This window comes from Marinomonas sp. A3A, from assembly GCF_018336955.1.
In the GTDB taxonomy this organism is placed as follows: Bacteria; Pseudomonadota; Gammaproteobacteria; order Pseudomonadales; family Marinomonadaceae; genus Marinomonas; species Marinomonas lutimaris.
Genome location: NZ_CP025532.1, coordinates 1,742,057 through 1,799,727, shown reverse-complemented (window position 1 = coordinate 1,799,727; position 57,671 = coordinate 1,742,057). Strand labels below are relative to the sequence as shown.

The following is a 57,671-nucleotide window of genomic DNA, read 5'->3' as shown; positions in this document are numbered from 1 at the left end:
CAACCTCTCCAGATGGCCCTCACAGACTGTTAATGCCAGTTTCAAAGTCAAAGCAATTCAGAACCAAACTAGCAGAAATTCCTAGCAAAGAACGAGTTACTTGGGTCCGCTACACAGTAAAAGCTGGCGACAACTTGCTTCTCGTTGCCAAACAGCACAATACGACAGTCAATGTTCTGCAGGACGTCAATAAGATCTCCACCACTATGATTCGTGTTGGACAAGAACTGATGATTCCAGTTGCTGGCAATAATATAGAAAGCTATACACTTAGCTCTCATCAGCGCTTATTGGCCAAGCAATCTCATGCACCAAACCGCAATCGCATAAAAATAAACTACACGGTTAACTCCGGTGATAGCTTATGGCTCATCTCAAACAAATACGGAGTAGATAGCAAGACACTGGCTCGATGGAACAACATGGGGCTTGCTGATCCACTCCTACCAGGCAAGAAACTCGTTGTCTGGCTAGAACCTAAACAATCAGAAAACAGCACACGCAGCGTGATGAAGAAAGTGGTCTACACCATTCGCTCTGGTGAATCATTAGCTGTTGTGGCCAATAAATTCAAAGTGTCTGTAAATGATATTCGAGATTGGAACCCAAAGGTTGGCAGTAAAAAATACGTTCAACCAGGTGACCAAGTCACACTACTAGTGAATGTCGTTGGCGGTTAACTCTTTTTTACCTCCACAAAAAAGGGCTGATGAAATCAGCCCTTTTTTTTATGCGTTACATATCAGAAATACAACCAATACTTTAAGCAGCATTACTCATAGCGACAAAGATAAGCAGTCGTTTCCGCGACTTTCAATTGGAAAGTCTGGTTCGCCTCAACAATAAAAGTATCACCCTTAGCAAAGGTCTTCCAATCACTTTCTGTCGGCAATTTAACAGTCAAAGCCCCAGATACCACTGTCATATATTCTCGCTGACTGGTACCAAACTCATACTCACCAACAGCCATAACACCAACAGTGGATGTGCCTTCAGCATTATCTAATGCAATAGATTTAACTTGATCATCAAAATAGCTATTTACCTTTAACCCAGTGCTCATATACAAGTTCTCATTTACGTTTTAAAAATATATGCTGTATCAACTAAATACATTTACGTATTTTTGTTGCCAACCATCTCTTCAATAATCCATTCTTTAAAGGCCGACATGGCAGACGTCACGGAGCGTCGCTTTTCATAAACCAAGTAAAAGGATCGCGCCGTAACCAAAGGCTGGTCAAACAACACCTTTAAGGTACCTGCTTCAATTTCGGGCATAACCAGATCCACATTGGACAAGGAAATACCTAAACCTTGAGCTGCGGCACCCGCTGTTAACGAACCACTAGAGAACATCAAGCCACGACGAAACACCTTTGGGTCCAAGCCGTTTTGCTTAAGCCAATCATGCCATTCATCTTTGCGTTTTGTAACATGAAGCAAAGGATAAAAACGCATATCTTCTGGTGTATTAATCGGTTGATCTGGACGAATTAGTTTTGGATTACAAACAGGAGAAAGCTTGGCTGGCGTTAGAAAAAGCGACTCCACATCATCCCAATCGCCGTAGCCGAAATACACTGCCATATCAATATCACCAGCAGAAAAATCAATTAATCCTATCGAAGAGCTTATCTCAATTTCAATGTCTGGGTATTGCTGCTGAAAACTTTCCATTCTTGGCATTAACCAGCGAGTAAGAAACGCTGGTGCAACGGCCAAGCGAAGAGATCCCGATTTTTGCTTACTTTTAAGCTCTGCAGTGGCGTTTTCCAACTGTTCAAAAATACTTTTTATTGGCTTTAAGTAAGACTCCCCAGCTTCCGTTAAGATCACTTTACGTTTAGTTCGACGAAATAACTCAAGGTCTAGAAAACTTTCCAGACCTTTAATTTGATGACTAATTGCAGAAGGTGTGACAGACAATTCCTTGGCTGCCTTGTTGAAACTGCCATGGCGAGCGGCAGATTCAAAACACTTCAATGAATTTAGTGGGGGTAAACGATTAATAAGCTCATCTCCAATAGATAAGGAAGATTAATCAATAGCGTGAATACAGCTCACCTGTCAATTAATAAAATCTAACCCTTTAGATAATTAACAAAAAACAACAAAGACTATTCGTCTTCATCGCCAACATTGTCTGGCGCAGCAAAACGCTTAGGTGGCAATTTAAACGCATCAAAACCATCTTGCTGATTATCATGGAAGCGCGCTTTACCTGCTGGCTTTTTATTCGTTTTCTTAGGTGCCTTCACTGGTGCTTTAGAACTGTTCTTCTTGCTAGCTTTACTAACAGGCTTAGGCGGAAGCAAACCTTTAAACTTAGGCTCAAGACCTTCAATAGATTCTGTTACAAAGGTCTTTTGCAGGAAAACCTCTATTGCTTTGAAATTCACCCAGTCTTTAGGCCCAACCAAAGAATAAGCATCACCTTTAAATCCAGCACGACCAGTACGACCGGTTCTATGAACAAACTCTTCGGCTTGCTTTGGCAAATCAAAGTTAAAAACATGAGACACACTGGCAATGTCCAAACCACGGGAAGCGACATCGGTACTTACCAATACATCAAACTGCCCTTTCGCAAAGCTTTCCATAGTTTTATTACGAGCACTTTGAGACAAGTTACCATTCAAAGCTTGAGTACTTAACCCCCAACCCGCAATGATCTCGGATAAACGCACGGTATCAGTTTTCGTTGCCGTAAAGACAATGGCTTGTTTAATGGTTTGGCCCACTAACAAGTGTTTCAGCAAGGCTTCTTTATGATCCAAATGATCGCACAGCAAAACATGCTGAGAGATATCGGTGTGCTCATCAAAACCTTGACCAATAGCAACTCGTGACGGCTCTCGCAAAAGCTCACCAGCGATTTCACTTACTTCGGTATTATCTAGCGTTGCAGAAAAGAACAAAGTTTGACGCTGACGATGACTTGCTGCCGCATTAATAGCTCGCATTGCATCAGCAAAGCCTAAATCCAACATACGATCCGCTTCATCTAAAATCAGCAGTTCAAGCCCTTCCAGAAAAACGTGACGCTGCTTTAAGTGATCAACCAAACGACCTGGTGTCGCCACAATAAAATGCGGGTCTTTTTGCAAGGATTTATGTTGATCATTAAAGTTCTCGCCACCTTGAATCAAGATAGAGGTAAAACGGCTCGCGGCTAACAAAAGTCGCAATTGAGCAAAAACCTGCTTTGCCAACTCGCGAGTTGGCACTAAAATCACTACTCGTGGATCACGCTTAGACAAAGCTTTTTTCTTGTAAACTCGATGTAACGCAGGCAAAAGATAGGCAAGTGTTTTTCCCGAACCTGTTTTTGACGACGCCAACAAGTCTCTACCAGCCATTGCTTCTGGAATAGCACGAGCTTGAATCTCAGTTGCCTCATCAAACCCCAAATGGCCAATGGACTTTAAAATGCGATTATCAAAACCAAATTCTTCGAATAACAAACAAACACCCCTTCAAAACTAAAATACTACGCGAACAACGCGTCACGTCTAATTCGCGCATTATAACCTAGACGGGGGCAAATTCGTTATGCATCTTGCATTAAAAGATAGCTTTTACCGGCGCTTATTATCCCCATACCAACACCTTTCGGTGTCTCGACCTGTTCAAGGCTTTCGGCAATACCATAAAACACATTTCGCCCTACCAAAGCCTTCATACCATAACGCATTGAAACATAAGGCCGCTCTTCTTCCTTATACCAATCCATCCAAAGATCGCAATCAATCCCAAGCACCAGAACATCGTCAGTTTGCGTCACAAATTCTATTGCTCGACCAAGTTCGGTCTCTATCCATTGCCAACGAGTAACAAGAAAAGGAGCATCCTCAACTTGAATTCGAACCTTCTCGACAGGCGTTACTAAAAAATGCTCACCATTTTCAAACCACAATATTCGGCTAAACATAGTTACCATTGAAGAACGCTTTATCCTGCCACCTTCATGAAACCATTCACCATTCGCTTTAATCAACATATCCATATCACCGCAGAAAGGTGGTTTCCAATTATGCACAGGTGGCAGGCTAGAAGACTCTGCCTCAGAAAGACCTTTTAATTCTATATTTGACATAATCCCTCTCTATAAGATTAGCGCGCCTCACTTCATCAACAATATTATTCAACTTCCAAGCAAAGCCTTGAATTCATTTCACTGTTAGAATAACGCCAACAAACAAACATCACGAGACGCAGACCAAAACCTTTGTACAATATTATCTGCCTCGTCTACATAGAGTGTGACATTATGAAATCGGAATTAGCAAAAAAGCTTCAAGATCCTAGTCGAGGCGTTTACTTCATTGGCACAACACCTCCAAAGTCCTCTCTTGGAGAAGAACAACTAGAACAAGTAAGCCAAAAGCTACTTGAGCGCCTTGATAATATCGACGTCGATGGTTTAATCGTTTATGACATTCAAGACGAAACCAGTCGCATTGACAAGCCACGCCCTTTTCCTTTCATGGAAACCCATGACCCACGAGCTTGGTCAAAGCGCCTTCACCAACAATCCGATAAACCCGTAATTACTTACAAATCTGTCTCATCACGTAGCTCTGAAGAATTTTCCGGCTGGTTAACCGAAGCATGGGAGCAGTATGGCATTCGTGATTTGGTACTGGTTGGCTCACCTTCTTCAAATGGTGATATTAAACTGCCATTGCCACAAGCTTATGAAACCCTAAAAGCATCACCTCATGAGTTTAATCTTGGCGGTGTGACCATTGCAGAACGTCATGCCAAAAAAGGTGACGAGCATTTACGCCTATTGAAAAAATCCGAGTCAGGTTGTGAGTTCTTTATTTCACAAGCCGTTTATAACCACCAAGCGACCGCCGACCTAATCAGCCGCTACGCAAGAACCTGCAAAGAAAAAGGCGAAACACCTAAACGTATCATTTTGACCTTCACACCATGTGGTAGTGCCAAAACACTTGAATTTATGGAGTGGTTAGGAATTTCCGTACCAGATGCGACTAAGCACCGTATTTTAGATGCTCAAGCGCCACTAGAAGAGTCTATTAAAATTTGCCGTAACGCATTAGAACAAATCATTGAAACCGCACTACCACTTGATGTTCCACTTGGTTTAAACATCGAAAGTTTAACCAACCGAAAAGAAGAAATTGACGCCTCTATCCAGCTTCACAAGCTGCTAAAAGCGACACTAGATCTTAAGCTTGCTGAGCAGTCTCTGTCTAAATAGTCTTTCTAAATTGGATGCGCTAAATAAGCGCATCCAATTTAGCTAAAACCTGCTCAACCTGAATATACTGCATAGCCTTAGGATCATGCACAGTCGTCGCCCAAGGCAACTCGCTTACAGGCTTGTTATATTCCTTCTCAGCAAGCTCCTCGTAAACACTAACGACATTTTCTATATCACTATAAGGCCCAGTACGCTTCGGATTGGAAAGCGCATACAAACCCAATACTGGCGTTCCAACCAAAGTGGCAATGTGCGCAGGACCAGTATCTGGACTTACCACTAGTGAAGCACCTTTAATGAGAGTACACATAGCCTCAACCGAAGTTTTACCTACCAAGTTAATAACACCATCAATGTCAGCCTGAATGTCCTGAGAAAAAGTCACTTCCAATTCAGACGGCCCACCGGTTAAAACGGGCGTTAAACCTTTTTCTAGAATGCGTTTAACAACCGCCCGATTTCCTTCTAATGTCCAGTTCTTTTCAATTTTAGAGCCACAAGGATTCACAACCACATAAGAGTCAGGTAAATCAAAATCGATTTCAGGTAGGGTTAATTGACATGGAAAAGCAACGTCCGTAACACCCAAAACACTGGCGACGGACAAAAAAGAGTCTAGTACATGGTAGCCTTTAGGCTCTGGCGCCAATTCATTCACAAACCAATTTTGTTTTTCACGCGACCGAGACAAAGAAAAACCAATACGCCTCTTCACCTTGAGCATTCGTGTCAAAACGCTCGATCTTGATGACCATTGCAAATGCAGTAGCGCGTCAAATGTGACATTTTTAAGTTTTGCTCTAAGCTCAAACATGCCAGAAAGCCCACTTTTTTTGTCATACTCGATAACGTCAACACCTGCTAGTAAGCGCACCAATCTAGCTTCCAACGGAGATGTAATCCAAGTAACCTTAGCGGTAGGATAAAGCTTCATCATAGCTTGCACTACGGCCACCGCATGACACACATCACCTAACGCAGACAATCGAACCACTGCTATTTGTTGAATATCCTGTTGTTGCATGTCTTCCTCATTAAGGCTGCTTAAACTTGGCAAGTATTATAGAATAGTCCCCTTTGAATGTGTCCAAATTTATAGACATTACTAAGACCACATTATTTAAAGCGAGCAAAATGCCACAAGCCATCAAAATATCGCCCAATACAATACTGTTAAAAAGCGACCCTACATTACCGCTATCAGAGGCTTGGTTTGATCCAGAATTCTGGCAGTCACAACAAGCAGTAACTGGAACAGGAAATGGCCGAGGCGCAGTCTGGTTTATCAACAGTCAATTTGGAAAGTTTGTCATTCGACGCTACCGTCGAGGCGGACTCATCGCCAAGTTCAACAAAAGTCACTTTTTTTTTACTGGCCAAAAACTCACACGCCCTTGGCTTGAACTAAGTTTATTAGAGTATATGCGTTCGATAGACTTGCCCGTTCCACACCCTATTGGCGGCCTATATATTCGCGAACAAGGCTTTTATCGCGGCGAGTTACTGACACAAACAATAGAAAACGCAAAAGATCTTTTTGACATTATTAAAACGGGAAGCAGCCATACCTTAAACTGGCAAGAAATTGGAGCTGTGGTTAAACGCTTCCACGACGAAGGTATTTATCACTCAGACTTAAACTGTCATAACATTATGATTGATCAAAACAACAAGGTTTGGCTTATTGATTTTGATAAATGCGAGCAAAGACCTCAGGATGAGAAATGGAAACAATCAAACATTGATCGATTAAAGCGATCGTTGGACAAGGAGTCCAACCTACACAATCAATTCAATATTTCTGATGCGCAATGGCGCAACTTTTTGGAAGGCTACCGTGGCTAAAAAGATATCAACTCTAGACAAAAGCATCACTAACTACCTTGGCCCAAAACACTGGCTAAGCTGGTTCGCAATGGGAATCGCCTATTCACTAAGTTTCTTACCTTGGTCACTACAACAAGGGCTAGGAAAATACCTAGGCCGTACATTGCACGCTATTGCCAAAAGACGTCGCCACATATGCGATGTAAACTTACAAATTTGCTATCCAGAAATGAGTGAGAGCGAACGAAAAGCACTGACCAAAGCACATTTTGAAAGCATGGGAAAAGGCACTGTTGAAACTTTTTCCTCTTGGTTTCAGAGCCAGAAAAAGTTTCAATCACGAATCACTTTTGAAGGGAAAGATGTGGTAGAGCGAGTATTGGCTAAAGGCCGCGGCTGCATCCTGATTAGCGGCCATTTTTCTTCTCTCGACTTTTGCGGAAGCCAAATGCCGCGCTTTATCGACGCTCATCCTATTTATAAATTACAAACCAACCCTGTAATGAACTGGGTAATGGAACGCCAACGCAAAGCAATTTTTTCTAAAACCATCGAACGCACCAACATGCGCGAAGTACTAAAATCTCTCAAGCAAAATAAAGCCGTCTGGTACGCCGTCGACCAGGATTACGGTAGAAAAAACTCTGTCTTCGCGCCTTTTTATGGCCGCCAATGCGCAACCATCGCTCACATTGGACGCATAGCGAATATGACCAATGCACCCGTTGTACTTTACGACTATGGAAGAACGGAAAACGGCTACCTTCTAAAGTTAACCGAAGTCGAAAACTACCCAAGCCAAGATGATGTTGAAAACGCGACTAGAATTAATGAATTGATGGAAAAGGTTATAGCACCTAAAAAAGAACAATATTATTGGACACACAGACGCTTCAAAACTCAGCCAATAAAAGGCGACCCATCACCTTACGACAAATAAAAAAAACCACTGGGAGACACAAACTTCCAGTGGCTTTTTGATACATTTTATAGACTGTCACTCTTTTTAAGTTACAGACTATCTCTCACTTCAGCCATCAAACGCAATGATTTTAATCTTGCTTCAGAATCATGGATTGGCATAGAAATAATCAACTCATCAACCTTTGTTGAATCAATAAAACTCTCTAACTGAAAGGCAACAGATTCCTTTGATCCTACAATAGCGTACTGCAACATATGCTCAACCATGTGCTTCTCGCTCGGCGACCATATGCTATCCATACTATCAACCGGTTTTGCAAAAGGAAGGTTTCGGCTACGACGCAAATTAACGAATTGCTGCTGAGCAGAGGTAAATAAATATCTCGCCTCTTCGTCTGTATCCGCTACGACAGCCATGACTCCAGCCATGGTATGAGGTTTAGAAAGTTGTTCGGAAACTTTGAAGTTACGACGATATACAGTGAGCGCTTGAATTAATTGATCAGGTGCAAAATGCGAAGCAAAGGAATATGGCAAGCCAAATTCAGCAGCAACCTGAGCACTATATAAACTCGAGCCCAACATCCACAAAGGCACATGAGTACCGCGACCGGGAACAGCCATAACCCCCTGATCGCCATCACCTAGCAATCGCTGTAACTCCAAAACATCATCTGGGTAACTATCAACAGAAGCGTCCATATTGCGACGAAGTGCTCTTGCTGTTTGCATATCTGTACCTGGCGCTCGCCCCAAACCTAAATCGATACGACCAGGATAAAGCTCTGCCAAGGTACCAAATTGCTCAGCGATAACTAGAGGGGAGTGATTCGGTAGCATGATACCACCCGAACCAATGCGAATCTTTGAAGTTGCTGCGCCAAGGTGAGACAACACAACAGAAGTTGCTGAACTTGCCACACCAGCCATTCCATGATGCTCAGCCAGCCAAAAGCGCTCATAATTAAGCTCTTCCGCTGCAACCACCATACGACGACTCAAAGCCAAGGAATCAGCAACAGAATGCCCCTCAGCAACAGGCGCTAAATCCAGTATCGAAAATGGAACCATAGTACTTACCTAATAAATAAAGAATATTCCTACTATTTAGGACTCATAAGCGAAAGTTACAAGCACTCAATCATGCAGAAAATGCAGAAGCGCTTATCCCTTTCACTAAGAGCTAATATTCCTACCTATTTTCTAAGCGGTTATAATCCAAAATGCCACTTTCTCTTGGGCGATCTATTTTATTTAAATTGCCAATTGCATCACTCACAAACCAAAAATTAGGATGAGTGCGACGAATACCGAAGCTATCCAAAAGAGCTGAATAGTCTTCTTTTGTCTTAAGATTCGCCACTTGGTTTGCCCAATTAATCAACTCACTTTCTTCAACCTGCATCAGAACATTAGGGTAATCACCTAAAACGCCCTTCACTAAGGTAACACCATCCTCTTCAGGCAGACGCGTAGCCTCTTCATCTAATAAACTTGAAATATTAGCGTGAGCTTTGTTATGAATCATACTGATAACATCAAGCGGAACGCCCTGCTTAGTCACTAACACGGTCGCTACATTAGGCAAGTTAACCAAACCGCCACCGCGTACTGCTTGCAGTTTATATAAAGCATTACGTTGATCCAGCGTCAGCTTGCTTTGCTCTAAGTCGTAACTATGATCAAGCACTGCAGATAACTTATCCCGAAGCTTTTCATATAACTCAGACTGATGATCATCCGTCTTATACTGAACCTGCGTTTGACTATCTACTTTAATGTAATCACTAAATATATAGTCCTTTATTGTTTGATTTACATCTCGGTACCAATACTTTCGGATCGACTCGCGATCTTCTTTTGGAAGTAGAAGCAAAAAGTTCATTTCCCCTTCCATGCGCAAAAAGTCCATATATAAACGTGTCACTAATTGATGGCCGACATTGCCATACACATCAAAACCTGCAACCAACAAGTAATGAATACGCTCTAGCAACGGATAATCAATCACCCAAGCCGTTTTAGGGTATTGACCAACCATCCCCTTTACAACTGACGCATTGTCAAAATGGCGAAAAATGGTTAGGGCCGCATTCTGATTATTTCCATCTCCATCCCAAATAACACTCAAATCTAAAGGAATAGTCTTACCGACTTCTTTTTCAATTAGTGCCGCTTTAGCGGATAGGTAGGACTTTTGCTGCTCAGAAAAAGTAATCCAAGAGGTCGGTGACAGGGTGTTACTAGAACCAATAGCAGGTAAATCTAAATTCTGCACTTGATCTTCTAAATAATCTGCGGAGCCTTTGTTATAAGCAACTTCAGGATCAAGAAAATACACCCAAAACTGTTCATTAATCACATTAACAGCAACCTGCCCACGACAAACCGGCCCTTTAATAAATGACATGATTGTTTTTTGCGAATGATCCAGCAAGAAACGATAACGCCCATAGGCCGGAATTTCACGAAAAGTTTTAAAAGGGTTAGTAGCCACTTCAGGCGCATAACCAGGATCTCTTGTTACTTCATAATCCTCCCCATAAAAATAAGACTGCCAGCGAGCATATCTCGCCTCATCTAATTGCATAGGGATATGGTTTTTTTGCACTTTGACTTCTGGGTCAGCCCAAAGTCGATAATAAACATGATCTACGCCCGGCGGGTCATAAGGGCGACGTGTAGCAATGCGATCGATTGGCTCGCCTGGTGGCGTTTTGGAACGCACTAGCTGAAAACGAAATTCTTCCCCATCACCTAAATATAAACTGTATAAATAGAGGTGCTCAAAGATATAACGAGAAACCAATCGACCTTTTAAATCATCACCGTTTAAACGTGACTCCCATAAAGCCACTTGCTGCTGTAGCTTGATAGGCAAAGGCTTAGCGTCAGGCATCTTTCCACCTTTTGCCAACCAACGAGTCAATACATCATATTCATCCGCACTAAGCGCCGGAAGACCATAAGGCATCCCCCAATCAGGGTAATCCTGCTCAAACTGCTGATAGTTTTCAATGCTGACGCACTGCTGATCACGAGCAAGTGAGAAGTCATAGCTATCCGGCAAAACAGGCTGAGTAAAATCACCTTGTTTCGCTCGTAGCGCAATCGCTCGATATAATAAACTGCCTTGCAAATTAGCAGAAGGTGATTGTTCTCGTTCGTTTAAGACAGGGTGAAAACCTTTTGATCGCCATTCATCGGTACTTTTTGCATCAATAAACAAACGTGTTGGAGAAGCGGCCAATAGACGGGTGCCGTCATAAACAAGGTCTTTTGAGCCTCCTCTCTCAATACCTTCGGAGGCGGTAAATTTCAGTTGGCATGGCGCATCGTAACAAGCATGACAAGAAACACAGCGACTATCTAGGATAGGTTTCACTTGTTCATTATAAAACGCAGTATCAGTATCACTAACCTCAGCGACACGATTTTCGGGACTTTGTGTCCCAAACATATTATCGAATTGATGTGTTGCATAGGCCGCACAGCCAGAAATCAGCAAAAGCGAACAAAGAAGGGTTAACCACCGAGACATAAAAAGGTTCCTCATTTTCCATTTCATCTTATTCGCGAAGCACTCCATCCCTATAATGTCACAAGATCACGGCCAGCCAGACGGTATAAATTATTTTAGACCTTTATAAAAAAAACGAGTTTATAAAGGCTATAAATGTAAATAAAAAAACGCCCATAAGGCGTTTTTTAAACTAAACGTTCAAAGAAAGATAGAATACTAGGTTATTCGTCGTCTACTATTCCGTCATCTGGATAATTATCCGATAACTCATAAGCATCGTCGCCCATATCATCGTTTGCTAGTAGCAAAGCATCTTCATAAGCTCCGCCAAACTCAATACGAGTAATATCGTATAAATCGTATTCAAACGTGTCATCAAACCAACGTGCATCTGAGCCGATTTCTTCTAATTCATAAGTAACAGCATCAGCGCGAACAACGCGGCCAATCTCACAGCTATCTGGTTCAATTTCTTCACGATGAAGCGTGACCAAACCAAATTCTTCGCTGATATCGATTAACAATACCGCTAGGTCTTCAAGCTCAACTTCAGGATCAACCACCTCTTCACCACGAAGCGCCAATACTTTTTTCTGAAAATCATTAAAGGGAGCCGGATGAGCAAAGTCACTAATGTCCTCTAAAAAGAGAATTTGATAGCCATTAAGACGAACACTATCATCCACTAATTGGAGCAAAACCATTTCTTCGTTGGCATCCACAACAAAACCGTCAGTCCAGCCATCTGGTCCATCCAATTCTTCACGAAAAATGCGAACAACATTATTTCGAGTGCGGGCTTTTTCCAATTCGATGAGCATATCGGCTCCCTAAAAAACGTAAAAAAATAAACAAGCGCTAGTTTAAACCCAGCCAGCGCAAGGAACAACTATCCTAACACTTTAGAATTACTGCAACACTTCATGCCAATTTTCGATCATGTTAATCAGATCTTCCAAGCCACATTCTGCTTGAATACCATCGGTCGACGTTTGATAAAAGCTTTCTTGAGTATCAAACATCGCTTTTATTTCTTCTTCTGCTGAGTCTAGATCGACTTGTCGAGAGACTGACACACCTTCTTCGCTCAGAATAACATCAAAAGGGCCATGCTTAAATTCCGTGGTTTCTTTCTCTGTTTCTGCTAAACGAGCCGCCATTAGCACTCGTTGAATACTTTCTAAATCACGTACGTATTCAGATACCCATTCGCCAATTGCAGCAAATTCATACCCGGTATAAATACGATAAACATTTTCGTCCTGATCAAAGGCAATTTCATAATCCATGACCGTGAACCTCACTGTTTGTCATCTATGTTCTCATCTTGCTGAATAGTTTGAGCTTGTTCTGTTGATTCCGCTTGTTCCAGTGATTGAGCATTACGATAAGCGCGATTGTTTGCTTGCTGACGTTGTGGAACAGCGGCCGCCAATCGAGCTTGCCTTTCGGCTTCTTTTTTCGCCTTAGCTTCTTCAACTAAACGCTCTTCATGAGCAATCATTTCCGGTGTTTCCATGACATAAGGACCAATAGCGCCAGTTCTTACATCATTTAAAAATACTTCAGCTGCTTTATGCATATCGACTTTACCGCCTGCACGTAAAGCGCCACGCTTAGAGCCAATCACCTTCAGCACTTCATACGGGTCTGCAGAGATTTCTTTCAATTTATAACGTGTTGTCAGCGACTCTAAATAATCGGCGATAAAAAATTTCAAGCCCGCCAAAGCCACATCTTCATAATCAATTGCCGTATCGCGAACGGCACCTGTTACAGCCAAACGATAGCTAGCATCAGGGTTTTCAATTTTTGGCCACAAAATGCCAGGCGTGTCTAATATCTGAAAGCCATTTGTTACTTTCAATTTTTGCTGCGACTTAGTAACAGCAGGCTCATCACCAACTTTTGCCACTCGACGACCCAACAAGGCATTCATTAAGCTGGACTTGCCAACATTAGGAATACCAGCAATCATGGCTCTAATCGGTTTTTCAGCACTGCCTCGATGAGGAACCATCTGGCTCACCCACTGGCTTATTCTACTTACATCTGCTTTGTCTAGCGTGGAAAAAGGATGAGCTAAAACAGACTCATTACCACGCCAGTGCTCTAACCATAAGTCTAGTCTAGCTTTGTCAGCTAAGTCTTTTTTATTCAAAAGACGAAGAACAGGAACATCTCCACGCAAAGTATTAAGCATGGGGTTCTGGCTGGAATCGGGGATACGGGCATCCAATACCTCGATAACGATATCTACTTGCGTCATGACTTCTTCGATTTCTCGACGCGCTTTATTCATGTGCCCTGGATACCACTGAACGCTCAACCTAACTCCCCTATTCTAACCAAGTCTTTTTCGGTGGCGGATTCTACCACAAGTTCCCACAAGAGAGAGATAAAATACTGTGCACCTAACTCTCATATATTTATTGGACTTTTATTGAAGTGATCAGCTCGAATCTGACCTACATCAAGGTGACTCAGCAGAAAATATCTATACTCGTCCATTCCAGATAGACAAAAGCAAGGAATCTGCACCTAGCTTAATTGGCTTATCTGGTTGTTCTCTCGATCGGGCCCGCTATGAACTAATAGCAAAAAGGCCCATTTAGCCGAGGCTGTGTGTGGCCTCGGCTTTTTTCATTTCTTGCTTAACATAATCCAATAAATCTGGGTATAAGACTAAAAACGGTGTTTCAGCCTGTGCGATTACATTAGGCAAGTCATCGACAAAACCTTGTAAATGCTCTCCATGCTTCCAACGCCGCATGATAGAACGGATTGTCCTATCTACACCGTCAAGTGTTCCTAAATTTGATAGCCAGTTTTCATATTCTAATGAGCTAATCATATTTTTCAGACGCTCTGGACTACGATCTTTATCTTTCACCAAACCAATAACAGCTTGTTCACAAAACACATCCAACGGAACAGTACTAAATTGCGTCCAGTTTTGTATTAACCAATAGTCCATAGCAATGTCTTGTACAATACCGGCAAATCTCCGGCGTCCTTTTCGAGGCATAGAGCGAAAAAACAAACTTGCTTCATGCTTATCCACCATCACATCTACTTTTTGATGCAAACGCCAGCCGGCTAGCAAATCTGCATCTAAATGACTTGCGTCAACAGGAAAATCACCAAGCAAATTACCTACCCACGATGTATTGGTAATTGCAGCAATATGGAGGTGCGCAAAATAATTCATATCCACCTATATTGTTAAGCTGATCATTTAAATAAAACACATTTCAACTTTAATTGTGTTGAAAACATCTAGTCTTGCTGTCTTTTTACTCATTTTTTTGCAAAAATGCAGGGTCGTCCATATGGTCAAGATTTATAAGTGCTGCGTTAGAATCTAGGCATCACTAAATGCAAACCATCGCACTCCACAAGCCACACTTAACAATGAGATCTGAGATAATGAAGAAAAAGGTTATTATAGCCTGCTGCTTGGCTCTACTCTTATGGAATAAAGCAACAGCAACGACGCTTAAAATGGCCTTTGGCGCAGATCCAGTTTCCTTGGACCCACACGAGCAACTGTCAGAAAGCACATTACAATTTTCCCACCTTGCCTTCGATCCTCTACTGCGCTGGAAACAAAACGGTCAATTTGAATCTCGTCTGGCGACAAAATGGGAACGCATAGACAATCTAACAATGCGCTTTTATTTACGTAAAGATGTCACCTTCCGAACAGGTAATGCCTTTTCAGCTAAAGACGTTGTTTATACGATTAATCGCTTAAAAACATCGCCTGACTTTCGTGCTATGTTTGACACAATAAAATCTGCTTCCATAGTCGACGACTATACAATCGATGTTCACACCACTTACACCAATCCATTACTACTCAACATCATGACGTACGTCTTTCCAATGGATAGGCTGTTCTATCAAGACAAAGACCAAATTGTTAAATATGGAGAAACATTTGCTTCTCGAAATGTGTCAGGAACTGGCCCCTTCATACTAGTCGATAGAGAACTGGGTAGTCGTATGGAGCTAAAACGCAACCCAAATTACTGGGACACCGAATCAATTGGCAACGTAGATAAAATCATATTAACTCCGATTCGCGCCGACTCCACTAGACTTGCAGCGCTGCTTTCAGGCGATGTGGATTTTATCTTCCCTGTTTCACCGATAGACATAGAACGGACAAAAAAAATAAAAGGCATTCAACTGGTTACACTACCCAGTACGCGTATTTTATTGCTCCACATGAACCAGCAACGCCGTAAGGAATTTAAAGACATCAGGGTTAGAAAAGCCATAAACTTAGCCATTAACCAAGCGTTAATCGTTGAAAAAATATTAAAAGGATATGCCACACCAGCAGGACAATTAAGTCCCGATCGTTTTCTTGGCCATCTCAACAACTTAGAACCAGAATACGATTTAACGAAAGCGTTAGCACTAATGAAAGAAGCGGGATATGAAAAAGGCTTTCGTATTAGTATGATGGCGCCGAACAATCGCTATATGAACGACGAAAAAGTCGCCCAAGCAATCACCGCCATGCTGTCTAGAATCAACATCACGGTCGATTTAAAAACACTTCCTAAGGCTCAATATTTTAAAGAGTTTGATAACCGCAGTGCAGACATGATGATGCTAGGCTGGCAGTCAGACACGATGGATTCAAACAATTTATTTGAATTTATTATCGCCTGCCCAGATGCCAAAACCGGAATGGGGGCTTATAATGCCAGCGAATATTGCAGGCCTTATATTGACGATGACATTCGTCAAGCAAACAGGGAAATGAATCCTGAAAGACGTCTTCGTCTTATGCAGCAAATAGAACGGACCTTGTATAATGATGCAGCCATTGTGCCATTATATTGGCAATCTCTTACTTGGGCAGCCAAAGATAAAGTTAAAATACAAGACATAGTCAATGACCAAAACTACCCCCATATAGGAGATCTATTCATTGCAGAATAGTGAGTATAGCGAATTCTTTATGGGCTTTTACCAAGAGAACATCACCTCAATGACGAGTGGAAATACCATCACCCCATGCTGATTTTTTTACTTCGCCGTATGATACAAGCCTGCTTTGTTATGATCATCATCAGTGTGATCAGCTTTGCGATACAAGACAAGCTAGGCGACCCTGTACAGCAAATGGTTGGCATGTCGGTATCACTAGAAGAGCGCAATCAAATTCGTGACGAACTTGGTCTCAATGACGGCTTTTTCGTTCAATATTGGCATTTTGCGAAAGGTGTGATCCATGGCGATCTAGGTACGTCATACTATTATAAAGAACCCGCTCTCGACGTAATTCTCAAAAAGCTCCCAGCCACATTAGAATTGGCTTTTTGCGCTATCTTGATCGTCATTCTTGTCGCCACGCCCTGCGGCGTTTTAGCTGCGATTAAACCAAAACATGCGCTCTCTCGCTTGTTGATGATTATCAGTTCAATCGGTCTCTCTGTACCCATTTTCATTGTTGCCATCTTGATGGTGTACATTTTTTCCATTGAACTCAATATGGCTCCCAGCTTTGGGCGAGGTCAGACAATAGAGATATTCGGCTTGTGGGAAAGTGGCCTTTTTACAAAGGATGGTTTAAAGCATTTAATTTTACCTAGCCTATCCCTAGCCATTGCTTTGATGCCTATTTTTGTCCGCTTAATCCGCGCAGAAATGATGGAAGTATTACAATCAGAATACATACGTTTTGCATGGTCAAAAGGCTTATCGGCACGACGGATCTATTTTATTCATGCTTTAAAAAACACCATGCTGCCGGTCATCACTGTGGGCGGTATTCAAGCAGGGACCTTGGTCGCTTATACCATTTTAACCGAAACTATTTTCCAATGGCCTGGTATGGGGTTTTTGTTTATGGACGCCGTTAGTCGAGTCGATACACCACTTGTTTCTGCGTACTTAATTGTCGTCGGCGGTATTTTTGTTATTACTAACACTGTAGTGGATTTGATCTACGGATTGGTTAACCCCACTGTACGCTTAGCGAGTCACGGACTATGAAGTACACCAAGAAAGATCTACTTCATCCGACCTCAGGCAGTCGTTGGGGACATATTTGGTCTGGCGTTGTTGGCGACAAGCTCGCAATGCTGGCTTTGATCATTTTTATTTTCTATTGCCTTGTAGCTCTTCTCGCCCCATTGGTGGCACCTTTCGACATCGTCGATCCTGCCTTTATGGACTTGATGAATGCGGAAATTGCGCCTAGCTGGATTAGCGGTGATCATCGTTTTTTATTAGGTACAGACGCTCAAGGGCGAGATCTTTTATCAGTGATTTTATACGGCACACGTCTCTCATTGACCATAGGTATATGCGCAGTATTAATCCAAGCCACTCTCGGGATTTGCATCGGTTTAATGGCAGGATATTTGGGAGGACGTATAGATAACTTTCTAATGCGTTGCGCGGATATTCAATTATCTTTCTCAAATATGATGGTCGCGATTGTCTTTTTGGCTATCTTCCAATCCTTGTTTGGCATGGCTCGATATCAGCAACTCGCTATGGTCATTCTTATCCTGGTTATTGGTTTAACAGAGTGGCCCCTATTTGCCCGAACGATTCGCGCCTCGGTGCTAGCAGAGAAGCAAAAAGAATACGTTGATGCAGCCAGAGTGATGGGTATTAGCCCAAAACGCATCATGTTTCGCCACATTTTGCCAAACACACTTTCTCCTATTTTGGTTATTTTTACCGTGCAAATCGCAAATGCCATTGTTGCCGAAGCCGCCCTATCTTTTTTAGGGCTAGGTATGCCAGCTACCGAGCCTTCTCTTGGCTCGCTTATCTCAGCTGGGTTTGCTTATATGTTTGCAGGTTCTTGGTGGATCTGTGTCATACCAAGCGTGACGCTAATTATTTTAATTTTGGCCATGAATTTACTTGGCGATTGGTTGCGCGATCATCTAAACCCAAGGACGTATAAAGACTAATATGAGCCTGTTTTTAACAAAGTATTGGCAAACACAGCAGTCGTGCAAAGGTCTCAAATGAATTTACTAAGCGTCAGTAACTTACACGTCAACTTTCATACGAAAGAGCAAGAACTCGCCGCCTTAATTGACGTCAGTTTCACCCTAAATCGCGGTGAGCGAATTGCTATTGTGGGGGAATCTGGTGCAGGGAAATCGGTTCTAGGATTTTCTATTGTTAATTTGATTGGCAAACCCGGCTATATAGACTCTGGCTCAATTAAGTTGGAAAACAAAGAAATCACAAAAATGAATTTACGTCAGCTGCAAGAAGTTCGTGGCAAACGCATCGCAATGATTTTCCAAGACCCGATGATGACACTGAATCCAGTATTAACTATTGGCGATCAGCTGGTCGAAACTATCCGCAGCCATACTAAAATCAACTACAAAGACGCTCGTAATATTGCCATTGAAAAGCTACATCATGTGCAAATTGCATCACCAGAAAAACGCTTTGATCAGTATCCGCATGAACTATCTGGCGGAATGCGCCAAAGGGTGATCATCGCCTCTGTGTTGCTACTTAACCCAGATATTATTATTGCTGACGAGCCAACTACCGCTTTGGATGTGACGATTCAAGCAGAAATCCTGCAGCTGTTGTTAACCATATGTCGTGACAATGGCGTAGCCCTGGTTTTAATTAGCCACGATCTGGGCGTGGTATCAAAAGTTGCTGAACGAACCATAGTAATGTATGCAGGTCATGTTGTTGAAGAGGGTCCAACCCTAGAGATTATCAATGATCCTCAACATCCTTATACCCAAGGTCTTTTGAATGCACTACCCCAGATGACCTTGCCTGGGCAGCGATTAAATCAAATACAAGGCAGCATGCCATCGCTCGCTGAACGACCATCTGGTTGTGCGTTTCACCCACGCTGCCCTTATGCCACACAAAAATGCCGACAAGAACAACCACGCTTTATTTTCAGTGGCGTATCTAGTGTCGCCTGCTTTTTGGTCGAAGACATGCTCAATGAGTTCGCCGATAAAGATCAGGAGGCAAGCTAGTGGCAACCCCTCTCATTCAAATTAGCGGCTTAGAAAAAGCTTTCACAGCAAATGAAAGTTGGCTTAGTCAATGGCGCTTCCGTCACGGAAAATTCAAAAGACATAAGGACAGCGTCCACGCCCTCAATGGCGTTAATCTTACTATCAATCAAGGTGAAACCTTGTGTGTAGTTGGTGAAACAGGTTGCGGAAAATCCACGTTGGCGCGCGCCATCATGGGGCTAACGACGCCGAGTGCAGGTGAAATACATTACCTTGATCAACGCATCGATCAATTAAACAATCGCCAGCGCATGTTTTTTAGGCGCCGTATGCAAATGGTTTTCCAGAACCCTTATGCATCATTAAACCCTAGAATGACGGTTTATCAAACACTCAGCGAGCCGATTTCTTTCCATAATCCACAGCTTTCACAATCTCAGGTAGATGAGCAAATTGATGAACTTTTAGAGTCTGTCGGCATTTCTGCTTCGAGCTCAGACCGTTATCCTCATGAATTTTCAGGCGGCCAACGTCAGCGAATCAGCTTGGCTCGCGCACTATCGGTCGAACCCGATTTTATCGTCGCTGACGAGCCACTATCAGCGCTAGATGTATCAGTGCAAGCACAAGTGCTCAACCTGATGATGGACAAGCAAGAAGAGCGCAACCTTAGTTATCTTTTCATTACCCATGACTTAGCCGTTGTCGAGCATTTTGCCACTCGAGTAGCGGTCATGTACCTAGGTAAAATCTGTGAGCTTGCGCCAACTGGAACATTATTTAGTGCGCCAAAGCATCCTTATACTAGAGCCTTGCTGTCAGCCATCCCAAGATTAGACAGCAACACAGCTCAGCCCATTCGACTTATTGGCGAAGTCCCAACACCAACAGAGAAACCGATTGGTTGTGTTTTTCAAGCGCGCTGCCCTTATGCGAATCAGCGCTGCTACGAAACATCACCCGCTATGACACTGCAAAGTGACGGTAGTAGTGTGGCTTGTCACGCTATTGAAGAGGGTCGACTATGATGCTCCTATTTACTATTTGCTTCACTATCTCTGTTTATTCTTCGTTTTCTGCTCGTCAGGAGGCCACATGGAAATAAGATGGCTTGAGGACTTTATTGCCCTCGCAAAAACACGTCATTTTTCACGTGCAGCAGACGAACAAAACGTCACTCAACCAACCTTTAGTCGACGTATTAAATTACTCGAAGAAGAGATGCGCGTCACTTTAATAGACCGCAACACTTTGCCTTTATCTTTAACGCCAGCAGGCGAAGTATTTCTACAAAGCGCGGAGCTAATTACCAGACAATTAAGAGACACCAAAGAGCGGTGCCAAGAGATTCGTAAACAAGAAGAGTCTCAGATACGCTTTGTAACCACGCAAACCTTGTTTCTTAGCTTTTATAAAGAAGTCATTGAACCATTTTGCCAAAGCATCGACATGGATCTAGACATCAATATGAAGTCTAGTTCTTGGCTAGGGATAGACTTTGTTAATTCTCTTATGGATCAACAATGCGATATCATGCTTTGCTATTGGCATCCAGCAATCAACTTCATTCGCGCTCTTGATGATGAACAATACGAACACCTTGTCATTGCCGAAGAAACTCTCATTCCATGTAGCGCAACAGATGCAACTGGCGAACCAAAGTTCACCCTCCCAGGCGCCAAACGTAAACCATTACCTTATATTGGCTACTATGAGAACTCCTTCTTACAACCGGTTATTCATCATCATTTGCAAAGACAGCGAGACATTCCGCAGCTGCAAACGCTGTCTGAGAATTATCACTCCGTCAGCATAAAAGCCATGGTGAAAGAAGGTTACGGTATTGGCTGGATTCCAAGACGCCTCATGTTAGACACATTAAATTATGGAAAAGTCGCTTTAGCGGGGGAAGAGAATTGGCACATTCCGCTTGAAATACGCCTGTATCGCTCTAAGTTTAACCAGAATCCAAATTTAACCCAATTCTGGGAAGCTCTGAAAGAAAAAATATCTCGTAACAGCCCTCTTTAGCGCAATATATTTTGCTACCTAAAAAGGTCTGTAAACGAGCTGATTATCTCTTAAATTCGAGCCCTTTAATCCTTAGAGTCCTGTTCATTAAGGGCAACTATCATAGGATCACTTCCCATAGAGTTTGCCCCGAGTGCTTTACTGAATAAATAGCCTTGACCAATATCACAACCAAAATCTTGCAACATGATAAGCTGGTGAATATCCGTAATGCCTTCTGCGATCACTTTTAGCCCCAAATCATGACTTAAACTAATGATCGCATGAGTCAAGGCCGCGTGTTTTCTGTCCTCAATAATATTACGAATAAAGACCTGATCTATTTTGACATAATGGAATGGCAAATCTTTCAAGTAGCTTAAACTTGAGTAACCTGTACCAAAATCATCAATCGCTAACTTCATTCCAAGGCGACTAAGTTGACGCAGCAGCTCAGCACATCTTTCCGCATCTTCAATCAATATAGATTCTGTCACTTCAATTTCTAACAAACCTGGATCAATCTTATATTTATCTAACAAAGCTAATAACTTAGGTAAAAAATCGGTTCTTTTAAGTTGAGCAGCAGAACAATTGATAGCAATCGGCGGCACTGTAATACCCTGTGCTTGCCATTCTAATATATGACGAAAAGCTTGCTCGAATACCCAGTCCCCTAGAGGTAAAATAATGCCCGTTTGCTCCGCAATAGGAACAAATTCAGCAGGCGATACGGCACCAAGCTCTTCATCATTCCAGCGCAACAAGGCCTCCATTCCAACACAACGCTCTGTTGTAAGATCTACTTTAGGCTGGAAATTAAGTTCTAGATTGCCGTTCTGCAGTGCCTGACGCAACCGTGTTTCAATACGTACATTGCGAGCAAACTTACGCCCCATATCGCCATCATAAAAATGATAAGTGGCGCGTCCTGCTGTTTTAGCTTGGTATACCGCCATATCCGCATTTTTAATCAAGGTTACAGCATCTTTACCAAACTCGGGATACACAGCGACTCCAATAGAACAGCCAATATCAAGCGTCAGTCCTTCCACAAAATAGCTCTGACTAATTTTTTGTATTAAATCTTTCGCTAAAACATCTAACGCTGGCATGTTCTGCTCATGCGACTGAACAAGCAGAACTAAAAAAGCATCTCCACCCAAATAACCTGTAACCGCACCATCAGGCAAAACAGACGTTAGTCGCTTAGACACCTTTACCAGTAACCTATCTCCCAATTCGTGACCAAAAGCATCATTAATGGTTTTAAAATGGTCCAAATCCAGAATTAGCGTAGCTAACTGTTTATTTTCTTTTTGGCAGACACTAATCAATTCATTGAGTTCAAGCTGTATTTGATAACGACTTAATAGGCCTGTTAGCTCATCAATCTCAATACGCTTGTTTATAGAATCAAGCATAGAAAAATACGTTAAAGATAATTTTCGTGAATAAAACGATAAAAATAGTGCCAAAAAGCCAAACACAAACAACGGAGCAATAACTAAAAACCAATGTATTCGAGTCACAATATTTTCAGTATAACGAGTATCAATTCGCCATTTACGCCCTGCGATAGAAAGATAACGCGTATCAAAGTTTTCCTCCTCCCATGACGAAGGCTCAGCTGAATCAACAAACCAAAGAGGCCTGTCCGATGACACATCAGCAAGTCGATAATAAAGGCCATGATTAACCAAAGAGTTAGCCTCTTTAAGCAGACTGTCTATACTAAAGTACGCACCGACTATTCCGTGAAAGCCAATGTCATCCGTTAATTTATAAGAACGTGCATCAACAGATAAGTAAATTGACTTTCTTAGAATAAAAGTATCAGGAGAAGCTCCTAACTTAGTATCCGAAAAAGGGGTAAACGTTGGTTCAGATAAGATGATAGAAGAAGCGTTACGAGCGCGAGTAACCGAACTTAGATTTCGATATTGCGAGGATAAAATATCATAACCATAAGTCAGTTTGTCTGGATACCCTAACGCCAAAGGCATGTATTCTGATTTGTTTTCATCTGGATAAATTTTAAATTTATAGTTGCCTAACAAAATACGTTGCTGCATTTCATATTCGTATTTTTTGCTAGCGGGTACGTATTGAGCAAAATATAAACTAATATCTTGAGTGGTAATAATACCTTGGGCAAAACGAGAAAAGTGACTAGCTGATACCTCAGCTTTATTGGACTCAATAAGGGATGCAACAGAAGACAACTCAGTTATGTATTGCATTAAACTGTCGTTTAGTTTTTCAGCAAAATACTCCCCTACAGCCTTTTGATCACTGTAAACGTGTTTACGCTCTTCCAAATAAATAGCAAGACTTGTTGCTATCCCACATAAAAAAACAATACAAAAAACAACGTAGTGCATTTTTTCATTTTTCACATGGTTTCTTAAAGAAATCATTGTATACCCATCGATGTTTTCCCAACAAAAAGGTCGCTATAAATTGCGGCATCCATTACAACCATTTACTTTACCTAAAAACAATATAAGCGGCACGGAATAAATGGTTAAGAAAAGTATTTACGGCAATTTTCTGGTATCCTGCGTCTATTATTGACTCAACTAGACAGGCCTTTTGTGACCACATTTCAACACGCTCTAAACAACCTTCTTCCAACTAAGCTAACCACTTTGCTATCTGATATGGGATTCACTACATTCACCCCCATCCAAGAGCAAAGTTTGCCACCTATGATTGAAGGTAAAGACATCCTTGCGCAGGCACAAACTGGTAGTGGTAAAACTCTCGCTTTTTCAATTGCTCTTTTACTCAAAATCAACCCGCGCTTCTTTGGCGTTCAAGCTCTGGTAATGTGCCCTACTCGGGAACTAGCAGATCAAGTTTCCAAAGAAATCCGCAAAATTGCACGCTATCAAGACAATATTAAAGTACTGAGTTTATGTGGCGGCATGCCGTTTGGCCCACAAATAGGCTCGTTGGAACATGGCGCTCATATCGTTGTTGGTACACCTGGTCGTCTAATGGAACACCTTCGCAAAGGTACGCTTAAGCTCAATGCGCTAAACACTCTAGTGCTAGATGAAGCTGACCGCATGCTAGACATGGGCTTCGTCGATAGCATCCGTGAAGTAGTTGACCTAACGCCAAGCAACCGCCAAACATTACTCTTTTCCGCTACCTATGGGGACGGTATTGAAGCAATCAGTACAGAATTCCAGAACAAACCGGTTAGCATCAAGGTAGAAGCGCAAGAAGACCTTAAACCAAATATAGAACAGTTTTTTGTGCGCAGCGAAAATAAAGACAAATGCGAAACATTACTGGCGACCTTACAACATTTTGAACCTCGTCAAGCAATTGTCTTTTGCAACACGAAGGCTGAATCACAAGTGGTTGCCGACTGGTTAGCTGAGCACAAAGTTGCCGCTCAAGCTATTCATGGCGATCTGGAGCAAAGACAACGCGATCAAGTTCTAGTGCGTTTCAGCAATCAAAGTAGCTGCGTGCTAGTGGCTACAGATGTAGCTGCTCGCGGTATTGATGTAAAAGAAATTGACCTTGTTGTTAACTATGACACCACCCGCGACACAGATGTTCATACACATCGTATTGGCCGAACGGGTCGTGCTGGCGCCGCAGGTATTGCTGTTAACCTTGTTACGTCAAAAGATGATTACAAAGTTCGTGATATTGAAACGCGCTTTAACACCACTGCGAATTTCATTGAACTTGGAGAAATTGACCTCCACTACCGCTTGATCCCACAAAAGACCACCATCTCTTTTGATGCCGGCCGTAAAAACAAACTTCGTCCAGGTGATATCCTTGGCGCACTCACTGCAGGTCTAGGATTGGACAAATCACAAGTCGGTAAGATCGATATTTTTGATTTTCATGCTTACGTATCTGTCGACAACGAAGTGGCAAAAACCGTTGTTAAAGAGTTCGAAAACAAAAAAATCAAAGGCAAAAATATTCGAGCGCGCATTTTACGATGATCAAAAGGCTCACCTCACCGGCAGCGCAAGCTGTCGGTTTTGTTTTAGGCGCATTCATCATCCTCCTAGCCACATTAACACCTGCTGATGTCCTTCCGTCAGTGCCTGGTACAGATAAAACACATCATGTTATTGGTTTTGGCTGCTGGGCGCTTTTGTGTGCTTTTGGCCCAATGAAACGCTTTCTCTTGCTGTCTTTAGTTATCATACTGTTAGGTGGTGCCATTGAACTAATCCAGCCTTACGTAAACCGTTATGCGGAATGGTTAGATTTCTATGCTGATGCTTTCGGCGTTATTTTGGTGATACTAGCAAGGCTAATAATTGGACTATTTCTTAAATCAAAATATAAGGTTTAATGAAAGTACGAAAAAGACCTGATAAAGTATAACCATTCGGTCAAAATTTTATATTTCAACTCATTTTAGAAGACACCCACGAGAAACATATGAGCCATTTGAAAGCGTGGCGCTCCGCCATTGTTCACTGCATCGCAGACCCTAAAGACGTCGGCATAGATGCTGCTTACGAATATTTTGAAGATGGCTTATTAGTCATTCAAGACGATAAAATTTACGCCCTTGGTAACGCAGTCGATCTACTACCAACACTACCAGATAACACCCTAATTGAGCATCACCCTGATACCATTATCACACCTGGCTTTATCGATACTCACATCCATTACCCACAAACCGACATGATCGGCTCATATGGCGAACAATTGCTAACCTGGTTGAACACTTACACCTTCCCAGAAGAAGGTAAGTTTAGCGACAAAGCTCATGCTCGCAATGTAGCAGACCGCTTCCTTAAAGAACTTTTACGCAACGGCACAACCACCGCACTGGTATTCGGAACGGTACATAAGGTGTCTGTTGAAGCTTTTTTTGAGGCCAGCGAAGTCCATAATTTGCGTATGATTTGCGGTAAGGTGATGATGGATCGCAACGCGCCAGATTACCTCACAGATACGCCAGAGAGCAGTTATCAGGAAAGCAAAGAACTGATCGACACTTGGCACAATAAAGGTCGCTTACATTACGCCATCACACCTCGTTTCGCACCAACCAGCTCTGATGAGCAGCTTCATTTAGCAGGCAAATTGCTGAGTGAGTATAAAGATGTCTATCTTCATACTCACCTGTCAGAAAATAAAGACGAATGCGCTTGGGTAAAAGAGCTTTTTCCAGAAAGCACGAACTACTTGGACGTTTATGACCAACATAAACTGTTAAGTGAACGTTCCGTTTTTGCCCATGGCATCCATCTATGTGACAGTGAATACCATAGACTGCACGAAACAGGCTCGGCTATTTCTTTCTGCCCAACCTCTAACCTTTTTATCGGTAGCGGTTTATTCAAACTCAATAAAGCAGAAGAACATAAGGTCAACGTAGGTCTTGGCACTGACGTAGGCGGTGGTACTAGCTTCTCTATGCTGCAAACCATGAACGAAGCCTACAAGGTCATCCAGTTACAAAATGAAAACCTAAATCCAATTAAATCTCTGTATTTGTCTACTTTAGGCGGCGCTAGAGCACTTCGCCTAGAAGATAAAATTGGTAATTTAGCGGTAGGCAGTGAAGCAGACTTTGTTATCCTTGATAAAAAAGGCACTCCGTTACTTGAGTCACGTTTAGCACTATCCAAAAACATCGAAGAAAGCTTATTCGTCTTCATGACCATTGGTGACGACCGCGCAATTCAAGCAACCTACTCCGCAGGCAAATGCGTTCACCAACGATAAAGCCGAAGCTCGCCTAGCAAAAAACCAAAACGGCCACTTTACTAGTCTGTAAAAGTGGCCGTTTTTTTATATAATCACTGCAATTGTTTTTCTATTTAGCACAAATATTGAGCACAAACATTATGCACTCTCTTGCCACCGTCGCCTTAGGCGCTTTCGCTATTATTTTCTTCTGCGCCGCGTTAATTGTTGGTCTTATTATTCTCAAAAAATACAAAGCCGAACAAATACGACTTAGCCATCTCACTAAAACAACATCATCCACAAAAAAGCCAGCAGAAGGCAATTCAAAGCATCAAGCTAAGCCTTGAAACATTTTCCCCCTTAAGGATTCATCATGAAAATTTTATTATTGTCCGGTAGTTTTTCTAATAAAAGCAAAAGCTTAGCTATCTTAAATACGATTGAAGCCTTGCTGACTAATCACAGCACAGAAACACCAAGACTAGATACTCTGCCATTTTACAACGACGATTTAAATGCAGATAAACCAGCGGATGTACAAGCTTTTATCGACAGTGTAGACCAAGCAGACGGTATTATTTTATGTACTCCAGAGTACAACCACAGTGTGCCAGCCGTGTTAAAGAATGCTTTAGATTGGGCATCTCGACCTGCATTTAACTCGCCATTAAAAAATAAACCAGTGACTATTATCACTCAAGCAGACAGTCCTGTTGGCGGCGCTAGAGCACAAGCTCATCTTAAACTAATCATGGATGCCATATTGTCAGATATTCATATTTGCCATGAAATGATGTTAACGCCAATCAGTAAATTAGTTTCTGATGGTAAAGTAACAGATGAAACCGCACTACGCAGATTAGAACGCCATACGAAAGATTTCTTAAACCTAATTGAGTCTCGTAAATCTTAAGCACCTAGCTCAAGGGTAAAGGCGGACGATCCCGCTTTTACCCTCTATATCTCCTAAAATCCACACCTTCTCAAACGCATGAGGAACAGGCATGGTAATAAGATGCTCAAGGGCTTTAATATCAGCTTGACTCCAGGCTGGATGAGTATTTCGAATCACCAGCCACACTCTTTTTGAATCGTATTGCTTACCCGATTTGTTTTCTAAAATCTTATTCAAAGACCTTAACAATCGCTCATCTGCAGGCTCATCTTTTAGAGATTGCAACGTCGCACGAGTTTTATCAGTCAAATCTCGCCCTAAAATCGCCATAGCCTCTTCTTCCGAACCATAAAGATGGGCAATTTCTAAATCAAGGCGTTCACCTTCTAGCATACATGACACATCAGGTCGAATGGGATCATTGTGCCAGATATGACGGATATGTTTGCCCGTATTACGCTCATAACAACGCATAAAAAGCTTAGCAGCCTGATGCTCAAGCTCTATTTTTTCTTTCTCACTGTTATGCATAACGCATTTCCTATACAACAAAAACCACTAATGCCATAAGTGTTATCTTATGAATTAAACAACAAAATCACAAAGTTAAATATCGCCAAGCCACTTCCTTATTTTATGCACACATTCGCAAACTGAGTTTTATAAAGCCTGAGTATAATACTCGACTATTATTTGAGGCATGAACCTAGTGCACGCTCAACAATCTACTATTTTCTTAGGAACACCTTATGGAAAATGCTCACAACAACACATCTTCTTCCGGTATGGGGTCGAAGGAGTTCACACTTTTAGTTGCTCTATTAATGTCGATAACGGCAATATCCATTGATGCTTTGCTACCAGCGCTTGGCGTTATCGGTAACGAACTTGGTGCAGTAACAGCAAATCAACCACAATTACTCATTAGCATGTTGTTTTTAGGTTTGGCAATGGGGCAATTAATTTGTGGGCCACTGTCAGATGCCCTAGGTCGCCGCCCTATTCTATTTGGTGGCTTTACTCTCTACTTAATTGGCACTGTAGTCTGCTACAAAGCCGATAGTTTAGAAGTGCTGATGTTGGGGCGCTTTATTCAAGGCTTAGGGGTAGCAGGACCTTATATATCCGCTATTTCCTTGGTTCGCGACCTATATCATGGCGCGCAAATGGCTCGTATCATGTCTTTGGTGATGATGATTTTCGTCTTGGTTCCAGCCATCGCCCCAACACTTGGTCAAGCGATTATGTTTGTCGATGACTGGCGCGGCATTTTTGAGATGTATCTTGTTTATGCTGTGTTATTGATTGTTTGGATTAGCTTTCGCTTAAAAGAAACGCTACCAAAATCAAACCGTATCCCTTTTTCGAAAAAAGGCTTTTTAGATGGTTTTAAAGAAGTGGTAACGAATCGAATTACCGCGAGTTACACCATTTGCATGGGGTTGTTCTTCGGTAGCTTTATTGGTTATTTGAACTCTTCACAGCAAATATTTCAGGTGCAATTCAACACTGGAAATTTATTTGCGCTCTACTTCGGTTTACTAGCTTTAGTATTGGGCTTTTCTTCTTTGATTAACTCTCGCATTGTTGAAAAACATGGCGCTAAATACATCGCCTTCCGTGCTATTTGCGTTGTTGTTATTGCATCTATTGCCTTCTTTGCTTTACACGCTTTCGTGACGATAAGCTTGTGGATGTTCTTGGTATACGCGTCGATTTTATTCTTCTGCTTTGGCTTACTGTTCGGTAACGTCAACTCTCTTGCAATGGAACCAATGGGACATGTCGCGGGTATTGCCTCTGCAGTTATTGGCTCAGTGTCATCCATTATGTCGATGAGTATTGGGACGATTATAGGTCAAATGTACAACAATACCTTGATGCCAATTTCAGGCGGCTTTGTGATCATGGGATCACTCGCAATAGGCATCATGTATTGGGCTGAAAAAGGCCGTGTTGAAGAAGTAACGGAAGAAGAAAACGCTGTTGCTTAATAACAAAACTCGACCTAGTTGAGTTCAAGTAAAAAGCCAAATAGCTTTGCTATTTGGCTTTTTTTGTATTGCTAGAATCAACTAGCAGATCATCAAGCTGACACTCTAGTTCAGATTTATTCATCATCGCTTGATTCATCAGTGCAGGCGTTAAAAGCGCTTCTTTGCTAACCGCTTTTAACGTAAAAAAATTCATTGGCGATACTGAAAATTCAGCAATCCATGCCAATAACGTCGACTCCAGCACTGCTTCAAACTCAGCAAATAAGGCAAAGGTAGAAGGCGCCATTTTGTGCTGCTCGCCAAGCAAAATACGATACACAGCAAGGCGCTCGACTTTATTAACCCAAGTCTCCCAAAGCAATATCCAACCAGAAATAAGCGTGAGATTTTTCTTTGTTTGCAAACGCACCAAGATCTTTTGCATCTCATCATGTGCTTGTTCAGTTAACAAGATTAACGCCGTTTCCCACAACACCAACTTGGTCGGGAAATTACTGTACACAGTGGGTTTCGACACACCAGCTGTAACAACAACTTGGTCAATACTGGTACTTTGATAGCCCTGTAGAGTAAATAAACCACACGCTGCCTCGACAATATGAGTTTTTTTACTGGGTCTTCCTCTTGCCATAACGCCCTCTAAACAAGTTTTGTATTATTTAACGGAATTCTAACCCATTGATGTAACGTTGCTTTCTATATTTGAAAAAGCGACATCGGTAGATAATAGCAAATTATGATAACGAAAGGGGCGCTACCTATTTTTCTTCTGCTGATACATAGCAGCATCAGCACATTGAATCATCTCTTCAATCGATTTGTCAGTGTCATGCGAGAAATGAGTAACGCCTGCGCTGTATTGAATCCTATAAGGCTTTTTCAAACTATCATTCACTTCATCGACACATGCCGCAAAATGCTCTAAAAAGACACTAATCTCTTCATCTGTACGGTCACTCAACATAGCAACAAATTCATCACCACCTAAGCGACCGATCACATCATATTCACTAAATGACTCAAGCATTATCTGAGCGAATTTAGCCAATACAAAATCACCTTCATGGTGTCCATAGTTATCATTTATCGCTTTAAACTTATTAAGGTCAAAGACAACAAAAGACATCGTTTTTTTATCACGCTGACACACTTTGAGCATATGATTGACCATGGTCATAAAGCCACGTCGATTAGAAATCAAAGTGAGCTCGTCTAAGGTTGCCAGCTGAATAGATTGTATTTCCTGCTCAATGATCGTACCTAAATCTTTAAGCAGTAGTTGGTCCTCTTCATCAAATACCCTTGGCTTACTATCTATGATGCACAAAGTACCAATATTAATTCCTTGGCGAAGTTTCAAAGGACAGCCTGCATAAAAACGAATATTCGGTGCGTCTGTAACAAGCGGATTATCAAAAAATCGCTCATCAATTAACGCATCAGTAATGATAAACAAACCATCCTGATTAATAGCATGGCCACAAAACGAAACATCTCGTGATGTTTCAATCACATCAAGCCCCTGCCGAGATTTGAACCATTGGCGGCTTTCATCTATCAGACTAATTAACGAGATAGAAACACTAAACATCCGCTTAGCCATCCGAGTAATGCGATCAAATCGTTCTTCATAGGAAGTATCAAGAATTCGCAATGCTCTTAATGCATGCAATCGTTCAGCTTCATTTTTTGGAATTTCCGGCTTAATCATAAAGAACCCTGTGCATAAAATTAGCTCACTAAAATTGTAGCAGTAAATTGAGCATTAACCCGTAACTTGCGAAACTCTTAGAGCGAATGATAAAGATCAAAGGTTTTATCAAAAACACAAAACGACAATCGCTCAAGAAAAATACACTTGACGGCTAATCAACGCCGTATTAAATTAACTAAACGGTATAGTTAATTTAATTGATAAAAAATAGCAATTTTAGGAGCAAGTCATGCAAAGCGAGAACGGTTTCTACGGGCAATACGGCGGCAGCTATATTCCTGAAATCCTTTATTCGAGCCAACAGCAAATTTTACATGCGTTCGAAGAAGCCAAAAACGACCCAGAGTTTCTCGCTGAGCTGAACAAACAATGGCAGCAGTTTTCTGGCCGCCCTACGCCACTTACTTTTTGTGCGAATTTGACCGAACACTTTGGCGGCGCACAAATCTACTTAAAGCGTGAAGATTTAAACCACAGTGGCGCGCACAAGATGAACAACGTGATTGGCCAAGGTTTGTTGGTCAAGCGCATGGGTAAGAAGCGCGTCATTGCAGAAACAGGCGCTGGACAACACGGCATTGCAACGGCTCTTGTTGCTGCCCGCTTAGGCCTAGAATGCACTATTTACATGGGTGCAAAAGACATTGAACGTCAGTACCCAAATGTTTTTTGGATGAAACAACTTGGCGCCACTGTCGTGCCCGTTACCACTGGCGCACAAACCCTGCGCGATGCATTAGACGAAGCACTACGTGACTGGTCTTCTAGCCATGAGGAAAGTCATTATTTAATTGGCACCTCTTGTGGGTGCGCGCCCTTCCCTGAAATGGTGGCGTACTTTCAATCAATAATTGGCAACGAAGTTCGCGAGCAAAGTGTGGCGCAATTCGGTCAATTTCCAGATCGTTTGTATGCTTGCGTTGGCGGTGGTTCGAATGCTTGTGGTTTGTTCCTACCTTTCCTCGATGATAAAGAAGTGGAAATGGTCGGCGTCGAAGCAGGCGGTAAAGGTTTGGAGCTTGGCGAGCATTCTATTCGTTTGTCTCACAATCTTGGACAGCCTGGTATTGCACAAGGCTTTGCGACTATGTTCCTACAAGATGACGCTGGACAGCTACAAGAAACCCACTCTATTGCAGCCGGTTTAGACTATGTGGGCGTTTCTCCTATCATTGCCCATTTGGCGGAAATTGGTCGCATCAAAATGACCTACGCCATGGACGATGAAGTAATTGCCGCTTGTACTCTCCTACTGAAAAAAGAAGGTATCATTCCAGCACTTGAATCTTCTCATGCACTAGCGGGCGCTTTTAAAGATGCACCGAACTTACCTAAAGACTCAAAGATCGTTATCAATCTTTCTGGTCGAGGTGACAAGGATATCTTTAACGTGGCAAAAGCCGTGCAAGATGAAACCTTCCCGCAATTCTTAACCGATTACCTCGCCTCTTACCCAACCACTCAAAACAAAGGGGATAAAGCATGAGCCAGTTAGCGACTTTTATCGAAGAAAAACGCCAAAACAAGCCAATTTTATCCATGACCCATGTGGTTTATGGCTACCCAAGCGTTGAAGAAAGCTTGAGCTGGATGGAAAAGTTAATGCAGGAAGGCGTCGATTTCATCGAAGTACAATTTCCTTTTTCAGACCCTGTCGCTGACGGCCCAAGTATTGTCGCCGCTTGTCATAAGGCATTAGAACAAAAGCTAGACGTGGAAACCTGTTTGTCTCAGCTTGGTAACCTTGCGAAAGACTACCCTAACAGCCGCATCGTGTTGATGAGCTATTTAAACCCAATGTACCGCTTTGGCTTAGACAAATTAGCCAAACGCGCGGCAGAAGAAAACATTCTGGGGTTAATCCTTCCAGATCTACCAATTGAGCAAGCCGCTACTTATCAATCGGCTTGTAAAGCCAATAACATCGATCCAGTTTGGTTAGTAACCCCTGTGACCCCACCAGACCGTTTAGCCATGCTAGCGAACCAAGCCAGTGGTTTCTTATATTGTGTCGCTCGCTCTGGTGTAACTGGGCATTCTAGCCATGAAGGCAAAGCCAAACAGACTTCACTTGATGACTACTTGGCGCAGATCAAACAACACGCCAGCGCTCCGATGGGCGTCGGTTTTGGTATACGCGAGCGTGCCCAAATCGAACAGCTCACAGGCAAGGCAGATATTGCCATTATTGGTTCTGCCCTCTTAGATGCCTACAACCAAGGTGGTCAAGAAGCGGGCATTAAGCTAATTAAAGATTTGTTTCACTAATGAAGAGTCAATAATTAGTACTTGAAAAACGCAAAACCTGAATATATGATACATATACAATTCATATATGGATCATATATTCATGGGTATTATTAAAATCTCCGACGAACTTCACGACGACATCCGCAAAAGCTGCCATGTCATGTCTCGCTCTATCAATGCACAAGCAGAATTCTGGATAAAAATGGGACGCTTAGCAGAGCTTAACCCTAGCCTCACCTTTTCTGAATTGATCGCCAATGAACTGGCTAATGCAAATACAGAAACACCCTTGAAAGCCGTCAAGTAGCATGCAAGTCCATATCAAAACCCCAGCAGAAGTCGAATTTATGCGCGAGTCTGGCAAGTTATTAGCAAGCGTATTTCACATGCTCGATAACTTTGTCAAAGACGGCGTTTCGACCTTAGAGATTAACAACAAAGTTGAAGACTTCATTCGTCATGAACTCAATGCCAGACCTGCGAGTCTAGGTCAATATGGCTATGAATTTGCCCTCAACGCCTCTATCAACGAGGTGGTTTGCCATGGTGTTCCAAGCGAGCATCAACGACTAAAAGCAAAAGACATCATCAACCTCGATATCACACTGGAAAAAAATGGCTTTATCGCTGATTCCAGTAAAATGTATGTGATGAGCGAAGCCAATCCTGTTGCTAAACGCTTAGTTAAAACGACTTATGACGCCATGTGGGCGGGGATCAAAAAAGTAAAGCCTGGCGCAACCTTAGGCGACATAGGCGCAGCAATTCAAACCTTAGCAGAAAGCAAAGGCTATTCGGTGGTCAAAGAATATTGTGGCCATGGTATTGGTCGAGAAATGCATGAAGAACCACAAGTCCTGCATTACGGCAAAGCCGGAACAGGAATGACACTGAAAGAAGGCATGACTTTCACCATCGAACCCATGATCAACCAAGGGAAAGCCAAAACCAAGACAAAAAAAGACGGCTGGACGGTTGTGACGGCTGATAAAAAATTATCCGCACAGTGGGAACACACCATCCTAGTAACATCGACAGGTTATGAAGTACTAACCTTAAGAAATGAAGAACTAACCTGACAAAAAAGGCCCAGTCAAATAAATAAACTGAGCCTTTCTTTCAGATTACAACATTCAAAACATCATTTAATTGACCATAAGAAAACTACTCGTACAGAGTTTTCAATGGTAAGTAATAACGTTTAACTGTTTTTGGCTTTTCGCACGTGGGCGTCATGGCACTTTTATCAAGCAAAATCCAGTCTTTGCTATGAGCTCGATCTAACTCTTTTGCCTTGCTTAAATCAAAGCATTCAACCCCCTTATCTTTAGCTGTCATCACGTAACGATTAGGCTTTTCACTCATCCACAACCAAGCATTTCTATCTTGCTCTTGAGTGCTGCTTAAGCAACTAAAATGAATTAAAGAAATGGGAGAAAAAAGCAAAAACTGCTCTTTAAAACGAGTCATACCAAGCTCACCATCAGGGCCAATATCTTCCGCGGCTTCAGCCATTATTTCCTTTGCAGACGTTCTTTCAGGGTTAAATAATGTGTAGCCAGCGGTACTATATAACACCCAAGTAATAGCAAAAGCGGCCCAATAGATGTTTAGATCGACCTTATTACGCTTCCATAACAAAATAGCAAACCAACACAATGACATAAACAAAAACAAAATACCAAATGGCAAAGTATGCTCACCGATTTCTTTGGTAATTGTGTGAGATTTAGTAAAGCAAAGTACCGCAGCAGCCAAAAACAACAGACCGAAAGCAACAAAGCCCACCTGTAATACGCGCCTAAACCAAACTGTCAATCCGGTATTAGTAAAATGAGCGCCCATAATTAATGCCATCATAGGCAAAGCCGGTAAGATATATAGACCTCGTTTTCCTGGGCTAATGCTAAAAAACAACACCAGCAGTGCAACCCAAACTAAGAGACTAAACATCACCGGAGAGACTTTAACATCGCACCAAAAACCTTTTGTGAATAGAAAACTATAAAGAGGAAACCACAGTGCAGGAATCACACTGACGATAAAATAATACCAAGGGTTAATATGTCCCCAAGAATCTGCGTAGCGCTCACCTGTTTGCTTAAATAAAATATTGTCACGATACGCCATAAAATCAGGATTATTACTGTGCTCTGCAATGTACAACATAGGCAGTAACCAAGCTGCAAGGACCAATAGCATGGCCAACGGCCCTAACCACAAAGTCCAGTTTACTTGTGCTTTTTCGAATCGATACTTGCCAGTAAAATGCAAAAACAACACAGGCAACAAGAACAGCAACGGTAAAAAACCAACCCCTTTTGTAATAATACCCAACCCCATAAAAGCCCAACTAGCGACATACCATCTAAAGCTGGCTTGGTAGAAAAAATGACGTAACAGCCCATACATGGCAATAGTAATCCAACAGGCAACCGTAGCATCAATCTGAGCCGATTTTGATTGGATAATAAATTGCGGCGCAATCAGCAACATTAGACAAGCGTTACGTGCTGTTTTAACGTTCCAAAGTTTTGCAGCAATATCAAATGTACAAAATAAAGCAACCAAACTCGCCACAGCGTTAGGAATCAAAAACGTCGCTTTCATACTGCCTGTTAGCCAATACAATGACGCCAGCAGCCACATAAAAACTGGGGGCTTATCTGGGTATAATTCACCGCCACGCATAGGAAAAAACCAGTTTCCAGAATTCACCATTTCTCTGGCTACTTCCACGAAACGCGGCTCATCAGCAGGCCAAGGATCGCGCAGCCCAATGCCCGCTAAAATAACCACAGCAGCCACTAAAAAAATCAGCCAGAAGGCACGCTTATAATCCATACCATCTATTGGTGTTGTCGACATCATGCGTTACTTTCCAAATTAAGTTTTGAGAGTTTATGTTTCAAATGATCTCGATAAATGAGAGCGGTCAAAACAAAGCTTAAAAGAGACAATCCAATACTAAGATAAATCATCGCATGATTAGCAGAACCAACGCCGCCGCCAATCAATGAAAACACAAGTGTTTGAGGAAAATAGCCCAACACACTAGCGCACAAAAATGCTGGTAAAGGCACACCGACGCTACCAGATAACAAGTTGGTTACTAAATTACTGCCAACAGGTAGCAGCCTTAGAGTAAGAATTTTCATGAAAGGAGCACGGCTAGCAAACTGATTAAACCTATACATGCGCACTGGAAAATGCCGAGCAAGTGTATGAGCAAATACCATTCTAGCGGCCATATAATTTGCTAAGGCCGCCAACGAACAAATAGCAATCGCCACAGTAACACCTACAACAGCGCCATATAAATAACCAAATATAAAAGAGATCGCTTGGCGCGGACCACCAATACCTACAAAAATTAGAGCCGCTAAAGCAATAGAAAAATGACCTATCCAGCCATATTGCAACAAATAGCCAGTCAACCAGTTTTTATCCGATAGATGAGTTAAAACGGGATTAAGTACGCCTGAAACAAGCAATAAAACGAATATAACAAGTAGCAGCCATTTAACCCATTTCATGAATTAATCCTGACTCGAATAAATCTTAGCAATAACAGGATGCTTGGCGCGTTTGCTCAACCAGATCACCCCAACAATATCGATAATTCCAACCCAGGCACGGTTCCAAGCATTGTAGTTAGAAACGCCCGTATTTCTATCTCTGTGGTTCACTTGGCAAACCACAATTTCACCATCGATACGCTTGATTAAAGCCGGTAAAAAACGATGCATATGATCAAAATATGGCAGCGTTAAAAAAGTATTTTTCGGAAACAATTTCAAACCACAACCAGAATCAGGCACGCCATCATTAAGTAGTTTTTGACGAATATTATTCGCCACTCGAGATTGGAAACGTACCCAAGCAGTATCAAGTCGCTTTTTACGATAACCAGCAACACAAAAGTGCTCGTTACTTAACAAAGAGGCTTGTTGAATTAATTTAGCATAGTCATTTGGGTCATTCTGGCCATCAGCGTCGGAGGTGATAATCCATTCACCTTTAGCATGATGAACAGCAGACAAAACAGCCGTACTTTGACCACAACTATTAGCATGATAAATAACTTGTAAGTTACAGCCAATTTCTTTGGCGGTATCAATCGCCACTTGAGCAGTTCTATCGTCGCTGCCATCATCAGTCAGCACTACTTCAAATGCGTATTCAGGAGAAAGGCTTTTATGTATTTCTCTAATTAATAAACCGATATTGCCCTGCTCATTTTTCGCAGGCAATACAACGGATAAAAAAGGTACCATACTAACCCCAAGTTTTATGTGAAAAATAGAAAGATAAGCACTCAATTTTATTCATTAAAATGTATAAAAAAGGTGAAAAAAAAATCACTCCAATCCTTTGAGTTTCCCTATCTTAGTATTTACCTTACTTGTTACACCTTTGTGATAACTGAGTCTTATTTCTTACCAAAATGCGCCATCATAAAGTCAATAAATACGCGTATTTTATTAGGCATGAACCTCATTGCAGGAAACTGCATATGAATACCGCCTTGAAAATCACTGTTTAAATGCCAATCACTTAACACCTGTACCACATCACCTTTTTCAAGATATTCCCGTACGACGAAGTCTGGAAAAGGGGCGATCCCAAACCCTTGCCTCACACCTCTTAAACGCATATCTGCATCATTATTAATATAACGACCATCAACAGTGACAACCGACTTTCGCTCTCCTTGAGTGAAGGTCCAGATATTATCGCCATCAAAAAAGCCTAACGGTAAACACAAATGATTAAGTAAATCCTCTGGTGCATTTGGTATACCATTTTTTACCACATAGTCTGGGCTTGCACACAGTATGGAGCGAACCTTCCCCAACGTTTTACAAACTAAATGCTCATGCGGTTTTTCCGCCACATAAAATACCAAGTCCACATTCTGATAAGCAGGATCAATTCGTAAATCGGTTACTTGTACTTGCAGCGATATTGCCGGATACAAAGCCATAAACTCCAATAACAAAGGCTCTAAAACTTGCTTTGCAAAAGCATCAGGGGCGGCGATTCGTAAGCGCCCAGCAGCTTCTTTGGCGTTATTTTCTGATGCCGCAACAGCTTCTTTTGCACTGTCCAACATTTGGCGACACTGCTCATAAACCGCCATCCCAATCAGAGTAGTAGTTTGACGCCGCGTCGTGCGCTCTATTAATACCGATGATAATGTCGTTTCCATTCTTGATACTTGTCGACTAACACCTGATGGTGTCACACCAAGCTTCAACGCCGCTTTGGTAAAACTCCCCGTTTCAACCACAGCAACAAATGCCGCCATATCTGGTAACAATGCAATAAGCTTATTTATGTCCATGAGTCACAAGTCTTTTGATTAATTTGATAATTATCATCAATCTAAACACAAGTTAGCATTATTTTCTTTGTAAAAACCGAGATAATCACCATGCTAACTTCCAACATCAAACTCCCGTTTAGACAAATTCAGCTACCACTCCCAGAAATCGCCTTACTGTTAGCCGCATTTTTCTGGGGAACCAGCTACGGCATTACTAAAGAAGCACTACTCTATACGGGCGTACTTGCCTTTATAGTGATTCGCTTTGGCTTAACATCCATCTTGCTCACCCCTATTTTTATCAAAGAGCAACGCATGGGATTAGCAAAAGACTGGAAGTTTGCCATCCCGACCGGTGGCATTTTACTGTGTATTTTTCTTGCAGAAATCTATGGCATATTCCATACCACAGCATCTAAAGCCGCTTTTTTAATCAGCCTATGTGTACTTATTACTCCATTTGTAGAAGCCATTACAGACCGTAAATTGCCCAGCACAGCAATCGTTTTATTTGCCCTACTGTCTTTATTCGGTGTTTTTCTACTGACGACACAAAGCAGCGGCCAGCCAACATTAAACACATTGTCTCTAGAGTTTCTATTTTTAGATCTAAATAAAGGAGATTACTCAATCTTACTAGCCGCTTTATTACGCGCCTGCATGGTGGTAACAACGAAAAGCTTACTAAAAGGAAAAACGCTATCAGCTCTAAGCACCACGAGCATTCAAGCAAATGTGGTTACCCTTGGCGCATTATTTATTTTTATTGCAACAGATAATCCTATTGAGCAACTATTCCCAACCAACCTCTCTTTCTGGGTAGCCACTTTTTACCTCGCTATTTTCTGCACCATTTTCGCCTTGTTCGCACAGAACTTCGGTGTTAAACACACAACACCATCAAGGGTTTCCTTGCTCACTGGTTCCGAACCTGCCTTCGGAGCCATTTTTGCTTACTACTGGTTAGGGGAATCGCTAAATACAATACAAATGATAGGCGGTGCCTGTATTTTACTAGCAACCATAATGGCGACTTTAAGAAAATAAAGATCGCTGTTTTAAGATAAAAAAGGGTGAAATGAAAAAGGGGATAGAATAAAAAAAAGACTTAGATCCTATACTTACAATAGGAGCTAAGCCTTTTTAAACTAGTGCAACACACAGCTACAGGATTATTGCTTAGGTAAAAGTACAGTATCAATCACGTGAATCACGCCATTTGATTGCTTCACATCTGCAATGGTGACGTGTGCAACACGGCCATTTTCGTCTTCAAGCATAATTTTGTCGCCCATGTATGTGGCCATCAAAGTACATCCACCAACGGTAGGAACTGGGTGTTTACCCATATCATTGTCAATCATAGTCTTGATCGCACCAGATAGCGCGTCTGCTTTTACAACATGACAAGCCAACACTTTAGTTAAGGCCGCCTTATTTTCAGGTTTTAAAAGATCGGCTACAGCGCCCTCAGGCAATTTATCAAAGGCCGCATTAGTTGGAGCAAAAACAGTAAAAGGACCAGGCCCTTGAAGTGTATCAACTAAACCAGCAGCCTTAACAGCAGCGACTAAAGTGGTATGATCTTTTGAATTAACAGCGTTCTCAATGATGTTTTTGCTCGCATACATCGGCGCGCCACCCACCATTGGATTAGCATTGTCATCAGTGGTTTTCATGCCGCTAGCAGAACAGCCAGCAAGCGTTACAATTGTCGCAGCAGAAACAAGACTTAGTAATTTCATTGTTATTCTCCAGTTTGTTTTTCCATAACAATTCGCCATGGTTATTAAGAGATACGCCGCGAATTTAAAAAGGTTTCAAGTTTTTTCAAAATAATTTAAAAAAACATCTAAGCAGGCTGAAACACCAAAGAAATACCATTTAAACAATGACGCAATCCTGTTGGTTGCGGGCCATCATCAAAAATATGCCCCAAGTGACTGCCACATCGACGACAATGAACTTCTGTTCGCTTCATAAAAAAGCCATTATCTTCTTTCGTTCCAACAGCATCGGGTAAGCTGTCATAAAAGCTTGGCCACCCGGTGCCACTTTCATATTTAGTACTACTAGGATAAAGAGGAAGATCACAGCCTTTACAAAGATACGTACCCTCACGTTTTTCATTCAGCAAAGGACTGCTACCAGCACGCTCTGTTTTTTCTTCTCTCATTACTTGGTATTCAAAGTCGCTTAGCTTTGCTTGCCATTGCTTCTTACTGAGTACCACCTCAAAATCTTCATTAGAGGTTGAAGTGGCAGCCATAACAGGTGCGCTAAACGAATGAGCACCACCAATCACACAAGCGGTTGTTACAAGAAAATTTCGACGGTTCATAGCATTGCTCCTTATCATTCTTAAGTTGTTGCTTTATAGCGACAACGCAACAGATATAAATAAGTACGTAAAAAACTAAAGAATAGTTTCAATTTGATAGGTAAAGAGCGCAACGAGATGCTATTAGTGCTTCAGTAAAAAAGGAGTGCTTTTTTACACAAAAAAAAGGGTAAGTTCCGAAGAACTTACCCTTTCTTAAATATTCTTAGTAGCTAATTAAAGTACTGTAATATTTTCTGCTTGAGGACCTTTTTGGCCAGCAGTAACAACGAATTCTACTTGTTGGCCTTCAGCCAATGTTTTGAATCCTGAGCTAGCAATAGCGCTGAAATGTGCGAACACATCAGGGCCAGACTCTTGCTCAATAAAACCAAAACCTTTAATTTCGTTGAACCACTTAACGGTTCCTTTCACTGTATTAGACATAAATAATCACCTGAGTTTTAAATAGCCCTTTAGGGGCCGGTTTTGCAAAAAAAATAGACTTGTACTTAGAAACTTTCAGGACGAGGATTTTATGAATAAAACAACGTATTGCAGAGTTAATAATTTTAGACTTCTTTCTAGCTTGTGCCGCCATAGTATAGAGATACACTTTGGATAGATAGCTTTAATTCCAACTTATTTAAAATAAGTTGCTACCTACCCCATACTTTTTGTCCATCGATCCAGGTTGATGTCACAAAATAATCTTCGCTTAAAGCAACAAGGCTAGCTCGATAACCCGCTTTAATACGGCCAAAATGTTGCTCTATTCCTAAAAACTCAGCAGGCCTTAAAGACGCCATTTGCAAGGCTTCCGTAGGTGTTCGCCCAATTAGATTAACGGTATTACGAACTGCGGTTGCCATATCTAAATCCGACCCTGCCAGTGTGCCATCTTCGGTGGTGACTTTGCCTTCACTACGAAGTACTTTTTTACCTAGAAATGGCATTTCTTTTTCATCTGACCCCACACTCTGAATCGCATCGGTTACTAAAAGCATGTGCTCACAGCCTTTCGCGGCAATAGCAACTCGCATACTAGCAGGATGAACATGATGCCCATCTGCAATTAAACCGCACCAAGTTGGTATATCTGTTTGTAATGCCGCACCAACCACACCCGGCTCACGGCTAATTAAAGGCGTCATAGCATTAAACAAATGGGTGAAACCACGAGCACCATCCATCACAGCTTGCCTTGCTTGATCATAATTGGCAGCAGAATGACCAATACAAACAATAACACCTTCAGCAACAAGCCATTCAATAAAACCTTCTGGCACCTGCTCTGGCGCTAATGTCAGCATAAGTTTTCCGCTGCGGCTCACTTCTAATAACGTAGCTAGTTTACCTTCTGTAGGTTTGCGCAGCTTAGATTCGTTATGAACGCCTTTACGAATTGGATTGAGGTAAGGACCTTCATAATGCATCCCCAAAATACCCGCTATATTTTGCTTAAGTGCTTGGCAAACCGCTTGATGTGCTTGTGACATTATTTCGTAATCATCGGATATTAACGTTGGCATCATAGCAACCGTGCCGAATTGAGCATGCACAGCCACCATACGCTCCAATGCTTCAATTGTCGGCGTATGGTTAAACAATGCACCGCCACCACCATTAACATGCACGTCAATAAACCCAGGCACTAGCAAATCAACAACATCTATAGTCTCAAGAGATTGTTCATCAGAAAAATCAGCCACAGAGACAATAGATTCAATCACTTGACCGTTAAAAGTCACTTTTTGATTAGTGAGCCAGTTTTCACCGTCGAACAGACGTTTTGCAAATACCGTTGTCATCTTATGTTCCCTCATATTGCTTTCCTTCCAATTTGAGCTTTAGCCATCAAAATGGCACCCGCCATGGCATCACCCTTTGGCTGACAAAAGTAAGGCGAAAAACGCTCAGGTAAATATTCTAAAATGGCTTCTGAGACGCCGCCGACCAAAACGATCTTATGGGCACCTTTGGTGATTAAAGCGTCTAAATACTGACTGACCCATTCCACTTGCTGTTGGATGATTTTCAACGCAATAGGATCTTTTTGCTGAGCAAATTGAAACACCTGAACAGCAAAAGCGCCGTATTCTTTCGGCAATGGCGCACGGTTCTGATACAAAACGTACTCTTCTGCTGACAACGAAAATTCAACGTTAATGCTGTCGGTAAAGGGTGTCGAAGGAGAAATACCATCTAACGCTGCTAACGAATATTCTAATGCGGACAAGCCAATACGGGCTCCGCTTCCTTGATCAGATAACGGAAAGCCCCAACCACCAACAATACTAAATCGTTCATTTTGATAAACGACACCACAACTGCCAGTGCCTAATATCAATAACGCGCCATCTTCGCCGTTAAACGCCCCTAAACAAGCCGCATGAGCATCCGTTAATAAATAGCGCTGGCCAAATGGAGACTTTTGAGCAATCACCTGTTCTTGTTCTAACGGCTGATTGGCACCCGCCAAACCTAAACCTAAGGTGATTTTTGAATAGGCTTCGGGAGGAATATTGCCTTGATGGCATGCTTCAAGGCAGGCATTGATAATGTTCTGCCATGCCGCCTCTATCCCTATTCTTGGATTACCCGAGCCACCGACCGCCTCACCTAATACATTGCCATCGCCATCAACCAAGCGGGCGCGGCAAAAAGTACCGCCGCCGTCCACACCAATATATAAACCGCTCATGCCAAACTTCCCTCGTGCAATTGTTGACGTTTTTGTTCGCACCATTGGTAATATTCTTTTAGCTCTAATAAGCCAGCCGCCTCTTCATCCAATACTATGGTTGCCGCTTCATGTAATTGCAGTGCCGACGCTGGACACATTGCAGAAAGCGGCCCTTCAATCATGGCCTTTACCGCCTCAGCTTTCGCCTTTCCGGTTGCCATTAACAACACTGCATTACTATCCAAAATGGTACCAATTCCCATCGTTAACGCTAAATGAGGCTGAAACTCACCGTCTTTGAAAAAACGCTTATTCGCTATAACAGTAGATTCAGACAAGGTTTTGATACGCGTGCGCGAAGCAAAACTAGAAGTAGGCTCATTAAAGCCAATATGACCATTTAAGCCGATACCTAAAATCTGTAAATCAATACCACCCGCTTGCTGAATACTCGCTTCATAATCCTGCGCACTTTTCTTTAAGGCGCTAGCCTCTTGGCTCTCGGCTAATGGCACATGTGTATTGGAGACAGGGATATCAATCGCATCAAACAGGTGTTGATTCATAAAGGTTCGATAACTCTGCTCATGAGAATCGGCAATACCAATATATTCATCCAAGTTAAAACTAATCGTTTGTCGGAACGATACTTGCTTAGATTGATGACGCAACACCAACTCTTTGTACAAAGCGATGGGCGTGGATCCCGTTGCCAACCCTAAAACAGGATTCGTTTTGGTATTAATCATATCAACGACACGATCAGCCGCATACAAGGCCACATCATGAGCAGATGGGAGAATGATAACTTGCATAAGAATCCTCTTTCCTAACCAGAACAAATACAAAACCAATATAAAACCAATTAAAGCGCAAGATCCATTTATTTTCCACAATCCTGTCATATTTATTTGCTTGAGAGAATAATTGGTGCTAATTTTTAAAAACAAGCAATACCTAAAAAATACCAATAGGTATTTTTTAATATAAATACGAATAAAATTTTAGTAGCAAAGAACATCTAATAAAAAAGAAAGCAACCACAGCACAATTGGAAAACACAATCGGAGAGTACTCATGTTTAATGTTCGTTCCGCTTCACTTGAAACAAAAACAGCAACAAAAACGATTACAAAGCTAACTTGCCTAGCCGCCATCTTGCTTAGCAGCACAGGCATAGCACAAGCAGCAAATGGTTTGTCGATTGAAAGTTGGCGCAGTGATGATGCTAATATCTGGAATGATGTCATCATCCCAGCTTTCAACAAAAGCCATCCAGATACAAAAGTAAACTTTGCCCCAACCCCTCCAACGGAATACAACTCTGCCTTACAAGCTAAATTAAAAGCAGGCTCTGCTGGCGATTTAATCACTTGTCGTCCGTTTGATACGGCGTTAGATCTTTATAAAGACGGTTATCTTGCAAACCTAAATGATCTAAAAGGCCTAAAGCAATTCTCTGACGTGGCGAAAAGTGCATGGGTCACGGACGATGGCAAAGACCAATTCTGTATGCCTGTTGCATCGGTTATTCATGGCTTTGTTTACAACAAAGAAATTTTTAAAGAATTGAATTTATCCGTGCCTAAAACCCGTGATGAGTTTTTCAAGACACTTGATACCATCAAATCAGAAAGTCGTTATATACCCTTAGCAATGGGAACCGCTGATCAGTGGGAAGCCGCAACAATGGGGTTCCAGAATATCGGACCAAACTATTGGGAAGGTGAAAAAGGTCGTAAAGCTCTACTAAGCGGCAAAGAAAAATTAACCGACAAAGCTTACGTAGATACTTGGAAAGAACTTGCCCAGTGGAAACCGTATCTAGGTCGAGGATTTGAAGCACAGAAATATTCTGACTCACAGAACCTTTTCACCTTAGGTCGTGCTGCCATCTACCCAGCCGGCTCTTGGGATATTCAGACGTTCAATAATCAAGCGGATTTTGAATTCGGCGCCTTTCCGCCGCCAGTAGCGAAAGCAGGAGACACTTGTTACATCAGTGATCACACCGATATGGGTATTGGCATAAATGCCAGTTCAACTAATAAAGAAGCCGCTAAAGTCTTCTTAAATTGGATGGCAAGTAAAGAGTTCGCCACACTTTATGCGAATGCGGTACCGGGCTTCTTCCCATTGTCTGATCATCAAATAGACATCAAGGATCCTGTTGCGCAAGAGTTTATGAGCTGGCGTCAACAGTGCAAATCGACCATTCGTAACTCTTATCAAATCCTGTCTCGTGGTACACCAAACTTGGAGAACCAACTTTGGAACGTCAGCGCTCAGGTAATCAATGGCACCATGACACCAGAAGCCGCCGCCAAAGAAACACAGGACGGTTTGGAACAATGGTATAAACCTCAGCAATAAACTAAACCATTAAGAGGTCGTCCATTGGGGCGCCCTCTTAACTAAATGCAATTTATCTAGATAGCACGTTACATTGAGATAAACTATGAATCCATCCAACCAACATGACGAAAAGAAACCTTTCCCATGGCACTTGGTATTTTTCCTTGGGCCTGGATTGCTTATTTACGTTGTATTCAGTGTTTACCCCTTGCTCGATACACTCGTCTTAAGTTTATACAACGAGCAACAAGGGCAAACTAGCTTTGTCGGCCTGCAAAATTTCATTACCTTAGTAACAGACGATACTTGGTCACAGGCTTTTTGGAACGCTCTTGGCAATAACTTCAAATTTTTCGCAATTCACATGCTTGTACAAAACCCAATTGGTCTACTTTTAGCGGTTTTATTAAGCTCGCCAAAGCTGCGTTTATCCGGCACTTATCGAACTCTCATATTTATGCCGACCATGCTTTCTGTGGTGATTATAGGTTTCGTTTGGCAGTTGTTGTTAAGCCCTATTTGGGGAATTTCTGAGAACTTCCTTTATAGCATTGGTCTTGGTCAATACTTCGATGCTTGGCTTGGCAAAGAAAGCAGCGCATTGATCACCCTTGCCTTTATCTCCGTCTGGCAGTTTGTCGGTATTCCGATGATGTTGATTTATGCCACCTTGCTTAATATTCCTGATGACATTGTCGATGCCAGCGTGGTTGATGGTGCAAATTCATTTCAGACCTTTTGGCACATTAAATTACCGTTAATTTTGCCAACTATCGCCATGGTATCAATTTTAACCTTTGTGGCGAATTTCAATGCATTTGAACTGATATATGCGGTAAAAGGCGCCCTTGCCGGCCCAGATTTCTCGACCGATTTAATGGGAACTTTCTTCTATCGAACATTCTTTGGCTTCCAGCTACAACAAGGCAGCGCATCCATGGGTGCCGCAGTGGCAACGCTTATGTTCTTGATCATTTTGATGGGCGTTATGTTGTTCTTATTCTTTATTCAACGTCGCATTCAGCGATTCCAATTTTAAGGAGGCTATGATGAAACTATTGAGTCGTCTTATACCTTCCTCTGGAATGAGACAAGTACCCAAAAGTGTCACTGTACACGCTGTGTTATTGGCCTATACCGTGATAGCGCTCTTCCCAATTATTGTCGTTGTAATCAATGCCTTTAAAGAGCGTCGCGCTATTTTCCGTGATCCGCTCGGCTTACCAGACAGTAATTCCTTTACCTTAGTGGGCTTCCAGCAAGTTCTATTGAGATCAGACTTCGGCTTGTATTCTTGGAACAGTTTGGTCGTCACTATTTTGGCGGTCGGTTTGGTACTTTTACTTGGCGCGATGGCCGCTTGGGCGCTGACTGAATACAAATTTAAGGGCAACTTATTGATTACCTTTTTGTTTGCCATGGGCATCATGATACCGATCCGTCTTGGCACGGTGAGTATTTTAAGCCTGATGGTCAGCTTGGATCTTGTGAATACGCTTACCGCGCTAGTTTTAGTGTACATAGCGCAAGGCCTGCCCCTTGCCGTGTACATATTATCGGAGTTTGTACGCACTATTCCGAAGGAACTCACAGAGGCTGCGCGTTGCGATTCAGTTAGCGAATACAAGATTTTCTTTTGTGTGATCTTGCCACTTCTGAAACCTGCGATGGCAACCGTTGCCGTATTCACCATGATTCCGATTTGGAATGATTTATGGTTCCCGCTGATACTCGCACCAGGTGAGGAAACACGCACTATTACCCTTGGCGTACAGCAGTTTGTTGGTCAATACGTCACAGACTGGAACTCAGTTTTGTCAGCGTTAACTTTGGCGATCGTTCCTGTACTGATCCTATACACCATTTTTTCAAGACAATTGATCCGCGGCTTAACCAGCGGAGCGGTCAAATAATAGTTTATATATTTGACCGTTGGAGGTTTATTTCATGGCTAGTGTAAAACTTAACAATATTAAAAAACGCTTTGGCGATGTGGACGTACTTCATGGCATCGACCTTGATATCAAAGACGGCGAATTTGTCGTATTGATTGGCGAATCTGGTTGTGGCAAATCAACCTTATTGCGTTTGCTGTCTGGATTGGAAGACATCACCGAAGGCGACTTATATATCGATGAAGAGCGCGTCAATGGACGCTCTCCTGCTAAGCGCGGCATCGCTATGGTGTTTCAATCTTATGCTTTGTACCCTCATATGAACGTGTTTAAAAACATGGCATTTGGTTTAAAAATCTCAGGAAAAGACAAGGCTTTTGTGAACAACAAGGTGATGGAAGCGGCGAAGAAGCTAAAGATTGATCATTTATTGGAGCGATTGCCGCGAGAATTGTCTGGCGGTCAACGCCAGCGCGTTGCTATAGGTCGTGCCATTGTACGCGATCCAAAAGTCTTCTTATTTGATGAGCCTTTGTCTAACTTAGACGCCTCACTACGAGTTCAAACTCGTGTTGAGCTTGGCAAGCTTCATCAGGAACTAAAAGCCACGGTGGTTTATGTGACTCACGATCAAGTAGAAGCCATGACACTGGGCGATAAAATCGTGGTCATGAACAAAGGACGTGTCGAACAAGTTGGCGCACCGCTGGATTTGTACCACCATCCGAAAACACAATTTGTCGCTGGTTTCATTGGCTCACCAAAAATGAACTTTTTAAAAGCGAAGATCAGTCAATCTGACCCTGAAAACACGCAACTTGTGCTAGAATCTGGCCGCGTTATTCAAGCCTCAGTCGATTCTTCGTCTTTGAAGCAGGGCGATATAGTACAACTAGGCATACGACCAGAACATATGGCGCTCAACTGCGAAAGCAACATGGTAGAAGGCAAAGTCACTCTGATTGAACACCTTGGTGAGTTGTCCTATTTGTATGTCGATATTGGGCAAGAAGGTGAAATAGTGCTTAAGGTGGATGGCGACAACCAACACCAAGCTGGCGACCAGATCACCTTTGGCATTCAACCTAATCGCTTGTATTTATTTGATCGCCAAGGCAACGCCTTAACAAGGGTCAACGCGCATACGTCAGCGGCTATCCCCCTTTAGAGCTGACATACTTAGCTCTTAGAAAAACAAGTACGAATACGGGAGCCCCTTCCCGTTCAGGACACTGATATGAATCAAAATCGGGTTAATGAATTATTTGGCGCGGCTCAAGCATTGAGAGAAAAAGGCATTCCTCTTTATATGCAGGTAAAAAAAGCCATTTTAGCGTCTATTTCTGCAGGCCGAGTGCTTGGTGGAGATACACTTCCGCCAGAACGTGATCTGGCCAAATATTTAGATGTTTCACGCGTCACTGTACGTCGAGCTATCGATGAGTTAGTAAAAGAAGATGTATTGACGCAACGCCAAGGCGCAGGAACCTTCGTCAGCGAGCGAGTTGAGCAGCCTCTGAATCACCTGCGTAGCTTTACCGAAGTCATGAAAGCACGCGGTAAAGCCATTACGTCCAAATGGCTAGATCGCTCTTTGGGAATGCCTCATACAGATGAATGCAAAGCCCTTAAGCTGTCAGCAGAACAAGAGGTTGTGCGCTTTTATCGTTTGCGTTACGCCGACGGCAAGCCCATGGCACTTGAGCTAGCAACGATTCCAAGCAATTACATTCTTAACCCTTTTGCGATGGAAGGGTCTCTGTACGATTTATTAGAGCAACAAGGCTGCCGCCCAGTTCGCGCATTCCAACGCCTTCGTGCCATTAGCATTGACGAACAGCGAGCCCAATTGCTCGATATCCCAGAACTTAGCGCTGTGCTTTACATTGAACGTACCGCTGTAACGCAAGATGGCACGCCCATTGAATTTACGCGTTCATGGTTTCCTGGGGATTCTTACGACTTCGTTGCAGAGATACATAATACGGTTTGATAAAGTCTTTAGAAACAAATCTCTAATCACAAAAAAGGCTTTCTACGGTAACAAGAGAAAGCCTTTTTTTATGTGTGTTAAAAAAACAACGACGACTACTTTTCTTCTTTCGCCTTAGCCAACAACAAAAAGCGTTTATGTATTTTTCGAGTCGCGAGCCACACACTGCCAACAACAAGAGGCACCGACAAACCAATAACTAGGCTTTTATCAAAACTCACGCCTTTGTCGTACACGGCTTCGATCAAAAACTTCAATAACCCTACGCTGTAGTAACTAATCGCTGCAACAGACAAGCCTTCAACAGTATGTTGCATAGCAAGTTGAATTTTTGAACGACGATCCATCGAAGTGAGCAATTGTTGATTCTGAGATTGAATCGACATTTCCACTTGAGTACGCATCATATCCGACACTCTGTCGATACGAGTAGAAAGGCTTTCTAAATGATTGCCTGCTGTATTACAGGTTCTCACTGCGGGTGTTAAACGACGAGTCATAAATTCGGTAATGGTTAAATGCCCCGATACTTCGTCTTCTTTTAGCTCATTTAAACGCTTTAAAACCAACTCATGATACGCCCTTGTGGCACTGAATCGAAAAGACGTTTTAGAGCGAGTCGCTTCAACCCAAGCAGCCATATCGATTAACTCACTCAACAGGGCTTGTTCATCAAGTGGCTCTGTTGCATCTGACAAGCTGGCTGTGGTTTGAGCCAACTCTTCGTCCATCGCAACCAGTTCTGCGTTGTACTTACGTGCCATGGGCAATGCCAATAACGCCATCAAACGGTAGGTTTCAATCTCGACTACGCGCTGAACCATGCGGCCCAGTTGACTATCACTCATACGCTTGTTGTAAATCAAAAAGCGCCCACAGCCATCACTGTGCAGCTGAAAAGTGGTCCAGACTTGAGCATCACCATTTTGAGGTCGACTACCGACTAAACGCATACCTTCAAAGTGGCTTTTAACAAGGGCCAGATCTGGTTCAGGAATAGTTCGGGCATCTTCAACCGACACATGAAAAGCGGCAATGGTAATGCCAGGCATGCTTGATAACCACTCAAGCGGTAAATAAGCCAAGGCATTTTGATCAAAAAAACCCAGCTCCGTATCGACCTGAGTGTGGATAATCATGTAAGAGATAAATTCAAGGTGCTTATCGCGGCGAACCTTAAAATGACCAAAATCTACCTCAAAACACACACTGTCATTTTCAGGCGGAGTACCATTAAAATGATTGTATAGTAAACAGAAATGTTCGAACTCTGCTTGTTTTTGATCTGCTCCAACAATTACTGCGAGATAACTGATTCTAGCTGGACTAGGAAGCACCTGAAAAGGACGTGAATGCAGCTCTGCATACAGCGCATCTCGTAATGGATGCATCTCTAAGCCGTATGAATTATTAACCTTGTTCATTGTGTTATCTGTCAAACCTTCTATTAGAGTGATTTAAAAAAACATCACTCAACAACTGCGTGTAGGTTACTCGGTAAGTCCCATAATATTTTATTTTTACCGCTTTTTTTAGCAAGTCCAAGCATATCATCTGCAGCATTAAAAAAGTCCTCGCTGCGACATTTTTGGCTAGGCGATTTTGTAGCGCCCCCAACACTGACCGTTACTTTGCCACTAAAGTCTTCATGACTGTAAGCCAAGTTCAGCGCCTCGACACCTTGCATACAACGACGGGCCACTTCAATTGACTCTTCTTGAGAATGATCAGGCAACAAAACCACAAATTCTTCACCACCATACCGCGCTACAAGACCTTTATCTACAAGTTGGTTGGCTAATACTGTAGCCACTTGCTGAAGCACCTTGTCACCTGTGGCGTGCCCATAACAATCGTTATACTGTTTGAAATTGTCGATATCAATCACTAATAAAGAAAGGCAGGCTTGATGGGCAATGGCTCTTTGCCATTCTTGTTCAAGAACATCTTGATATTTACGACGATTGGCAAGCGATGTTAAAGGATCAATATTGGCTAATTTTTCTAACATTTTGCGCTGTTTCGCAAGCTGCAAATGAAGACGCACACGAGCCTGAACTATATTCGTGTGCAATGGTTTTTGAATGTAATCACTGGCCCCCATTAATAACGCTTTTTCTTCATGACTCGAATCATTTAAGGCGGTAATAAAAATCACAGGAATAGCACTTGTACGCGCATCATGGCGAAGACGAGCCATGGTTTCAAAGCCATCCATTTCAGGCATTACCACATCTAATAAAATCAAATCAGGCTGATATTCAATGGCTTTTCTAATACCCTGCTCACCACTTTTTGCAAGCATAACGACAACATCATCGTTAAGCATATCGCTGATTATTTTCAGATTAATTTTTTCGTCATCAATGACTAAAATGCTTTGCTCTTCTGTCATCGTCTTTAATCGCCTTGAAGTTCCAAAATAAGCTGAGATGCTTTTACAGCAGCAATCTCAAACTCAATATTTTTTATATCGAAAATTAAGTTTTCGATATCTAACGTATATTTGGTCCCCCTAACTGTTTTGCGTAATAAACTAAAATGATTTTCTACAAAAAAGTCTGATTTCTTTAACAAAGGAACAATAGTTTTCAGTTTTATTACCAAATCTTTTTTACTAAACCCATTAGCATCCTCACTATATTCAACAAGAGAAGAGTACGGCATCAATATGTTTTGCAATGAGTCAACCAAATCATTAACCATCGATTCAAGACGATTTATAAAATGTAAGTCTGGCGATTTATGTTCAATAGCATCTTCTAACTCAGCACAATAAGAGGATAATTCGAATGCTCCTATATAAGCCGAGTTTGATTTTAGTGAATGAAGCACATTCGATAAATCACTACCTACAAAATCACGCAAAGAAAACACCTTGTATTTAGCATAAAATGCCGTTGCAATTTCAAGGTATAAACTTGTTTTTCCATTAAGACTTTGAATAGCCTCTTTGATAGATAATGTATCTATTGATGACAGCTTAGACAATACCGCGTCATAAGAAGAGTAATGGCCAGAAACGAAAAAATCATGAGTTTGTAAAGAGTTATGTGTGTTTTTCCCGTCGAGATGTTTTTGTAACGTTTTGTATAACTCTGACTTTTGAATTGGCTTATCTAAATGTGCGTTCATACCTGCTTGAGCAGACTGTTTTCTTGCCTCATCTGAGACATGAGCCGTCATGGCAATTATCGGAATATTGCCATATACAGAAGACTGTCTAATGCTTCTAGCCGCCGCTAAACCATCCATGACTGGCATTTGAATATCCATCAACACCAAATCATATTTTTTATTATTTAATTTATAAATAGCCTCTTTACCATTTTCAACCACATCTACATTTATAGCGGTATCACCTAAATAGCCTAAAACAACCTTCTGATTTATTAAGTTATCTTCTGCTAATAAAACATAATACTGCGATAAGTCCGGAATTTTTCCATTTCCGTAAAATAGCTTTTCATCCCCCACCCCTTCTATTTCTTCGTTGATAAACACCTTAACTATTTCATTACTAGCCATTCCTTCTTCTTGAATAGATATATTCGATGCAATATTAAGAGGTAAAGTAAAACTAAACGTAGAACCTTGCCCTAATTCACTATGCACCCAAATATCACCACCCATCAGTTCACAAAGTTGGCGAGAGATAGTTAAACCCAAACCCGTTCCACCAAACTGACGGGTAATGCTGTCGTCAGCCTGCTGAAAAGATTGAAAGAGTTGCTCGGCATGCGCTTTAGATATGCCTATACCAGTATCAATCACATCACATCTGAGCAAAACACCTTTATCATTACTTTCATCTGTATACATTCGCACACATATGCCGCCACGCTCGGTAAATTTGACTGCGTTGGTCACAAGATTAATCAGCACTTGCTGTATACGTAGCGGGTCACCCAAAAGGGTGGGTGGTAGTGATGGAGAAATATCGACTGTTACCGCTAGCTTTTTTTCTTCGGCTTTGATTGAGTTCATATTGACCGCATGCTGAACAATCGACTTTGGAGAAAAAGGCACCGCTTCTATGGACATTTTACCTGCCTCGATCTTCGAAAAATCTAGCACATCATTCACCAGACTAAGCAGGGTTTCACCAGAAGATAAAATGGTATTGATATAGTCTTTTTGCTCATTACTTAAAGAGGTTTTCAAACTTAGATGACTTAATCCAATCACCGCATTAATAGGAGTGCGTATTTCATGACTCATTCTGGCAACAAATGAAGATTTGGCTTCCAATGCATCTTCTACCGTACGTTTCGCACTTTCTAACTCTTTGGTTCGTTCTTGTACCTTGTGGTCAAGATCTTGATTGATCGTCTCTAGTGCTGTGCTGTACTCAAACAGCTTTTCATTGGCTTTTAATGCAACGATTTCTGCTTCTTTTATTTTTGTAATATCTCGACTCACGCCACAGACAAAGATAGGCTTACCTAATGCATCAAAAATCGGCACCAACAAAGTATCAACATAGACATCTTTACCATCATAAGTAGCGTATTGGGCAACAGAAATAGGCTCTCGTGCGGAGATAGCTTTCCGATAAGAACTGTATAGACCCTCTACAATATCATCGCCCCACGTTTCTCTAATGTTCATACGGTGAATTTTCGCCTCTCTTGATAACCCCATTATCTCTCTTGATGCTGGGTTATTATCAAACAAGGAAAACTCACCGTTAGGCTCTACGGACATAATAAACATAAGGTCTGCAGAGTAGCTCCACAGCTTCAAAAAACAATCAATAACTACTTGATCATGTTCAGTTTGATCAAATGAATTAATCAAATCCATACTACTATGCCCCATCTGTTTAATAGTCCTTGTGGTTATTTTTTACGGAGTAACCAACTTTCAACATCAGACTGATAGTAAACATTTTCGGGACTTGTGGCGTTAGCAAGCCACCTAGATAGCTGTAAAGAATTGTTACTCACATCTAACCATCCACTCAATGACACAGGAACATCCCTGCCAGACATATAACCGCATACACTGATACTTTGACGACCTAAGCCACTAACCACTGTATCCGTGAACCCTTTCAGAGTGATTATCGTATTCTGGTATTCAACAACACCTTGCACCAAACCATAATCACTATTTGTAACCGTTAAGCCTAATTGAACACCCGGGTTAACACCAACCCACTCACCATTGATAGGGTTATTAAACGTCACACCTTCTGACTCAGAGTTTAAAGAAAGTATGAATGGATCAGGTGTGCTCGACACTTTTTGGAAGGTCAATTTATCGATGTAATCCCCCGCAGAGAATCCATTAAAGTCACATGTAGCAACGAGTGAATTAGTGACACTTAGCTCACCAGTACCTAAAAGCTGGCCACAATAAGTTGATACCCAATGCCAGCTTTCATCAGGTGTTTCTGCATTAATGGGATGCCAATAGATTGAAAGCACCACAGCTAGACCTTTACTTTCTGAAGGTTTATCTGGTGAACATTGCCCAATGACGCTATAGATTCCTGTAGAACCCGTTGTCGATGAATATTGACCAACTATGGCACCATACTCTAAGAGCAACAGATCCATTTTTGAGCCGTAGCTATTCACCCAAGAACCATTTAACTCCTGAGACATAACCCCTCCTATTTTAAGAATGAAAAATACGTGCTACCGAATCTTGTTTGGTCGTAATAATTTTTGGCCCATCGAGCTTATTAAAGATCCACATTCCAACAGGTGTTATCAAACTTTGAGAGCCATCAGAAACAATATTGTATTCATACACAGTATATAAATAGTCCATAAGCACAGAGCCCACCAATACAAGATCCTTCATCCCATCTAAAGGGGCAAATTGAGAAATAGATTTACCTTTACCATCCCCCTCCTCAATCAAAACATCATAAATTGAAGATGAAATCACTAATTTACCCGTCTCATTTCGATCAGTTTTCCCAAGCTCAATCGTTACGTCTTTGCCATACAAAGAAGTCAGTTTAAAAGCTTCATTCATTAACGAAGGGTCTCCTTTGAATTGAGAAGAGCCAGAGTCTAGGGAAAAGAAATAAGTAGGTTCTGAAGAATCGCCTTCTTCAATTAGTTTTTCATCACCCACCGCAAAAGTAGTCAGCGGACTTGTCCAAATATAGGCAACCGAAGCAATCGAATAAGGTTCCCAAGGTAAAAATAAATATTCTCTACTCTCTCGGTAATCTTGATTAAGCTGCCCAAATGCAACTTGGCCGCGCTTGCTATCGATATCAGTTAGAAAAGCCACATAAGGACGCTTCGCATTGACTACCCCTTGATCCACCAAGCTTTGGACGAAATGAAATGACGTAGGTTCTGGCTCCTTGCTTGGCACCATCCCACGATAGGACTGATAAACAGCGTGAACATCGGACAAATCCGTTGTGCTTGGGATACCAATGCCCCCATCCCAATCAAGCTCTTCAAACTGAGAACCTTCATAAGATTCTGCTAAATATATGTCCGAAGACACAGACACCAAGCCATTATCCATTTGATCCAGTATGTCTGGCGTTAAGGTGAAAATATCCTTACCCGTCTGTACCTGCATACTTCCCCATGGACCAAAATCGACATCAATCGGCTTCGTACTTATCCATGAAAAGCTCGTCGATTTGTCATAAACAAACTCTTTACCTCCATAATGATGACAAGTGTCCGATCCACATAAGCTAGAAGTCACCCAAATAAAGTTACTGCCAGTATCAAAGGAAAACTTTAACGGTTGCGCAGTCGTACCAAGCCCAATATAAGCATACCAAGGTGACGCACCATTATTCTGATAAGGGCCCCGACCAAGAGAAATAGTAATCCCCTTTCCTTCACTTTTTACTGATAACGACTTATCCATACTTCCTCCAGAAAAACACAGTGTATACTTGACCATACTTACTAATGAACGTACGCCAAATGTGTGACAAAAAAACATTCAGGATCATAAGCTTATGAGCATTTCAATCATTAAATCCAGCATCCTTATCTTAGGATGTGCTTTTATCAGCCTAGTGCATGGCAACGATTTAATCGC

Annotated in this window: 57 protein-coding genes (2 of these 57 running past the window's edge); 27 read left to right on the top strand and 30 right to left on the bottom strand. The window is 42.0% G+C overall.

From position 1 onward, the window contains the following. Positions 1-680 carry the 3' end of a lytic transglycosylase gene (locus tag CYL31_RS08320; protein ID WP_212918454.1) on the top strand. The gene continues 970 nt to the left of window position 1, outside the view, so 680 of the gene's 1,650 nt are visible here — the last part of the coding sequence; the start codon falls outside the window, past its left edge; its stop codon occupies positions 678-680. A gap of 92 nt (positions 681-772) precedes the next feature. Here CYL31_RS08320 and ppnP read toward each other — a convergent pair whose 3' ends face one another. From ppnP to CYL31_RS08300, 4 genes are all read right to left on the bottom strand, one after another. Then, on the bottom strand, positions 773-1,063 hold the full coding sequence (gene ppnP, locus CYL31_RS08315) for a pyrimidine/purine nucleoside phosphorylase (protein WP_212918453.1): 291 nt from the start codon (positions 1,061-1,063) through the stop codon (positions 773-775). Positions 1,064-1,116: 53 nt separating this feature from the next. Further along, positions 1,117-2,013 carry a transcriptional regulator GcvA gene (gene gcvA / locus CYL31_RS08310; protein WP_212918876.1) on the bottom strand — a complete coding sequence of 299 codons (897 nt, stop codon included), beginning with the start codon at positions 2,011-2,013 and terminating at the stop codon, positions 1,117-1,119. 107 nt (positions 2,014-2,120) lie between these two features. Next, on the bottom strand, positions 2,121-3,467 hold the full coding sequence (locus tag CYL31_RS08305; protein WP_212918452.1) for a DEAD/DEAH box helicase: 1,347 nt from the start codon (positions 3,465-3,467) through the stop codon (positions 2,121-2,123). Between the two features lie 86 nt (positions 3,468-3,553). Then, entirely contained in the window at positions 3,554-4,099 is a 546-nt protein-coding gene (locus CYL31_RS08300; protein WP_212918451.1) for a DUF1285 domain-containing protein, read from the bottom strand. 174 nt (positions 4,100-4,273) lie between these two features. Here CYL31_RS08300 and CYL31_RS08295 point away from each other — a divergent pair, with 174 nt between their 5' ends. Beyond that, a complete protein-coding gene (locus CYL31_RS08295; RefSeq protein WP_212918450.1) occupies positions 4,274-5,233 on the top strand; it encodes a hypothetical protein in 960 nt (319 codons plus the stop codon). Positions 5,234-5,252: 19 nt separating this feature from the next. Here the strand turns inward: CYL31_RS08295 and CYL31_RS08290 are convergent, their stop codons facing one another. Beyond that, entirely contained in the window at positions 5,253-6,260 is a 1,008-nt protein-coding gene (locus CYL31_RS08290; protein ID WP_212918449.1) for a glycosyltransferase family 9 protein, read from the bottom strand. A 110-nt stretch (positions 6,261-6,370) separates the two neighbouring features. Here CYL31_RS08290 and CYL31_RS08285 point away from each other — a divergent pair, with 110 nt between their 5' ends. After that, positions 6,371-7,081, top strand: a complete 711-nt coding sequence (locus CYL31_RS08285; protein ID WP_212918448.1) for a 3-deoxy-D-manno-octulosonic acid kinase — start codon at positions 6,371-6,373, stop codon at positions 7,079-7,081. Further along, positions 7,074-8,003 carry an LpxL/LpxP family acyltransferase gene (locus CYL31_RS08280; protein ID WP_249411737.1) on the top strand — a complete coding sequence of 310 codons (930 nt, stop codon included), beginning with the start codon at positions 7,074-7,076 and terminating at the stop codon, positions 8,001-8,003. The genes CYL31_RS08285 and CYL31_RS08280 overlap by 8 nt, the downstream gene beginning before the upstream one ends. Before the next feature lie 71 nt (positions 8,004-8,074). On the opposite strand, the gene CYL31_RS08275 is transcribed toward CYL31_RS08280, so the two are convergent. The 6 genes from CYL31_RS08275 to CYL31_RS08250 all read right to left on the bottom strand — a co-directional run bounded on the left by CYL31_RS08275 (position 8,075) and on the right by CYL31_RS08250 (position 14,721). Continuing rightward, positions 8,075-9,058 carry an LLM class flavin-dependent oxidoreductase gene (locus tag CYL31_RS08275; RefSeq protein ID WP_212918446.1) on the bottom strand — a complete coding sequence of 328 codons (984 nt, stop codon included), beginning with the start codon at positions 9,056-9,058 and terminating at the stop codon, positions 8,075-8,077. Between the two features lie 121 nt (positions 9,059-9,179). Next, entirely contained in the window at positions 9,180-11,528 is a 2,349-nt protein-coding gene (locus tag CYL31_RS08270; protein ID WP_212918445.1) for a fatty acid cis/trans isomerase, read from the bottom strand. Positions 11,529-11,731: 203 nt separating this feature from the next. Then, the gene (locus tag CYL31_RS08265) at positions 11,732-12,331 is read right to left on the bottom strand and encodes a hypothetical protein (RefSeq protein WP_212918444.1); all 600 of its coding nucleotides are present in this window, start codon (positions 12,329-12,331) and stop codon (positions 11,732-11,734) included. A gap of 87 nt (positions 12,332-12,418) precedes the next feature. Continuing rightward, positions 12,419-12,799 (bottom strand): YacL family protein, encoded by a 381-nt coding sequence (locus tag CYL31_RS08260; RefSeq protein ID WP_212918443.1) that lies wholly within the window; start codon positions 12,797-12,799, stop codon positions 12,419-12,421. An 11-nt stretch (positions 12,800-12,810) separates the two neighbouring features. Next, positions 12,811-13,839, bottom strand: coding sequence for a ribosome biogenesis GTPase YlqF (gene ylqF, locus CYL31_RS08255; protein WP_212918442.1), 1,029 nt, complete (start codon positions 13,837-13,839; stop codon positions 12,811-12,813). Positions 13,840-14,121: 282 nt separating this feature from the next. After that, complete coding sequence (locus CYL31_RS08250; protein WP_212918441.1) at positions 14,122-14,721, bottom strand: acyl carrier protein phosphodiesterase; 600 nt, start codon at positions 14,719-14,721, stop codon at positions 14,122-14,124. Between the two features lie 218 nt (positions 14,722-14,939). On the opposite strand from CYL31_RS08250, the gene CYL31_RS08245 reads away from it, so the two are divergent. From CYL31_RS08245 to CYL31_RS08220, 6 genes are all read left to right on the top strand, one after another. Continuing rightward, a complete protein-coding gene (locus CYL31_RS08245; protein WP_212918440.1) occupies positions 14,940-16,469 on the top strand; it encodes an ABC transporter substrate-binding protein in 1,530 nt (509 codons plus the stop codon). A 75-nt stretch (positions 16,470-16,544) separates the two neighbouring features. After that, on the top strand, positions 16,545-17,525 hold the full coding sequence (locus CYL31_RS08240) for an ABC transporter permease (protein ID WP_212918439.1): 981 nt from the start codon (positions 16,545-16,547) through the stop codon (positions 17,523-17,525). After that, positions 17,522-18,460 carry an ABC transporter permease gene (locus CYL31_RS08235; protein WP_212918438.1) on the top strand — a complete coding sequence of 313 codons (939 nt, stop codon included), beginning with the start codon at positions 17,522-17,524 and terminating at the stop codon, positions 18,458-18,460. Before CYL31_RS08240 ends, CYL31_RS08235 begins: the two co-directional genes overlap by 4 nt. Before the next feature lie 57 nt (positions 18,461-18,517). Continuing rightward, positions 18,518-19,516: an ABC transporter ATP-binding protein gene (locus CYL31_RS08230; protein WP_212918437.1), complete on the top strand. Its 999-nt coding sequence runs from the start codon at positions 18,518-18,520 to the stop codon at positions 19,514-19,516. Further along, the gene (locus CYL31_RS08225) at positions 19,516-20,526 is read left to right on the top strand and encodes an ABC transporter ATP-binding protein (RefSeq protein ID WP_212918436.1); all 1,011 of its coding nucleotides are present in this window, start codon (positions 19,516-19,518) and stop codon (positions 20,524-20,526) included. The genes CYL31_RS08230 and CYL31_RS08225 overlap by 1 nt, the downstream gene beginning before the upstream one ends. 67 nt (positions 20,527-20,593) lie before the next feature. Further along, positions 20,594-21,529 (top strand): LysR family transcriptional regulator, encoded by a 936-nt coding sequence (locus CYL31_RS08220; RefSeq protein ID WP_212918435.1) that lies wholly within the window; start codon positions 20,594-20,596, stop codon positions 21,527-21,529. Positions 21,530-21,594: 65 nt separating this feature from the next. On the opposite strand, the gene CYL31_RS08215 is transcribed toward CYL31_RS08220, so the two are convergent. Continuing rightward, positions 21,595-23,907 carry a bifunctional diguanylate cyclase/phosphodiesterase gene (locus tag CYL31_RS08215; RefSeq protein WP_212918434.1) on the bottom strand — a complete coding sequence of 771 codons (2,313 nt, stop codon included), beginning with the start codon at positions 23,905-23,907 and terminating at the stop codon, positions 21,595-21,597. 198 nt (positions 23,908-24,105) lie between these two features. On the opposite strand from CYL31_RS08215, the gene dbpA reads away from it, so the two are divergent. The 5 genes from dbpA (at position 24,106) to CYL31_RS08190 (ending at position 28,115) form a co-directional block, all read left to right on the top strand. Then, positions 24,106-25,488, top strand: coding sequence for an ATP-dependent RNA helicase DbpA (gene dbpA / locus CYL31_RS08210; RefSeq protein WP_212918433.1), 1,383 nt, complete (start codon positions 24,106-24,108; stop codon positions 25,486-25,488). After that, entirely contained in the window at positions 25,485-25,847 is a 363-nt protein-coding gene (locus tag CYL31_RS08205; protein WP_212918432.1) for a VanZ family protein, read from the top strand. The genes dbpA and CYL31_RS08205 overlap by 4 nt, the downstream gene beginning before the upstream one ends. An 89-nt stretch (positions 25,848-25,936) precedes the next feature. Then, positions 25,937-27,238: a guanine deaminase gene (gene guaD, locus CYL31_RS08200; protein ID WP_212918431.1), complete on the top strand. Its 1,302-nt coding sequence runs from the start codon at positions 25,937-25,939 to the stop codon at positions 27,236-27,238. A 122-nt stretch (positions 27,239-27,360) separates the two neighbouring features. Continuing rightward, positions 27,361-27,549 (top strand): hypothetical protein, encoded by a 189-nt coding sequence (locus CYL31_RS08195; RefSeq protein ID WP_212918430.1) that lies wholly within the window; start codon positions 27,361-27,363, stop codon positions 27,547-27,549. 26 nt (positions 27,550-27,575) lie between these two features. Beyond that, the gene (locus CYL31_RS08190) at positions 27,576-28,115 is read left to right on the top strand and encodes an NADPH-dependent FMN reductase (protein WP_212918429.1); all 540 of its coding nucleotides are present in this window, start codon (positions 27,576-27,578) and stop codon (positions 28,113-28,115) included. Between the two features lie 9 nt (positions 28,116-28,124). Here the strand turns inward: CYL31_RS08190 and CYL31_RS08185 are convergent, their stop codons facing one another. Continuing rightward, positions 28,125-28,628, bottom strand: coding sequence for a hypothetical protein (locus CYL31_RS08185; protein ID WP_212918428.1), 504 nt, complete (start codon positions 28,626-28,628; stop codon positions 28,125-28,127). A 218-nt stretch (positions 28,629-28,846) separates the two neighbouring features. On the opposite strand from CYL31_RS08185, the gene CYL31_RS08180 reads away from it, so the two are divergent. Next, positions 28,847-30,091, top strand: a complete 1,245-nt coding sequence (locus tag CYL31_RS08180; RefSeq protein WP_212918427.1) for a multidrug effflux MFS transporter — start codon at positions 28,847-28,849, stop codon at positions 30,089-30,091. Between the two features lie 49 nt (positions 30,092-30,140). Here CYL31_RS08180 and CYL31_RS08175 read toward each other — a convergent pair whose 3' ends face one another. Both CYL31_RS08175 and CYL31_RS08170 read right to left on the bottom strand, forming a co-directional pair. Continuing rightward, on the bottom strand, positions 30,141-30,725 hold the full coding sequence (locus CYL31_RS08175) for a TetR/AcrR family transcriptional regulator (RefSeq protein WP_212918426.1): 585 nt from the start codon (positions 30,723-30,725) through the stop codon (positions 30,141-30,143). A gap of 123 nt (positions 30,726-30,848) precedes the next feature. Then, positions 30,849-31,805 carry a GGDEF domain-containing protein gene (locus CYL31_RS08170; protein WP_212918425.1) on the bottom strand — a complete coding sequence of 319 codons (957 nt, stop codon included), beginning with the start codon at positions 31,803-31,805 and terminating at the stop codon, positions 30,849-30,851. A gap of 232 nt (positions 31,806-32,037) precedes the next feature. Between CYL31_RS08170 and trpB the strand changes: the two genes are divergently transcribed. From trpB to map, 4 genes are all read left to right on the top strand, one after another. Next, entirely contained in the window at positions 32,038-33,294 is a 1,257-nt protein-coding gene (gene trpB / locus CYL31_RS08165; RefSeq protein WP_212918424.1) for a tryptophan synthase subunit beta, read from the top strand. Continuing rightward, positions 33,291-34,076 (top strand): tryptophan synthase subunit alpha, encoded by a 786-nt coding sequence (trpA, locus tag CYL31_RS08160; protein WP_212918423.1) that lies wholly within the window; start codon positions 33,291-33,293, stop codon positions 34,074-34,076. Before trpB ends, trpA begins: the two co-directional genes overlap by 4 nt. An 82-nt stretch (positions 34,077-34,158) precedes the next feature. Next, positions 34,159-34,365 carry a ParD-like family protein gene (locus CYL31_RS08155; RefSeq protein ID WP_100188612.1) on the top strand — a complete coding sequence of 69 codons (207 nt, stop codon included), beginning with the start codon at positions 34,159-34,161 and terminating at the stop codon, positions 34,363-34,365. A 1-nt stretch (position 34,366) separates the two neighbouring features. After that, complete coding sequence (gene map / locus CYL31_RS08150; protein WP_212918422.1) at positions 34,367-35,137, top strand: type I methionyl aminopeptidase; 771 nt, start codon at positions 34,367-34,369, stop codon at positions 35,135-35,137. Positions 35,138-35,222: 85 nt separating this feature from the next. Here map and CYL31_RS08145 read toward each other — a convergent pair whose 3' ends face one another. From CYL31_RS08145 to CYL31_RS08130, 4 genes are all read right to left on the bottom strand, one after another. After that, positions 35,223-36,929, bottom strand: a complete 1,707-nt coding sequence (locus CYL31_RS08145) for an ArnT family glycosyltransferase (protein ID WP_212918421.1) — start codon at positions 36,927-36,929, stop codon at positions 35,223-35,225. After that, the gene (locus CYL31_RS08140; RefSeq protein WP_212918420.1) at positions 36,926-37,594 is read right to left on the bottom strand and encodes a TVP38/TMEM64 family protein; all 669 of its coding nucleotides are present in this window, start codon (positions 37,592-37,594) and stop codon (positions 36,926-36,928) included. Before CYL31_RS08140 ends, CYL31_RS08145 begins: the two co-directional genes overlap by 4 nt. Before the next feature lie 3 nt (positions 37,595-37,597). Continuing rightward, positions 37,598-38,335 carry a glycosyltransferase family 2 protein gene (locus tag CYL31_RS08135; protein WP_212918419.1) on the bottom strand — a complete coding sequence of 246 codons (738 nt, stop codon included), beginning with the start codon at positions 38,333-38,335 and terminating at the stop codon, positions 37,598-37,600. A gap of 155 nt (positions 38,336-38,490) precedes the next feature. Beyond that, a complete protein-coding gene (locus CYL31_RS08130) occupies positions 38,491-39,405 on the bottom strand; it encodes a LysR family transcriptional regulator (RefSeq protein ID WP_212918418.1) in 915 nt (304 codons plus the stop codon). 90 nt (positions 39,406-39,495) lie between these two features. On the opposite strand from CYL31_RS08130, the gene CYL31_RS08125 reads away from it, so the two are divergent. Next, positions 39,496-40,434 carry a DMT family transporter gene (locus CYL31_RS08125; RefSeq protein WP_212918417.1) on the top strand — a complete coding sequence of 313 codons (939 nt, stop codon included), beginning with the start codon at positions 39,496-39,498 and terminating at the stop codon, positions 40,432-40,434. Positions 40,435-40,559: 125 nt separating this feature from the next. Here CYL31_RS08125 and CYL31_RS08120 read toward each other — a convergent pair whose 3' ends face one another. From CYL31_RS08120 to nagB, 6 genes are all read right to left on the bottom strand, one after another. Next, the gene (locus CYL31_RS08120) at positions 40,560-41,132 is read right to left on the bottom strand and encodes a fasciclin domain-containing protein (RefSeq protein WP_212918416.1); all 573 of its coding nucleotides are present in this window, start codon (positions 41,130-41,132) and stop codon (positions 40,560-40,562) included. 107 nt (positions 41,133-41,239) lie between these two features. Continuing rightward, positions 41,240-41,728 (bottom strand): peptide-methionine (R)-S-oxide reductase MsrB, encoded by a 489-nt coding sequence (gene msrB / locus CYL31_RS08115; RefSeq protein ID WP_249411736.1) that lies wholly within the window; start codon positions 41,726-41,728, stop codon positions 41,240-41,242. Between the two features lie 216 nt (positions 41,729-41,944). Continuing rightward, on the bottom strand, positions 41,945-42,154 hold the full coding sequence (locus CYL31_RS08110; protein ID WP_012069364.1) for a cold-shock protein: 210 nt from the start codon (positions 42,152-42,154) through the stop codon (positions 41,945-41,947). A gap of 212 nt (positions 42,155-42,366) precedes the next feature. After that, the gene (nagA, locus tag CYL31_RS08105) at positions 42,367-43,518 is read right to left on the bottom strand and encodes an N-acetylglucosamine-6-phosphate deacetylase (protein WP_249411735.1); all 1,152 of its coding nucleotides are present in this window, start codon (positions 43,516-43,518) and stop codon (positions 42,367-42,369) included. Between the two features lie 11 nt (positions 43,519-43,529). Beyond that, positions 43,530-44,411, bottom strand: coding sequence for a glucosamine kinase nucleotide-binding domain-containing protein (locus CYL31_RS08100; RefSeq protein WP_212918414.1), 882 nt, complete (start codon positions 44,409-44,411; stop codon positions 43,530-43,532). Further along, on the bottom strand, positions 44,408-45,208 hold the full coding sequence (gene nagB / locus CYL31_RS08095; RefSeq protein ID WP_212918413.1) for a glucosamine-6-phosphate deaminase: 801 nt from the start codon (positions 45,206-45,208) through the stop codon (positions 44,408-44,410). Before nagB ends, CYL31_RS08100 begins: the two co-directional genes overlap by 4 nt. A 262-nt stretch (positions 45,209-45,470) precedes the next feature. On the opposite strand from nagB, the gene CYL31_RS08090 reads away from it, so the two are divergent. The 5 genes from CYL31_RS08090 (at position 45,471) to CYL31_RS08070 (ending at position 50,636) form a co-directional block, all read left to right on the top strand. Further along, entirely contained in the window at positions 45,471-46,766 is a 1,296-nt protein-coding gene (locus CYL31_RS08090; protein ID WP_212918412.1) for an ABC transporter substrate-binding protein, read from the top strand. 85 nt (positions 46,767-46,851) lie between these two features. Then, positions 46,852-47,787, top strand: a complete 936-nt coding sequence (locus CYL31_RS08085; RefSeq protein WP_212918411.1) for a carbohydrate ABC transporter permease — start codon at positions 46,852-46,854, stop codon at positions 47,785-47,787. 10 nt (positions 47,788-47,797) lie between these two features. After that, the gene (locus CYL31_RS08080; RefSeq protein WP_212918874.1) at positions 47,798-48,661 is read left to right on the top strand and encodes a carbohydrate ABC transporter permease; all 864 of its coding nucleotides are present in this window, start codon (positions 47,798-47,800) and stop codon (positions 48,659-48,661) included. Between the two features lie 34 nt (positions 48,662-48,695). Beyond that, positions 48,696-49,811 carry an ABC transporter ATP-binding protein gene (locus CYL31_RS08075; protein WP_212918410.1) on the top strand — a complete coding sequence of 372 codons (1,116 nt, stop codon included), beginning with the start codon at positions 48,696-48,698 and terminating at the stop codon, positions 49,809-49,811. Positions 49,812-49,880: 69 nt separating this feature from the next. After that, on the top strand, positions 49,881-50,636 hold the full coding sequence (locus CYL31_RS08070) for a GntR family transcriptional regulator (RefSeq protein ID WP_212918409.1): 756 nt from the start codon (positions 49,881-49,883) through the stop codon (positions 50,634-50,636). Between the two features lie 95 nt (positions 50,637-50,731). Here the strand turns inward: CYL31_RS08070 and CYL31_RS08065 are convergent, their stop codons facing one another. Genes CYL31_RS08065 through CYL31_RS08045 form a run of 5 tightly spaced genes read right to left on the bottom strand, consistent with a single transcriptional unit; the run spans position 50,732 to position 57,494 of the window. Then, positions 50,732-52,060, bottom strand: coding sequence for a DUF3422 family protein (locus CYL31_RS08065; protein WP_212918408.1), 1,329 nt, complete (start codon positions 52,058-52,060; stop codon positions 50,732-50,734). Between the two features lie 44 nt (positions 52,061-52,104). Further along, complete coding sequence (locus tag CYL31_RS08060; RefSeq protein ID WP_212918407.1) at positions 52,105-53,031, bottom strand: GGDEF domain-containing response regulator; 927 nt, start codon at positions 53,029-53,031, stop codon at positions 52,105-52,107. A 5-nt stretch (positions 53,032-53,036) separates the two neighbouring features. Next, positions 53,037-55,442, bottom strand: coding sequence for an ATP-binding protein (locus tag CYL31_RS08055; protein ID WP_212918406.1), 2,406 nt, complete (start codon positions 55,440-55,442; stop codon positions 53,037-53,039). 35 nt (positions 55,443-55,477) lie between these two features. After that, on the bottom strand, positions 55,478-56,248 hold the full coding sequence (locus CYL31_RS08050; RefSeq protein ID WP_212918405.1) for an avidin/streptavidin family protein: 771 nt from the start codon (positions 56,246-56,248) through the stop codon (positions 55,478-55,480). Between the two features lie 13 nt (positions 56,249-56,261). Next, positions 56,262-57,494, bottom strand: a complete 1,233-nt coding sequence (locus CYL31_RS08045) for a pepsin-like aspartic protease (protein WP_212918404.1) — start codon at positions 57,492-57,494, stop codon at positions 56,262-56,264. A 94-nt stretch (positions 57,495-57,588) separates the two neighbouring features. Here CYL31_RS08045 and CYL31_RS08040 point away from each other — a divergent pair, with 94 nt between their 5' ends. After that, positions 57,589-57,671, top strand: the start of a protein-coding gene (locus tag CYL31_RS08040; protein WP_212918403.1) for a hypothetical protein. It continues 466 nt past the right edge of the window; 83 of the gene's 549 nt are visible here — the first part of the coding sequence; it begins with the start codon at positions 57,589-57,591; its stop codon lies beyond the right edge, outside the window.

Excerpts from the sequence above, each read along its gene's own strand:
- trpB (WP_212918424.1), top strand. The coding sequence starts at position 32,038 with ATGCAAAGCGAGAACGGTTTCTACGGGCAATACGGCGGCAGCTATATT.
- CYL31_RS08275 (WP_212918446.1), bottom strand. The coding sequence starts at position 9,058 with ATGGTTCCATTTTCGATACTGGATTTAGCGCCTGTTGCTGAGGGGCAT.
- CYL31_RS08145 (WP_212918421.1), bottom strand. The coding sequence starts at position 36,929 with ATGATGTCGACAACACCAATAGATGGTATGGATTATAAGCGTGCCTTC.
- CYL31_RS08110 (WP_012069364.1), bottom strand. The coding sequence starts at position 42,154 with ATGTCTAATACAGTGAAAGGAACCGTTAAGTGGTTCAACGAAATTAAA.
- CYL31_RS08205 (WP_212918432.1), top strand. The coding sequence starts at position 25,485 with ATGATCAAAAGGCTCACCTCACCGGCAGCGCAAGCTGTCGGTTTTGTT.
- nagB (WP_212918413.1), bottom strand. The coding sequence starts at position 45,208 with ATGCAAGTTATCATTCTCCCATCTGCTCATGATGTGGCCTTGTATGCG.
- CYL31_RS08300 (WP_212918451.1), bottom strand. The coding sequence starts at position 4,099 with ATGTCAAATATAGAATTAAAAGGTCTTTCTGAGGCAGAGTCTTCTAGC.
- trpA (WP_212918423.1), top strand. The coding sequence starts at position 33,291 with ATGAGCCAGTTAGCGACTTTTATCGAAGAAAAACGCCAAAACAAGCCA.
- guaD (WP_212918431.1), top strand. The coding sequence starts at position 25,937 with ATGAGCCATTTGAAAGCGTGGCGCTCCGCCATTGTTCACTGCATCGCA.
- CYL31_RS08285 (WP_212918448.1), top strand. The coding sequence starts at position 6,371 with ATGCCACAAGCCATCAAAATATCGCCCAATACAATACTGTTAAAAAGC.
- map (WP_212918422.1), top strand. The coding sequence starts at position 34,367 with ATGCAAGTCCATATCAAAACCCCAGCAGAAGTCGAATTTATGCGCGAG.
- CYL31_RS08070 (WP_212918409.1), top strand. The coding sequence starts at position 49,881 with ATGAATCAAAATCGGGTTAATGAATTATTTGGCGCGGCTCAAGCATTG.
- CYL31_RS08245 (WP_212918440.1), top strand. The coding sequence starts at position 14,940 with ATGAAGAAAAAGGTTATTATAGCCTGCTGCTTGGCTCTACTCTTATGG.
- CYL31_RS08235 (WP_212918438.1), top strand. The coding sequence starts at position 17,522 with ATGAAGTACACCAAGAAAGATCTACTTCATCCGACCTCAGGCAGTCGT.
- CYL31_RS08055 (WP_212918406.1), bottom strand. The coding sequence starts at position 55,442 with ATGGATTTGATTAATTCATTTGATCAAACTGAACATGATCAAGTAGTT.
- CYL31_RS08260 (WP_212918443.1), bottom strand. The coding sequence starts at position 12,799 with ATGGATTATGAAATTGCCTTTGATCAGGACGAAAATGTTTATCGTATT.
- CYL31_RS08240 (WP_212918439.1), top strand. The coding sequence starts at position 16,545 with ATGCTGATTTTTTTACTTCGCCGTATGATACAAGCCTGCTTTGTTATG.
- CYL31_RS08130 (WP_212918418.1), bottom strand. The coding sequence starts at position 39,405 with ATGGACATAAATAAGCTTATTGCATTGTTACCAGATATGGCGGCATTT.
- CYL31_RS08250 (WP_212918441.1), bottom strand. The coding sequence starts at position 14,721 with ATGAATTATTTTGCGCACCTCCATATTGCTGCAATTACCAATACATCG.
- CYL31_RS08230 (WP_212918437.1), top strand. The coding sequence starts at position 18,518 with ATGAATTTACTAAGCGTCAGTAACTTACACGTCAACTTTCATACGAAA.
- CYL31_RS08045 (WP_212918404.1), bottom strand. The coding sequence starts at position 57,494 with ATGGATAAGTCGTTATCAGTAAAAAGTGAAGGAAAGGGGATTACTATT.
- CYL31_RS08075 (WP_212918410.1), top strand. The coding sequence starts at position 48,696 with ATGGCTAGTGTAAAACTTAACAATATTAAAAAACGCTTTGGCGATGTG.
- CYL31_RS08080 (WP_212918874.1), top strand. The coding sequence starts at position 47,798 with ATGAAACTATTGAGTCGTCTTATACCTTCCTCTGGAATGAGACAAGTA.
- CYL31_RS08100 (WP_212918414.1), bottom strand. The coding sequence starts at position 44,411 with ATGAGCGGTTTATATATTGGTGTGGACGGCGGCGGTACTTTTTGCCGC.
- CYL31_RS08180 (WP_212918427.1), top strand. The coding sequence starts at position 28,847 with ATGGAAAATGCTCACAACAACACATCTTCTTCCGGTATGGGGTCGAAG.
- CYL31_RS08090 (WP_212918412.1), top strand. The coding sequence starts at position 45,471 with ATGTTTAATGTTCGTTCCGCTTCACTTGAAACAAAAACAGCAACAAAA.
- CYL31_RS08185 (WP_212918428.1), bottom strand. The coding sequence starts at position 28,628 with ATGCATAACAGTGAGAAAGAAAAAATAGAGCTTGAGCATCAGGCTGCT.
- CYL31_RS08195 (WP_212918430.1), top strand. The coding sequence starts at position 27,361 with ATGCACTCTCTTGCCACCGTCGCCTTAGGCGCTTTCGCTATTATTTTC.
- CYL31_RS08140 (WP_212918420.1), bottom strand. The coding sequence starts at position 37,594 with ATGAAATGGGTTAAATGGCTGCTACTTGTTATATTCGTTTTATTGCTT.
- CYL31_RS08170 (WP_212918425.1), bottom strand. The coding sequence starts at position 31,805 with ATGATTAAGCCGGAAATTCCAAAAAATGAAGCTGAACGATTGCATGCA.
- CYL31_RS08290 (WP_212918449.1), bottom strand. The coding sequence starts at position 6,260 with ATGCAACAACAGGATATTCAACAAATAGCAGTGGTTCGATTGTCTGCG.
- CYL31_RS08265 (WP_212918444.1), bottom strand. The coding sequence starts at position 12,331 with ATGCTCATCGAATTGGAAAAAGCCCGCACTCGAAATAATGTTGTTCGC.
- CYL31_RS08120 (WP_212918416.1), bottom strand. The coding sequence starts at position 41,132 with ATGAAATTACTAAGTCTTGTTTCTGCTGCGACAATTGTAACGCTTGCT.
- CYL31_RS08065 (WP_212918408.1), bottom strand. The coding sequence starts at position 52,060 with ATGAACAAGGTTAATAATTCATACGGCTTAGAGATGCATCCATTACGA.
- CYL31_RS08135 (WP_212918419.1), bottom strand. The coding sequence starts at position 38,335 with ATGGTACCTTTTTTATCCGTTGTATTGCCTGCGAAAAATGAGCAGGGC.
- CYL31_RS08050 (WP_212918405.1), bottom strand. The coding sequence starts at position 56,248 with ATGTCTCAGGAGTTAAATGGTTCTTGGGTGAATAGCTACGGCTCAAAA.
- ppnP (WP_212918453.1), bottom strand. The coding sequence starts at position 1,063 with ATGAGCACTGGGTTAAAGGTAAATAGCTATTTTGATGATCAAGTTAAA.
- CYL31_RS08125 (WP_212918417.1), top strand. The coding sequence starts at position 39,496 with ATGCTAACTTCCAACATCAAACTCCCGTTTAGACAAATTCAGCTACCA.
- CYL31_RS08270 (WP_212918445.1), bottom strand. The coding sequence starts at position 11,528 with ATGTCTCGGTGGTTAACCCTTCTTTGTTCGCTTTTGCTGATTTCTGGC.
- msrB (WP_249411736.1), bottom strand. The coding sequence starts at position 41,728 with ATGAACCGTCGAAATTTTCTTGTAACAACCGCTTGTGTGATTGGTGGT.
- nagA (WP_249411735.1), bottom strand. The coding sequence starts at position 43,518 with ATGACAACGGTATTTGCAAAACGTCTGTTCGACGGTGAAAACTGGCTC.
- CYL31_RS08295 (WP_212918450.1), top strand. The coding sequence starts at position 4,274 with ATGAAATCGGAATTAGCAAAAAAGCTTCAAGATCCTAGTCGAGGCGTT.
- CYL31_RS08220 (WP_212918435.1), top strand. The coding sequence starts at position 20,594 with ATGGAAATAAGATGGCTTGAGGACTTTATTGCCCTCGCAAAAACACGT.
- CYL31_RS08190 (WP_212918429.1), top strand. The coding sequence starts at position 27,576 with ATGAAAATTTTATTATTGTCCGGTAGTTTTTCTAATAAAAGCAAAAGC.
- CYL31_RS08085 (WP_212918411.1), top strand. The coding sequence starts at position 46,852 with ATGAATCCATCCAACCAACATGACGAAAAGAAACCTTTCCCATGGCAC.
- CYL31_RS08175 (WP_212918426.1), bottom strand. The coding sequence starts at position 30,725 with ATGGCAAGAGGAAGACCCAGTAAAAAAACTCATATTGTCGAGGCAGCG.
- CYL31_RS08060 (WP_212918407.1), bottom strand. The coding sequence starts at position 53,031 with ATGACAGAAGAGCAAAGCATTTTAGTCATTGATGACGAAAAAATTAAT.
- CYL31_RS08155 (WP_100188612.1), top strand. The coding sequence starts at position 34,159 with ATGGGTATTATTAAAATCTCCGACGAACTTCACGACGACATCCGCAAA.